The sequence below is a fragment of the uncultured Vibrio sp. genome (assembly GCF_947488985.1).
GTDB lineage: Bacteria > Pseudomonadota > Gammaproteobacteria > Enterobacterales > Vibrionaceae > Vibrio.
Map to the genome: position 1 here is coordinate 57672 of NZ_CANLBV010000002.1, position 41892 is coordinate 99563.

Consider the following 41892-nt stretch of genomic DNA (forward strand, 5'->3'; position numbering starts at 1 on the left):
TCTCTAGATAGAGAGCACCTTGATATCACTAACCAAGAGGCCGTAAATGCTGTAGTTGCTGAATTTCAACCTACTATCATTATTAATGCAGCAGCACATACCGCGGTTGATAAAGCCGAAGAGGAAGTCGACCTTTCTTACGCGATAAACCGTGATGGTCCTAAATACTTAGCGCAAGCCGCTCAGAGTGTTGGTGCTGCAATGCTGCATATCTCTACCGATTATGTATTTGAAGGCAATAAAGCGGGCGAGTATACAGAAACGGATACGACAAACCCACAAGGCGTATACGGTGAAAGTAAATTAGCTGGTGAGATTGCTGTCGCACAAGCATGTGAAAAACACATTATCCTTCGTACAGCATGGGTATTTGGTGAGAACGGCAATAACTTCGTGAAAACCATGCTGCGTTTAGGAGCAAATAGAGACGCATTAAGTATTGTTGGTGATCAGTTTGGCGGGCCGACTTATGCTGGTGATATCGCCAATACCTTGATCCACATAGCGAAGCGTATTGATCAAGGTGATGCTGTTGAGTACGGTGTTTACCATTACTCGGGGTTGCCTCACGTCAGTTGGTTTGACTTTGCTGATGCTATTTTTGATGTTGCCGTAGAGCAGGGAGTTCTTGCAAATAAGCCAAGCTTAACGAGTATCACCACCGACCAATACCCAACACCCGCGAAGCGCCCAAGCAATTCTCGTTTAAGTACCGAAAAAATCACGCTAGGTTTCTCGGCTAAAGCGAGTGATTGGAAGGCCGCGTTAAACAATATTCAAGCGTATACAGGCGAATAAAATGAAAGTCATTGATACTGAAATCCCTGATGTAAAAATTATTGAACCAAGTGTATTTGGTGATGAGCGAGGTTTCTTCATGGAAACTTGGCAACAAAAGAAATTCGAAGAACTAGTAACGGGAAAGCCGACTCAATTCGTACAAGATAATCATTCTAAGTCTAAAAAAGGCATTTTGCGAGGTTTGCATTATCAAACAGAAAACACCCAAGGTAAGTTAGTTCGCGTTGTATCTGGTGAAGTGTTTGATGTGGCCGTTGATATTCGAAAAGATTCACCAACGTTTGGTCAATGGGTGGGGGAGTACTTATCTGCTGAAAATAAACGTCAATTGTGGGTGCCAGAAGGGTTTGCTCATGGTTTTTATGTGACGAGTGATGAAGCGGAGTTTGTTTATAAGTGTACGGATTATTATAATCCTGCATTTGAGCAATCACTTAAGTGGAATGACTCTAGTTTGAATATCAAATGGCCAATTCATACTGATCAGCAACCACTATTATCAAAAAAAGATATGGAAGGTTTAAGCTTAGATAAGATTGCTACTATTTAGGTGAAGTGTTTTTAAGCAAAATAGCGGTGAGTAAATAATCGAATAGTGCAGTGAAATAAAACTAGTAAGGTATTTTGAATGCCTTACTTTATTGTTGTGCTAACGCACTTTCAAGCATGGTTTCTGGTGTGGTATTATAGCAAGGTTGTTTATGCGGTATTTTTTGGTATTTGCTCTTAGATTTAGCGGTTTGGCTCTCGGATTTATATTGAGTATAGTTCTAGCGCAGAATTACACAAAATTTGAATTAGGGCAGTATTTTATTTTTATTCACCTAGTTGCAATGGGTTCGATACTAATAAGATTTGGTAGTGATAATGCGTTGCTAAAATTATCACAGTACTTCAGTGTTTCTCAAAAGTACATAGCTCTTCGTATATCTTCAATTATTGCAATAAAAGTGTATGTAGCAATATTTATGTTGTTAAGTGCTGGGTATCTTCTTGGTGAAATAGATGGAAGAGTTGCAGTTCTAATTTCAATCACTTTGCTTCCTTTTAGTTTTATTAACTATTCATCGGAGTACCTAAAAGGCAATGATAATCAAAATAAAGGTGTACTATTACAAACAGTACTAATTCCTTTGATTACAATGATGTTAGTGCTGATTTATAGTTTTGATCTTATCTATATATATAGCTCTTCTATCCTAATTTGCTTTGTGATTTCAATGCTTCTTTTTAGCACTAAAGGGCAAGAAAAGCACTATAGTAGTGAGGTGATAACCGACTATCGCTCGTGCCTACAACCATTCTTTATTGTTGCAGTACTAAACTCTATCATTGCAACTATGGATTCCTTTATGATTGGTATATTTTCTTCGCTAGAAGAGGTTGCGACTTATAATATAGCAAATAAAGTTGCAATGATATCATCAGTGTTTTTAGTTATAGCCAATGGTATTATCGGTCCGATATTTTCTAATTTGTGGCAGGAAAATAAAATAGCAAGAATAAATGATATTTTTGTCAAGGTTACCATCGCTATGGCAATAGTGGCAGTATTTATATTTCTATTCTTCTTTTATTTTGGTGAGATTCTACTTATATATATTTACGGTCCAGAATACACTGGTAGCTATAAGCTTCTTGTTATACTTTCTTTTTCGCAGGCTATTATGTTAAGCACTGGTCCTGTTGCATACTTACTAATGATGACCGGATCATCTAATATTCACAGAAAATCGCTGATGATATCAGTGGTAATAAATATCGCGCTAAATTGCCTATTAATACCACACTTTGGTGCAGTTGGTGCTGCACTTGCGACTGCAATATCAATAACAATTAAAAATATATATAGCTTAGTATTAGCTAACAATAAGTTTAAATTTATTAGTAGTAGAGGATTGAAATGAGCGAATTGAACTTATTGATCATTTGGGAAAAGGGGCGTGACAAGGAAAAGATCATTCTTGATGATATGAATAAATCATTCAAGATATGTCAATGTATTGACATGAAATGGAGTGATAAACATTTTCATACGAATCTTTCAAGATTTTATGGTCAAAAACTACCAAGTGGTTCTCACAAACAGAAACATTGTGGAAGTGGTCGATTTTTGATAGTTACGTTCATTGATGAATCACCTGAATATGACTACAGAGATACATCTAGAGGGCCTGAATACGTAAATATTAATGTATTCGATAGAAAAGCACTATATAGGGAGTGGACAGGAGGTGGCCATAAGATTCATGCAACTAATGGAAAGCATGAAACGTCTCATGATTTAATGTTGCTATTAGGTAAATGTGCTAAACAGTATACTAACGATTACTCGGGAAAGTGTGAGATTGAAGCTATGTCTACCATATTTATGGACAGAGACTTGGAAGGTTCAAAAGGTTGGCGTGACTTTAAACATATGTTTTCTACAATTAACTCGTGTGCACAATATGTGGTAATGAGGAATTTTGATTCATTACCTAATGATTACAGAGTCAATGATCACGGAGATATTGATTTTTTGACAACAAACAAAGTTGATTTCGCATTCATTTTAAATGCAAAAAAAAGCAAGAGAATTTTCAGGTCAGCAGCATACGAAATATTAGTAAATGATGAATTTGTACCCTGTGATTTAAGAGAAATTGGAGATGGGTATTATGATAGAACTTGGCAAGAGAATATTCTAGATAATTCTGTAATGAATGGTGTTTTTAGTATTCCATCAAAAGAAGATTTTTTTCCTATGTTATCATATCATGCTTTAATACATAAAGTGAAGATTTCTGATGATTATCAAAACCATTTTAATCAAGAAAATATGACCATAAACTCTGTATTTGAATTCACGGAAAGCTTTATGAAGGAAAGGTCATATTTAATAACGATACCTAAAGATATAAGTGTATACCTAAATAGATCAAATGTTGATATGCTCAATGTTGATGTTGAAAAGTGCTCGACTATTGGATATATAGTCCGATTAATTAGGCAACTGGTCTTAGTTGATTTTAGGTTACGACTAGGAAAGTTAAAGCGAATGGTTATTTGATGAGAAATGTAATTTATAAAATATTAACTATATTGCAAATTGCAATCTTTTATCCTCAGCTAAAGAACTTTGGGTTTATTAACATACGATTGTTTAAATTTTCATCATGGCATCATGGGGTCGGTTACCTTACTGCTGATAACAAGCAAGGTGACAGAGTGTTTCTTAAAACATCAGGAACTTATAACGCAGCAGAATGTGAGTATTATTGTTTGACGGAATTATATAAACTTATTCCGTCGTTGATACCTGAACCAATTGAAATATTTCGTAAGTACTCTATGTCCATAGTTGCTATGGAAGCAATTGAGGGTGAAGAATTAACAAGTACGATTGTATCGCGAGAACAGTATAGGGTTTTCTGTGAGGAGGTGATTGATGCCTTGAATATGGCTGAAATCTGCCATAGAGATATACATGAAGGTAATTTGCTATTTTCAAAAAATAAAGGTTTAGTTCTGATCGATTTTGCATGGGCTATACACAAATACAACATAGAAAGAGATAAGCAACATGTAGCAAGCTTAAGAACGCTTGGTAATGAATATAAGCTAAGTAAATATACTTGGCAGGATAGTTTTTCACTTGAGAAAGTAGGTTCTAAATTATTTGATAATTCATTTAAAGTACTAAAGTACACTAAACCTTATGAATATAAGATATGATTTATTAAGAGATTACTTGCAGGATACATTTTATGCTAATAAATCCATTTGTTGTTTATGCTTTTTCATTTTTTTTAGTTATTTTGACCTACTCATTAGGTTGGTCATGGCTGCTACCTGAATTATCTACTGGATTATATGTTTTTCTATCTGTTAGCATATTCAATGCAGTTATATTGTACTGTATCACAAAAAATAAAACATATGCCTTAAGAGAAACGGAATATCAACCTCCTAACTTTAGTCGTGTTTCTAACTTTGTATTCTTTACATTACTAATCTTGCTATTGTTGAATTTTATATATGTAGGTGCTATTCCATTATTTGCCAAATTGTCTGGTTTTAATATAGATTACACTGATTTTGGTATCCCTGTTGTTTATGTAATATATGCAACTGCAGCAACAGTTTTCTCGACTGTTTTCTTCGATTTTTATTTAGTTACTGGGAAAAGAAAGTACTTGTTATTTGCTTTTGTTTTAGTTTTTTCGTTTATATTAATATTTAATCGAGGAGCAGTGATAATTTGTTTGGCTCAATTTTTTACGGTTTATTTATTAAGGAGAGGTTTAAGGCTAAAACAAATAATAATTACTTCAGTAATAGGTTTAGTTATACTTTTTTCTTTCGGTCTAGCTGGTAACTTACGTGAGAATCATGATAATGTTGCTATTGATAGTGTTACGTCTGATTTTATTTTGACATTGGGAGGGGCCAGTGATGAATTTATATCATCAGCTATACCAAAGGAATTCTTTTGGGGTTATCTTTATATAGCAACTCCGTTGGCAAACCTGCAAAATAATATAGATATGAAGAATGACTTTGATCAATACGATTCTGATAGTGTTATCTTCTATGTTTTAAATGAACTGTTGCCTGATACGATATCTAATCGAATAAATGATATCTATGGTGTAAGTAATGTTGATAATATGCGTATTGCCACTTCATTTACTGTTGGTACGTTATATGGCAAAAGCTATATGTATCTTGGTTGGCTTGGGATTATCGTAACTAATATAGTTTTTTTTATAATTTTATTTTTTTCTATACTTGTTACAACAAGACCATCATACACAGTCGCACCTTATGCAGTTGTTTGTGTTTTTGCACTATTCGCGATATTTACCAATGTAATTGCTTTTACAGGTATTTCCTTCCAATTATTTTGGGCTTTTCTCGTAAATTACTTTTTTAGAGTTAGATATAATACATAGTACTAGAGGTACATATTTTAATGAATAATGATTCTATTTTTGCAGTAATAGTAACATACAACCCAGAGGTTGCTAATTTAGAAAAGTTAGTTGGCTCACTTAAAGAAAGTAATGTTAAGTCTGTTATAGTTGATAACGGTAGTTTTTCTCGTTTCAGTTTACCGTGTGAAACATTATGGATGGAAGATAACCTCGGCATAGCAAAAGCCCAAAACGAAGGAATTAAATATTGTACTATTCATAATGCTGAGTACATTATTTTCTTTGATCAGGACTCAACAATTCCTGACTCTAATTTTATTAATCAGTTGACCCAACCCCTGATAAATGGGGATGCTAATATTACAGCGCCAATATTTGTAGATAAAGATAGAGGTTTTACTTATCCAATCGTAGAGATATTTGATAACGGTTGTAGGAAAAAACATTTCCCCTTAGAGACGCAATCGCCTTTTTGGGTAAATAATGTGATTTCATCTGGAACGACAGTTACCACTAAAGTTATGGAGCAAGTCGGAGGAATGAATGAAGATTTCTTTATTGATTATGTTGATACAGAGTGGTGTCTTCGTGCATATAACTTAGGACACAAAATTCTTGTAGTTCCACAGGCAAAAATGTTTCATTCAATAGGGGATAAGTCTCTTAAATTATGGAAGTTTTATGTACCTAAGCATAGTGCGTTTAGGCGTTATTATAGACTAAGAAATTCTTTCTTTTTGTTTAGATTGAGTCATGTTCCCAAAATAATGGCTCTTAGAGAGATTGTTTTTTCTATCGTTCATCAAAGTATTTTAATCGCAGCATCTCCGAATGAAAGGAAAGGATATGTTAAGTCGCTAATCAGAGGTGTTAAAGATGGGATTAAGCGAAGGTAAGTTGAGATAATGCAATGTTTTAATATTCATGTTAAATTTTAAAATGTGTCTAGGTAGAATGCTTGCTATGTGAACTTTTGAAAGAAGCATATTTAAAATTCTTGGGTTTACTGGTGAGCTTTAGTCGTAGGTTAGTATTTCCTTAGAGCTTTATAGGCTTATAGGTACAATCAAAGCAGATGACATTTTGATTAATTAAAAGTAAGCAAGGTTATTTTAATGTCGATTTATATTGCCGTGGTATCTCATGGACACTCAAATTTAATCAATGAACTAGGGTGTTTGGATAAATTGGTTAGAGACTTTAATATTATAGTAAAAAGTAATTTAGTAAACGATGATTTCCATCAACTAGCACAAGAAAGAAATTTCCATTGGATTAACAATAGAAGTCTTTACGGTTGTGGTTTTGGTGAAAACAATAATATTATTTTTGATTACTGTAAAAAAGAGCTAAACATGAAAGATGGTGATTACTTTGTTGTGCTTAACCCAGATGTAGTCATTGACTCAGATACAATCATCAATTTAGTTAAGGCTATGAGTCGTGGTAACATTAACTTATCTTCAATTAATTTGTACAAAGACTTTGATAATTTGATATATGACAATTCAATACGAAGGTTTCCATCCTTAAATCAGTTTGTTAAATCTTTCCTAGGATTTGGTAATAGCTCGATAATTGATAGAGATCAATTATCGAAAACAACTCAGGTTGATTGGGCTGCTGGTTCATTCCTTACCTTTAAGGTTGGTCACTATTCAAAGTTAAGTGGTTTTGATGAGAGATATTTCATGTATTGTGAAGATATTGATATTTGTTATCGTAGCTATTTAATGGGTGATAAACTAACTTATTTTCCTGAGTTTAAGGCGTGTCATTTAGCTAAGCACGCAAATAGGAAGTTGCTTTCTATGCACTTTTATTGGCATGTAAAAAGTGCAATGCGTTTCTTGCTTACTAAAGCAGGAATGACTAAGCCCAAATCTAGTTTAATTTAGACTGAATCAAGCAGGTGCCTGGATTTGAACGTAAGCGATTAATTAACCATACACACTAAGTTACCTCTACGTTTGACATAGGGGAAAATGCAGGACACCCATGTATTTGACAGGTTTCAAATCACCGACTACCCCAGGGCAAGATCATGAAAACCCCTTATGGAATAAGGGGTGACGAGTAGTCATATTTTCACTAATTAGATACTAAAGTCACAATAATCTCAATACATCTAAGATCGATTTGATGATCAGATTTAGGTGTGATCATATACTGTTTTTAACAGTAGATATTTAGCCATAATGAATGGATTAAGCCTTTTGGACCATATTTTAGTTATTCGAGACCTTCGCCAAGCTTGGAAAATAGAGCACACGCTAACCGACATTATCTTCTTAACAACTGCTGGTGCTGAAGGTTGGGAAGATTTTGGTGAAGATAATTTGCAATGGCTTAGACAATATGGTGATTTCAAACTGGGCATACCAGTACACGACACCAGTGCCCGAGTTATCAATCTTATTTCCGCTAAGCAGTTATAAGACTTTTAGCTTTAAACCTGCTTACTGAAGAAACTAGCTTCAAAGCAGGGATGAAAAGAAAGCAGAAAAAAGCGAACCGTAGCAACAGTTACCTTTCGTAAGTCCTTGCAGGACAAGGGGCTTCGTAATCTTGCTCTGGACGTTTTGGCTGTGGAAGCATCGATGGATACATCGAGGCGACAAATTACTGTTATCAAAACGTCTATCTCAAAAGCAACAAAGCCGAAATGGATAAAACAGCCTCTGAAAAGGTGTAGTGCATCCAAACTTGATGAATCGCGATGGCAGTTTTTTATTGCCTTCGCTTCATCGTTTTACTTAATTACCTTTATCTAATACTCCCAAAGAGCTTAAATCAATGTCTCTGTTTGATTACCTTATCGAACTCTCTATGTTCTTCTTTCTTTCCCTTGCGGTGTTGTATTGTATGCGTAAAGTCGGCTATGCCATTGGCTTAGTGGATAAACCGAATGCCAGAAAGCATCATGAGGGGGTGGTTCCTCTGGTCGGCGGCATATCGCTTTGTATTACCTTGTTGTACTTCTTTTACCTGAATTCGGCCGAGCTCAATAACGCAGGGGTGATAGGGTCATGCTTAGCGGTTCTGGTATTGATTGGTGTGGCAGATGACCGCTTCGATATCAGCTTTAAATTGCGCATGGGCGTGCAAGCTGTCTTAACGCTGATCGTGATGCATTATACCGGGCTAACGCTTTCTCATGTGGGTAATGCGTTTGGGTTTGGTGTTTGGGACTTTCCGGTTGTTATCGACTATGTGGTGACCATATTTGCTGTGATCGGTGCCATTAACGCCTTTAACATGGTGGATGGTATTGATGGGCTCTTGGGTGGGTTAAGCATCGTGGTTTTTACCTCGTTAGGCGTGGTGTTCTATACCCATGGGCTTGAGTTTTATACCTTCTTTATGGCCGTGATGGTGGTTATCTTACTGCCCTTTGTGCTGTTTAATTTAGGGTATTTTGGCAAACTGCGTAAAGTGTTTATGGGGGATGCCGGTAGCATGATGATCGGCTTTCTTGTGATCTGGATTTTAATCCGAGGAACACAGCCTGAACACGGCCAATATACGATTCGTCCGGTGACGGCGTTGTGGTTAATTGCGGTGCCTTTGATTGATATGATGGCCATTATGATCCGTCGTATTCGTAAAGGGCATTCTCCGTTCCAACCGGACCGAGAGCATTTCCATCACATTATGCAACGCATTGGTTTTACACCACGTGAATCCCTCGTTGTGATTTGTTCGGTACAGTTGATTTATTCTACCCTGGGTTTATTAGGTGAATACTTCCAAGTGCCAGAATACATTATGTTCTACACCATTACGCTGTGCTTCTTGTTCCACACTTACGCCATGACACACTCTTTTAAAATGGCGAAAATAGTAAGAAACTGGAAGAAGCTAGAAAGCTAGAAAGCTAGAATTTAGAAGCGAGAAAGCGAGAAACAAGACCAGCGAGTCGTTCGGTAAAATGGCGTAGCGCAAAATACGCTCAATTTAGAAAGGGCCCAACCTCACTGTGAGGTTGGGCCCTTTTTTGTTTATCTTGTGAGTTCAGGTTTCAGCTTTTGAAAGGAAAGTGAAAGTATAGGGCACTCATGTATTGGCATGTATTTGACTGCCACTTTAAATCTCAAGCTTTGCTGGATTATTTAGCTCTAGTGACAGCTTGTTTAGCTCGTGATGCCTTGTTTTGGTTCGTGAGAGCTTGTTTAGCTCGTGACGCCCTGTTTTGGTTCGTAACAGCTTGTTTTAGCTCATGACAGCCAGTTTTAGCTCATAACAGCTTTAATCAATGGTTTCCTGGTTCTCTTTGTGTAAAATGAGGGAAGAAGCAGGGTTTACTTTTTGAACATTTAAAACTAATTACTCTTTAACTAATGACTCTCTAACTCGTTGGCTTAACTATGAAAATTGCTATTGCTGGAACAGGCTATGTTGGTCTGTCTAATGCGATGCTGCTTGCTCAGCATCATGAAGTCGTTGCGGTTGATATCGTCGCTGAAAAAGTAGAGATGCTGAATAACCAGCAGTCGCCGATTGTGGACACCGAAATCAGCGATTTTCTGACCAATAAGTCGCTGAACTTCACTGCAACACTCGATAAAGAGTTCGCCTATCAAGACGCTGATTATGTCGTTATTGCCACGCCAACGGACTACGATGTAGAAACCAACTACTTTAATACTTCTTCAGTAGAAGCCGTTATTAAAGAGGTGATGGCGATCAACCCCAATGCGGTGATGGTGATCAAGTCGACCGTCCCTGTGGGCTATACCGCACGTATTAAAGACGAGTTGGGCTGTGAAAATCTGTTGTTCTCACCAGAGTTCCTGCGTGAAGGTCGCGCGCTGTACGACAACCTGCACCCATCACGTATTATCGTTGGTGAGAAAAGTGAGCGTGCTAAAGTGTTTGCCCATCTTCTTGTTGAAGGCGCAATGAAACAAGATATTGAAGTCTTGTTTACCGATTCAACCGAAGCGGAAGCGGTTAAGCTGTTTTCGAATACTTACCTAGCAATGCGCGTGGCCTACTTTAATGAGCTCGACTCTTACGCGGAATCTCATGGTTTAGATGCGCGTCAAATCATTGAAGGTGTTGGCTTAGACCCACGTATCGGTTCGCACTATAATAACCCGTCATTTGGTTACGGTGGCTACTGCTTACCAAAAGATACCAAGCAACTGCGAGCAAACTACGCGGATGTGCCTAACAGCATCATCGGCGCGATTGTTGAGGCTAATACTACCCGCAAAGACTTCGTGGCTGATTCGATCATCAAGCGTAACCCACAACGCGTGGGTATTTATCGTTTGATCATGAAATCAGGTTCCGACAATTTCCGAGCCTCGTCCATCCAAGGCATCATGAAGCGCTTGAAAGCCAAAGGCATTGAAGTCGTCGTGTATGAGCCAGTGTTAGAAGAAACAGAGTTCTTCCACTCACCAGTGATCAAAGATCTGGCCAAGTTTAAAGATATGTCAGATGTGATTGTGTCTAACCGTATGGTGGAAGAGCTGCAAGATGTCGTAGATAAGGTCTATACCCGAGATTTATTTGGTTCGGATTAACGGAATAATATGAACGCCGGTGAGTTCAAGCACGTCACAGGCATTGATTTTGTGATTTTGAGTACAGGCCTGACTTTGAATGCAGGTATAGATTCTGAATACCAAGCGCCAGTGAACCCTGAATCCACCTTCAAACTGTCGATTTAACGGCTGAAGCGCGCGCCGATTTAACGGTTAAAGCGTGCGCTGATTTTTAAAGTATGCGCCGGTTTTGTTGTGGCTGAGCTTGAAAATAAGGATATTTGTAACTTGGAGAGCGCAAATAATGCATTACGACGTATTTAATGGGGATGCGGATGGCATCATTGCACTGCTGCAACTGCGATTCGCTGAGCCAAAGGTTTCCACACTGATTACCGGTGTGAAACGTGATATCAAACTGTTAAAGCAAGTCAATATCGATACTGCCAAATCGGTGACGGCACTGGATATCTCGATGGAGAAAAACCGGCCAGAGCTTGAAGCATTGCTTGCCAATAATGTCGCGGTGTTTTATTGCGACCACCATCGCAGTGGCGATATTCCTCAGTCAGATCACCTAGATGTACTCATTAATGTCGACGCGGAAGTGTGCACCAGTTTATTGATTAACGAGCGCCTTGGTGGACAATACGCGAAGTGGGCTGTGGCTGCCGCCTTTGGTGATAACCTGTTTGCTTCCGCAGAAAAACTGGCACAAGAGATTGGCTTGACCGAATCAGAGACCGAGTTCTTAAAAGAGTTGGGGACATTGATTAACTATAACGGTTATGGTGCCACGCTCGATGACTTGCACATTGAGCCTGATCAGCTGTATTTACAACTGACGGCCTATGAAGACCCACTGTTGCTATTGGATGACGAACATTCGCCATACCATGTACTCAAACAAGGTTACCAGCGTGACCGTAATCATGTGCTGAGCATTGCGCCCATTCACTTGGATAGCCAATGTAAAGTGTTTGAGCTGCCTTGTGAAGCGTGGGCAAGACGCATTAGTGGCGTGTTTGGCAATGAACTGGCCAACCAAAGCCCAGGGCTGGCACATGCAGTATTCACCCTTAACGTAAGCGAGCAAGATTACACGGTTAGCGTACGCGCACCACTGAACCATCGCGTGGGTGCGGATGATATCTGCTCATCATTCGCAACGGGTGGTGGCCGTAAAGCGGCGGCAGGCATCAATGAACTGGCACTGGCCGATAAGCAGAGGTTTATCGAGGTGTTGAGTGAGTATTGGTGTTGATCTGGGTTTGTGACTGTGTGTGATTTCTCAAGTGTTTGTGGAGGGTGCCTTACGTTTAAATGAGAGGCTTAAACGTAAAGAGATGAGACGCTTAGATGTAAATAGATGAGAAGCTTAGTCGTAAATAGATGAAAGACTTAGAAACAAAGTGACATTTTTTCACATCCGATCCACCTACCGGCGCGGTTTCTTGATCTTCCACTACAGTTTTGACTATAAACTGTAGTAAAATTACGCTAATTTGTTTTTATACCGATTTATTTTGAATTGAACGAGGTCAGTCCTATGTCAGCTAAGAAGCCAATGGCTCTAGTGATCCTTGACGGTTACGGTTACCGTGAAGACAACCAAGACAACGCTATCGCGAACGCTAATACTCCAGTTTTAGACGGTCTTATTGCTAACCAACCTAATACGCTAATCTCGGCTTCTGGCTTAGATGTAGGCCTACCAGACGGTCAAATGGGTAACTCAGAAGTGGGTCACACCAACATCGGTGCGGGTCGCGTGGTATACCAAGATCTTACTCGTATCACTAAATCAATCGCAGACGGTGAATTCGGCCAAACTGAAACGCTCGTTAACGCTATCGATAAAGCGGTAAAAGCTGAGAAAGCGGTTCACATCATGGGCCTTATGTCGCCAGGTGGCGTTCACTCTCACGAAGATCACATCTACGCAGCCGTTGAAATGGCAGCAGAGCGTGGCGCAGAGAAAATCTACCTACACGCATTCCTAGACGGCCGTGATACGCCGCCACGTAGCGCACAAAACACATTGGCTCGCTTCCAAGAGTTGTTCGCGAAACTGGGTAAAGGCCGTGTGGCTTCGCTTATTGGTCGCTACTACGCAATGGACCGTGATAACAACTGGGATCGCGTTCAAGAGTCTTACGACCTCCTTACTCAAGCAAAAGCAGAGTTCACATTCGATACTGCTGTTGCTGGCCTAGAAGCGGCTTACGCTCGTGACGAAAACGATGAGTTCGTGAAAGCGACGGAAATCAAAGCGGAAGGTGAAGAGTCTGCTGCTATCGTGGATGGCGATGCGGTTATCTTCATGAACTACCGTGCTGACCGTGCTCGTGAAATTACACGTGCATTCGTGCCTGATTTCGATGGTTTTGCTCGTAACGTATTCCCAGCGATCGATTTCGTGATGCTGACTCAATACGCTGCAGACATTCCGCTGCTATGTGCATTCCCACCGGCATCTCTAGAGAACACTTACGGTGAGTGGCTATCTAAAGCAGGTAAAACTCAGCTACGTATCTCTGAAACAGAGAAGTACGCACACGTTACTTTCTTCTTCAACGGCGGTAAAGAAGACGAGTTTGAAGGCGAAGAGCGTCAACTTGTTGCGTCTCCAAAAGTAGCAACGTACGACCTACAGCCAGAAATGAGCGCACCAGAGCTGACTGAAAAACTGGTTGCAGCAATCAAAGGCGGCAAATACGACGCTATCGTGTGTAACTACCCGAACTGTGACATGGTTGGCCACACTGGCGTTTACGATGCAGCGGTTAAGGCAAGTGAAGCGCTAGACGAGTGCATCGGCAAAGTTGTTGAAGCTATCAAAGAAGTGGACGGCCAACTGCTTATCACTGCTGACCACGGTAACGCGGAAATGATGGTAAACCCAGAAACGGGTGGCATCCACACGGCACACACTAACCTACCTGTTCCACTTATCTACGTGGGCGGCAAAGACGTTGAGTTCAAAGAAGGCGGTAAACTGTCTGACTTGGCACCAACGATGCTTTCTCTAACAGGTATGGAAATCCCAGCTGAAATGTCAGGTGACGTTTTAGTTAAGTAGTCAGCAGTTAAGTAGTCAGTAGCTAAATGGTTTTTTAGCTCAACGGTTCACGTTGAGCTTTAACGATTTTGAAAGCCCGCACTTCAAAGTGCGGGTTTTTTTATAGAAGTGAGGAACCCACACCGTCATTCCAGAACGGAGGGACGAGGTATCTGGAATCTAAAGCACACTGAAGCAACACTCTAAAAGACAGATTCTGAATCACGCTCGTGCCTCGCTGTTCAGAATGACGACTTGAGTAACGTTAATACTCCAAAGCTCTTCGCATCCCGCTACTCGTATCTATGGCATATGCTTTTCGCATCCCGCACCTGCTTTACCCCTAACACGAAGCGCAAAACAATACCCTGAAACCCCGCCGACAATGTTCCCCAAAGCTAAGCCAATAAACAGCCCCTCAATGCCATCGAGTTGGCTGCCGACCCATGCAAAGGGCAGGGTAAACACAAACAAGCGCATGAAGCTCCATTGAAAGGCTTTAAGCGGTTGATGCATGGCATTCATGCCGCTGATCAACATCATCACGATCCCTTGAAAGCCATAGCTAAATGGCACCACCAATAAGTAGTGCCACAAAATATCTCGCACCGACTGTTCTTGAGAGAATAGGGCAGCCAAAGGGATGCTTAATGGCACCATCATTAGGAAGATTAACCCTTGAAACATCACGGAAAAGCGCATGCTCAAAAACAGCGCTTTGAAGCTTCGTTGTGGGTTGCTCGCACCAAAGTTTTGCGCCATGAATGGAGTCAATGCCGAGGTGAGCGACATCAACACAATCAGCAAAATGGATTCAATGCGTTGCGCTGCGCCATACGCGGCCACGGCTTCGGTGCCTTGCTTAGCCAGCATCATCATAATGATGGCTCCGGCTAATGGGTTGAGCGCGTTGGATAGGGCGGCAGGCGTGCCAATGGTCAGTATTTGCTGCCAATCGCCAATGATGTTTTTAAGCTTAGGTAACGCGAGCAGTTTTTCGCGTTTAATCAACACATACAATGAGCCACACAGAGCGCCCAGCCAACTGAAGCCACTGGCAATCGCTGCGCCTTGTATTCCGAGTTCGGGGAAGGGGCCGTAACCAAAAATAAGCAGCGGATCGAGCACGCCGTTGATAAGCCCTGCCAACATCATAATCTTCGCTGGGGTCTTGGTATCGCCACTGGCACGAATGGCACTATTGCCCGCCATCGGGATCACTAATAACGGAATGGTAAGATACCAGATCACCATGTATTGAGAGATCAGCGGCAGCAGTTCGGGCTCTGCGCCCAGCAAGGTAAATAAAGGATCTAGAGTGACCAGGCCCACAGCAGAAGCGCAACATACCAGAAGCAGTGCCAGCAGCAATCCGTGGGCGGTAAATCGAGCGGCATTGTGCGCGTTGCCTTGGCCAAGCAAGCGACCAATACAAGTCGAAAGACCAATGCCGATGCCCATGGTGATGCAGTTGACTGCAAAGGTGATCGGAAAGGTGAAGCTCACCGCTGCCAGCGCGGGTGTACCCAGCAGCGAGATAAAGAAGGTATCGACCAGATTAAACATCAAGATCGCCACCATACCGAAGATGGTCGGTATGGTCATAGTACGCAATGTACTCTCTATAGGGGCGGTTAATAGCCCGTGCTTATCTTGCATGTACAACGCCGATCGAAACGAAAAGAGTAGGATAAACAGATATGGTAGGGAAGAAAAGCTAAAGGCAGATGAGAGATTCGAGTAAGCGAGTATCGAAGAGCTAGACCCTGTAAATAATAATTCTGTGTATCTGCTCTACCAAGATCACAATTTTTTCACCCCCCCCTTGGGATTCATCACATTGTCCCCAACATATTGTTTGACCCACGCTAATCGTGGCAACTATCAAAATTTAAATGGAAATTATCAGGAGATACGACCGATGAATATCCGTCCTCTACACGACCGAGTTATCGTTGAGCGCCAAGAAGTTGAATCTAAATCTGCTGGTGGCATCGTTCTAACTGGTTCAGCCGCTGAAAAATCAACTCGCGGTACAATTGTCGCTGTTGGCAAAGGCCGCATTCTAGAAAATGGTTCAGTGCAACCATTGGACGTTAAAGTTGGCGACACGGTTATCTTTGCTGAAGGCTACGGCACGAAAACAGAAAAGATCGATGGCAAAGAAGTTCTGATCATGTCTGAAAATGACATCATGGCGATCGTTGAGTAATCTATTTTTCATTTAACTCTCAGTAAAAGTTATCAAGCCAGTATTAGATGATTCATATCGTCATTCCAGAAATGAGGAACGAGTTATCTGGAATCTAAACCGAGTGCGATTTGAGTAGATTCTGAATCACGTTCGTCCCTTACTGTTCAGAATAACGCTATAACGCTGAGACAGACGCCCCGAAACAAAGAATTTAAAGGAAATAAAGATGGCTGCTAAAGACGTTAAATTTGGTAACGACGCACGTATTAAAATGCTAGAAGGTGTAAACGTTCTGGCTGACGCTGTAAAAGTAACGCTAGGTCCTAAAGGTCGTAACGTTGTTCTAGACAAATCATTTGGCGCACCAACGATCACTAAAGATGGTGTTTCAGTTGCACGTGAAATCGAACTTGAAGATAAGTTCCAAAACATGGGCGCACAAATGGTTAAAGAAGTGGCTTCGCAAGCGAATGACGCGGCGGGCGACGGTACAACTACCGCTACAGTTCTAGCTCAAGCTATCATCACTGAAGGCCTAAAAGCGGTTGCTGCTGGCATGAACCCAATGGATCTTAAGCGCGGCATCGACAAAGCGGTTATCGCTGCAGTTGAAGAGCTAAAAGGCCTGTCTGTTCCATGTGCCGATACCAAAGCTATCGCACAAGTAGGTACTATCTCTGCAAACTCTGACGCAACCGTAGGTAACATCATTGCTGAAGCGATGGAAAAAGTAGGTCGTGATGGCGTTATCACCGTTGAAGAAGGTCAGGCTCTACAAGACGAGCTAGACGTAGTTGAAGGTATGCAGTTTGATCGCGGCTACCTATCTCCTTACTTCATCAACAACCAAGAAGCGGGTTCTGTTGATCTAGAAAGCCCATTCATCCTTCTTATCGACAAGAAAGTGTCAAACATCCGTGAACTTCTTCCGACTCTAGAAGCGGTTGCTAAGGCATCTCGTCCACTTCTTATCATCGCTGAAGATGTAGAAGGCGAAGCGCTTGCAACACTCGTTGTGAACAACATGCGCGGCATCGTGAAAGTAGCGGCGGTTAAAGCGCCTGGTTTCGGTGACCGTCGTAAAGCAATGCTGCAAGATATCGCTATCCTAACGGGCGGTACGGTTATCTCTGAAGAGATCGGTCTAGACCTTGAAAAAGTAACGCTAGAAGACCTAGGTCAAGCTAAGCGTGTGACTATCACTAAAGAAAACTCAACCATCATCGATGGCGCGGGCGAAGAAATGATGATCCAAGGTCGTGTTTCTCAAATCCGTCAACAAATCGAAGATGCAACGTCTGACTACGACAAAGAGAAGCTTCAAGAGCGCGTAGCTAAGCTAGCTGGCGGTGTTGCAGTAATCAAAGTTGGCGCAGCAACTGAAGTTGAGATGAAAGAGAAGAAAGACCGCGTTGAAGATGCACTTCACGCAACTCGCGCAGCGGTTGAAGAAGGTGTGGTTGCAGGTGGTGGTGTGGCACTTATCCGCGCGGCATCTAAAGTGGCTAACATTGAAGGCGACAACGAAGAGCAAAACGTTGGTATCCGCGTTGCACTACGTGCAATGGAAGCGCCTATCCGTCAAATCACGAAGAACGCAGGTGATGAAGAGTCTGTGGTTGCTAACAACGTTCGCGCTGGCGAAGGTAACTACGGTTACAACGCGGCGACTGGCGAATACGGCGACATGATTGCGATGGGTATCCTAGATCCAACTAAGGTGACTCGCAGCGCACTTCAGTTCGCAGCATCAGTTGCGGGTCTTATGATCACAACAGAAGCGATGGTGACAGACAAGCCTCAAGAAGCAGCTCCTGCAATGCCTGATATGGGCGGCATGGGCGGTATGGGTGGCATGGGCGGTATGATGTGATCATCCCCCTGACTTAATCCTATAAAGTCTGAAAAGCCCCGTAAACGTTGTGTTTACGGGGCTTTTTTCGTTTTTACGCGACTTTTTCGTTCTTACGTGATTAATACCAATCTAAATAAGTATCTGGACATTCTTGCTAGTTAAAATCGCTGATAGCATCGTTATAGATTTTGTAGGTAGGCCAACTAGCTAGCTAGCTGCAATCTATGCCTTGCTCTAAGCGATTTTTCCTGCGCAATTATCTGATCACCTACTTATCCAGATTGGTATAAGGCGTGTTGATACTATTGTCGCTTAGTTGCTTAGTTGCTTAGTTGCTTAGTTGCTTGGTCGCTTACTTGCTTAGTTGGTTACTTAGCCGCTTGGCATCAAGTGGAGTACTTAGATCACCCAACGGGTGGTGAGTCGTCACTGATGACAAATCCAACCAAGCCCATAATCAACGTTAAGTGTACAGACCCATAGCCAACGTTAAGTTTACAGCCCCATTGGCCACTGCAATACGTACACCCAAACAAGTAATAGAGTCGTCCACACCAATAAAAAGGCGAGGCTAAAAGGCACCATTAATGACATCAAGGTACCGAGTTTTGCCTCTTTATCATAATCTTGCGCCGCCGCTAAAATTAACCCGAGATAGCCAAAGAGCGGGCTAATAATGTTGGTGACCGAGTCGCCGATCCGAAACGCCGCTTGTGTCACTTCGAGTGGGATGCCCACATAGAACAATGAGGGGATCAAAACGGGTGCCATCATGCTCCATTGAACAATCGGCGAGCCCATAAAAATATTCAAAAAGGCACACAGAATCACGACCAGTAAAAGAATGATGGCTGGGTGCAGTTGTGCTTCTGCGACGAGGCTACTCATCGACATAGCTAACACACCAGACAACTGGCTGAGTTTGAATAGGTAGATCATCTGCGATGCAACAAAGATGATCAGCAAAAACAACCCGAGTTGGCTTAGGCTTTTCTGACAAGCATTCAGCAGGTCTCGTTCACACTTGAAACTGCCAGACAGATAACCATAAGTTAATCCACTTAAACCAAAGGTGACGGCAATAATGATCGGCAGACCACGCATCACTTCGCTGCGCCCTAAAGATTGCCCCTCGTGTGGTGCTAACCAGCCGTTGGGTAGGGCGGTTGAAAGTACAATAAAAGCGGCGACTAAGGCAAAGACGGACGCTGCAGCCCACATTGCTTTATCGTGATTAATGGCTTTGTCGTGATTAGCTGTTGTGTCGTGATTAGCTGTTGTGTCGTGATTAATTGCTTGGTCGTGATGAGTTATTGTGTCGTGATTCGCCGCTTGGTCGTTAGCAATCGCATCGCAGTTCGTGAGCTTTTGCTCAGGCGCTGCGCAATGACGGGCTAATCGACTTTGGCGTTTTTCAACGATATTAATTGAAACAAACGAGCCGACTAACACAAGAGCGAATACGCTGGCGCTCATAAAGAAGTAGTTCGCCAGAGGGCTGACAACAATATTTGGGTCAATCAGTTGAGCGGCTGAGGTGGTGATACCGGCAATAACGACGTCATAAGTGGTTAAGAATAGTGTTGCGTGTGTGCCACCTGCGACACCAGCAAATGCCGTGGCAAGGCCTGCTAATGGTGGGCGATTGGCTGCTTGATACGCGCGACACGCCAACGGGATAAGTACAATGTAGCCCACAGAGCCGACGACATTCGATAATATCCCCAGCATCATGATGCTCATGGTCAGCTGCCACTTTCCGGTTTTGCTAACTAACCGTTGAACGGAGTAACTGATGAGGCCGGAAGAGTCCGCTAAACCAATACCAATGGTGGCAATAATGACGATGCCTAAGGGGGGGAAGCTGATGAACTCTTTGACGCTGCCACCGAGCCAAGTTCTTATCGCCTCTAAAGACAACAGGTTGTTGACGTGCTCAATGTTTCCACCCGGCAGTGTATAAGAGACTTGGGCGTTGGAGACGAAGAATGAGATGACTATGATTATCAGCGACAACCATAGAAACAAAAAGACGGGATGGGGAAGTTTATTTCCCCATCGCTCTAATTTATCAAAAAAGGTATTTGGCATTAGGTTAGAAAGCGTAGTTTAAGCCAGCGTAATACGTTCTACCCTGAATGACCTCGGTGTAGGTTTCTGGGCTTGATACATCTTCATCCATCAAGTTATTGATGCCGAGCTTCAGATCCAGTGCCTCTATTATGGTATGACGCATGCCAATATCAAATGTTGTGTACGGATCGGAGACATCATTGTTGCCGAGTTCACCACGCACTTCACTGCGGTAATGGGCTCTTGCAAACAGGTCGGTATCGTACGTTACGTACCAGTTGGCTTTCACGGATGCTTCATGTTCAGAGGTTCCAACAAGTCGCTCACCGCTTGTGTCGTCGGTTGCGTCGAGGTAAGTGTACGAAACATCAAATCCAACATGTTCGAATTGGTGCTCTGCGTACAGTTCTAATCCTTTGAGTGTCGCTTTATCAACGTTCACAAACGTATAGTAGCCGCCGTTACCATTGGCTCTTTCCACTTGCTGAATAATATCGTCAACACGGTTATAGAATACGGTCGCATTGGCAGACGTTGCTTTATTAGCATAGTAAGCGCCAATCTCACTGAAGGTGCCCGTTTCTGCTTTGAGATCTTGGTTACCATAGACGTTACAAGCGGCGGGTCTATCTGGACAAGCAGGACCGCTGGCTGGTGCAGTGTAAGACGGCGAGATCTGTGCCATGGTTGGTGCTTTAAATGCGGTTCCGGCGCCGGCTTTTAAGTTCCAGTTGTTGGTTAAACCTTGGGTGATGTATCCACGGTATGTGAATTCGCTGTCAAATAGGGAGTCGTGATCAAAACGGCCACCGAGTGTCAGCATGGTGGAATCGGCAACGGCTAAGTTGGTTTCAACATAAGCAGCAGCGCTGGTTCGGTCGGTAGAACCGCCTGTGATCCCAACGTTTGAGATTTCGGCATTGCGGCCTTCTGCGCCTGCTGTCACGGTGTGATCACCAATAAAGAACACAGCTTGTACATCACCGCCATAGTTTTGTTCGGTAATGTCTGAACTCGGGATGTCGTATTTAACATCAAAGTCACTGTAGTAGAGATGAGCATCCACACTCACAAGATACGATTGGTAATCATACCCTAAGGTGTAACTCTGAAGCTGACGTTCTTGTTCATACGAACGACCGCGATACATTGCGGTACCCGATTGGTCTTCATTTGATAGTTGCACTTCTAAGTCAATCGAGTGTTGGTCGTTCAGCGCATAATCAAAAGAGTTCACTAAATTGTAATTTTTTTGCGCACGACGTTTTGTGAAGTTCGGCTGATCGGAATAAAAAGATTCCTCGGTGTCTAAATAGTTACCATAAACGGTATAGCTCAATGCATCGGTAATCGGGGTTGAGAAATACAGGCCATAAATTTGCCCGTTACCGCCTTTGTCCGCTTGGTTGTATTGCCCTTCAACGCTGATCGCACCTTCTGCGGTACCACTGTGCTGGCGAGTGATGACATTGACTACGCCACCCATGGTATCAGCACCATATAGCGTGGACATCGGGCCGCGAATCACTTCGATATTATCGACAGCGACACTTGGCGTTAAGCTCAATGCGTTGTCACTACCACGCCAAAGTGCTTCTCTGGTATAAGAGCGGCGGCTGTTCAATAATACTTGCGTGTAGTCACTACTTAAACCACGAATTCGGACACCACGAGAGCCATTTGCTTGCGTAGATACGTTCACGCCTGGTGCGTCAACGATTAAGTCACCCACGTCTCCGGTCATCTGATATTTACTCTGTTCTTGAGCATCGATCACCGTCAGAGTTGCAGGGGCTTCGAGTAGGCTGGTGCTCTGGCCTGCGTTTGCGGTGACAACCACGGTTTCATCAATGGTCGATTCTGCCATAGCAAAAGAAGCAGGCATAAAGGTCAGGCTGAATAGGCACGGTACCGCATGGCTTGATTTGATTTTTAACATGTAGTGACTTAATGGTTTTAGGTTAGGGTACAGAATGTAATAAAAATAAATCTCATTTACAATACTACTCATGATAAAGTTGATGTGAATCATATCTCATTGAAATGAATAATATATTTAGTGAATGGGTTGTTGCTAATGATATTTTTGGCTGATTTTGTATGACGTCGGTTGCTGGGACTCTTGAACTAGGGTGTTTTTATAGAGCAGATACGGGATACGAGTAAGCGAGATACGATTGCTCTTTCCAATTAAGCATCTTATATTCAATGGGATGGTTATGGCATGGGTTTAGCATGGATAGCGGTTAATGATATATAATCAATTCTTGATGGAAAATAACGAAATCAAGTTAACAATAAGTCAGTGGAGACTTCCCAATGAAAAAATTACTTTCAGTACTTGCTGTTTCAGCAGCCGTTATGGCACCTGCAGCATTTGCTTCTTCGCCTGTTATGTTCTCAACGCTTAATGGCTACAATGCGCCGGATTCAGATTCGGTGGGCGGTTTACGCTTAGCGGTACTTCATGGGCAGGTTAACGACCTTACTGGTGTCGATCTTGCTTTTGTGGGCATGTCAGAAACGCAAACCACAACGGGTGTTAACCTTGGTATCTTTGGTGCATCGAAAGTGAACCAAGAGATGACAGGTGCTTCACTGGGTTTCTTTAACTGGAATACGGGCAAAACAACGGGTGTCAACTTCGGTGTTATGAACATCACCAATGATGTGAAAGGCGCGAACGTGAGCTTCATTAACTACTCTGAAGGCAACACCTTGGTTGATTTTGGTGCGGCAAACCTGTCAGAAGTATCAACCGTTCAGCTGGGTATCTTCAATAAAACCAGCAAGATCGAAGGCGTACAGCTTGGTTTGCTCAACTGTGCTGACAACGGCTTCTTACCGTGCTTCCCATTTATCAACTTTGCGACCAAGTAAGTCTCTTCGATCGGGTTACGCGATGGGTGAGCTAAATTTTTTATTCCCTTCTGCACCTGGTAACCGTTCAATATTGATAGCGATTGATAAGTATCGTTATTGATAAATAAAGCTGTGGGCAAATTAAGCCGTAGATAACCTTAGACCGCTCTCGGTAAACACAGCCGTTGGTAAACTTAGACTACTCTCGGTAAACAGTGCTCTTGGTAAATACAGGAATTAACGCCTAAACCTTCGTTTTAGGCGTTACTTTTTTCTATCGTCACTCTTCCTTTGTGCTGATCAAGCCAACTCGTTTACGAATTTGAATCGTCTATTCAATGTGCAGGTCGAGCAGCGTTTTACTGCTGCGTCCGCCAATTTCACGGGTTAACTTAGGCACAAGGTAACCCGATACCTCACAGACCAACCCTTGGAAATGACGCTTCGCCTCTTGATCCGAAATAGAGAAGTGCGCCGCTCCCTGAACCTTATCAAGTACATGCATGTAGTAAGGTAATACGCCTGCATCGAACAGCTTTTCACTCAAGGCTTTCAACGCAGGGATACTGTTGTTAACCCCTTTAAGCATCACGCCTTGGTTGAGCAGTGTCACACCACTTTGCTTCAGCTTTTGGAAGGCCTGCTTAAGTTCCAAGTTAATCTCATTGGCATGATTAATATGGCTGACCATCACCACATTGAGGCGGCTGGTGGTGAATAATTGGCACAACTCATCGGTAATTCGAGCAGGGATCACCACAGGTAAACGGCTGTGAATACGCACCGTTTTAATATGGGGAATGCTTGTAATGGCTTGGATTAACCATTCGAGTTCGCTGTCTTTTGCCATTAAAGGGTCGCCACCCGACAAGATCATCTCGTTGATCTCTGGGTGCTCGGCGACGTAGTCGAGGCTGGTTTGCCATGTCGACTTAGAGCCCTTATTGTCTTGATAAGGGAAGTGACGACGAAAACAGTAGCGGCAGTTCACCGCGCAGCCACCTTTTACGATCATCAGTGCGCGGTTTTTGTATTTGTGCAGTAACCCGGGAATCGCGTTATCTTGCTCTTCCAATGGGTCGGCAGAATAGCCCGGATGCACCTCAAGCTCTTCGCTTAACGGTAAAACCTGACGCAGTAATGGGTCGTTCGGGTTGCCTTTTTCCATTCGCTCGACAAAGCTTAATGGTACCCGAAGTGGGAACTGTTCACGCGCCGTAAAACCTTTTTGCCACGGTGCTGGGTCTATTTCCAATGCTTCAAGGAGTTTTGTCGGGTTAGAGATCGCATTCGATAGCTGTTTGAGCCAGTTTTGCTCAACAGATTCGACTTTTCGGGTTATGATATGCGGCATTGAAATCAACTCAAAGATGTGTAAGAGGAAATCATGGCGTCAGTAAGCACCAATGAATTCAAAGGCGGTTTAAAATTCATGATGGATAACGAGCCTTGCTCAATTATCGACAATGAATACGTTAAGCCAGGCAAAGGCCAAGCGTTTAACCGTGTTAAACTTCGTAAACTGCTGTCAGGCAAAGTGTTAGAGAAAACATTCAAGTCAGGCGATACAGTAGAACTAGCGGACGTTCTTGACGTTGAACTAGGCTACCTATACTCAGATGGCGAATTTTTCCACTTCATGAACAACGAAACGTTTGAGCAGATCGCAGCGGATGCAAAAGCTGTTGGCGATACCGCTAAATGGTTAGTTGAAAATGACGTTTGTACTCTAACGTTGTGGAATGATAACCCTATCACCGTGACTCCGCCAAACTTTGTTGAGATCGCAGTGACTGAGACGGATCCAGGCCTAAAAGGCGACACTCAAGGCACGGGTGGTAAACCTGCAACTCTAGCGACAGGCGCGGTTGTTCGCGTACCTCTATTCATCGCTATCGGTGAAGTAGTAAGAGTTGATACCCGTACTGGCGAATACGTTGGTCGTGTAAAATAATCGCTTTGTGCTAGCGTTTTAAGCCTAAGCCTAAGCCTAAGCCTAATGCTTTAAGCTTATTCGAAACGTTTATTCGAACAGCTTAAACAGGTGATGAGTCTTTAGGGCTTGTTTAACCGAAAAAAAACCACTGATTGAATTCAATCAGTGGTTTTTTTGTTTCAGTTATCATCGATATTAAAGCTAGAACCGATATTAAAGCTAGAACCGAGATAACTGAGATTAAAGTTAATCGAGATTAACGCTGGTTAAGCTCAAGCAGTTTTGCACCCACGCCCTGAGAGTAAGCACGATCGTAGTACTCGTCCCAGTTGATTGACCAGTACATCACACCACCGAAGTTCTCGTAGTGATACTCTGGAACCACGCTGTCACAGTGGGTGCCTAGAACTAAGCAGTCCAGTGCTTTGTTGGTATTTTCAATCGTTGCTTGACCACTGCCCGCCGCTTTCGCGCCAGATGGCAGACCGATAGAGACTTGGCTATCTGGCAGACCTTCAAAGAATGGGCCGTTGCCGTAAGCCGTTTCAAAGCCTTCAACAAGCATCTTCTGTGCGGCTACCATCATATCAACACTGCCTTCCGGTGCGGTTGACCCGTATGGGTGCTCTAGGCCACCATTGTTGTACAGCTGAACGTGCAGCAGGTCTAACATGTCGCGCGTATCGTTGATCAAGGGTAGGTAAGCACCCCAAACCGTACCATTCGCCATGCTCACGTAGCCACCTTGAACGTATGGGTGCTCTGGTGCCATGGTTAGGTAAAGATCACGACCGAGCTTGTCTTGGATTTGACGTAATGCAATCGGTAGACGAGTTTGGATTTCAGAACCGTTGACTAGGCCAGAACCACTTTCGTAATCGACATCTAGCCCATCAAAGCCCCATTCGATAACGATATCTGTTAGGCTATCGACAAAGGCTTGTTGTGAAGCGTCATCATTAAGAATGATGGTCCCTTCAGCACCACCCAGTGATAGAACGATTTTCTTACCGTTAGCTTGCAGCTGTTTGATGTCTTGCTTGAAGCGACTTTCATCGATAGCGGCACATCCAGCATCACCCGAAAATAGGTTAAATTCGTTGTGACCCGGCTTAGAGATCGTGGTGTCAGCAAACGCAATATCGATCACATCCCATTCGTTTGGAATGTCGCTAAGGTTCATCGGACAAGTTGAACCGTTCACAAAGTTGTGCCAGTAACCCACCAGTTTATGTGGATTTTCTTCCTCTAACTGTACACTCACAGGAATCGAGCTTGATAGCTCTTGCTCACCGCTGTCGTCGGTCACTTTCGCTTGGATCTGGTAGTCACCGGCTGCTTCTGTGGTCCATGCTGCGCTAAATGGTGCTTCTGTTGCTGTTGCAACCACAAGGCCGTTGATTAGGAACTCAACCTTCTCGATGTCGGCGCTGAATGATTTCACATCCGCTTCTAAGCCAACGGTCGCACCAACGCTAAAGCGAGAGCCAGCAGCGGGTTTGGTTAAATCGACAACCAAGGCTTGATCGGTTACCGACACTTGTTGGCTTGCCGTACCTGTATCGCCTTCATTGTCGGTTGCGATCGCGCTGAGTGTGATGCTGCCAGTATCAAATGGGGTCCATTCAATTTGGTAGTTATCACCGTCTGCAACACCATCACCGATCAATTGGTCATTCGCAAAAAATTGCACGCTATCGATGCCAAAGTCACCTTCAACCGTGTTGACGACGATATCGGTCGGCGTACCAACTAGCAATGTTTCACCGTTACCTGGCGAGGTGAAGCTAAGTTCTGGCGCAGCACCACAGTCGCCTTCATGTTGCCATGCACTTTGCCATTCAGTACCTATACCCGGCTCGTATGCCCATGCGGCACTCGAACACCAGCCTGGGATCTGACAGCTGTATTGGTTGTCTTGGTTAACCACGATGTCACCGAGTGCGTAAGTGTCACCTTCATTGTAGTTGGGTAAGGTTTTGCAGCTGCCACCAGGGGCACTGCCGTTCACTGTGAAGCTTACTGCTTGGGTGCGAGCGCTTTGCTCATTATGGTCGAATGCTTGTGCATAAACCGCATGTGAACCTGCTGTTGCCGTCCATTGGTATTGGTAAGGTTGGCTGTTGTCGCTACCGATAAGCGCATCGTTTAGGTAGAAATCAACGCGCTCGATGCTGCTGCTTTCGCTGCTTGCATCGGCAGTAATCGCAACAATATCACCCTCATTGAAGCTTTCACCGTTGCCTGGTGATGTGAGCGAGACTTCTGGTGGCAGATCGGCTTCTGAATCAATCACACTGATCGTGACCTGGCTCTGCTCGGTCATCTGATCGGTGTTGGTGGCTTTGATTGTGATGACCTTGCTGCCTTCTTGCGTCGGCGTCCACTCTAGAGAGAATGGTGCTTCTTCAATTGAGCCAACCGATTGGTCATCAACAAGGAATTCGACGCGGCTGATTTCTGAATTTTTGCTCTCAACATTGGCGGCAAGTAAAAGGGGTTGCCCAAGCGCAAATTGACCGCCATTGGTTGGAGAGGTAATCGTGATAACCGGTGGCTGTGGTTCTACATTGTCGTCGTCACAAGCACCCAATAGTGACCATTCTTGCCACTCACCTGAGTTTGCATCGGGGGCGGAGCCTTGTGACCACCAGTTTGCTTGATAAGCGCTGTTTTGATGCTCGACAGTTGCACCGCCGTTGTATGCGGTGCTTGCATTCCACGCGCCTAGATCCGCACAGTCATAGCCACTTGCCATTGCACTGGCAGACAGCATACTGGTGATCAGCAGGGTTAATTGGTTTTTTTTCAAGATGTTGCTTCCTTTTAAAGGGTCGACATTGAATTGGTGTCCTATTTTTATTAAACAAGAAATAAGTCTGAGTACCAACTCGAACTCTGTGATCTTGACCCAAGTAATATTTTTATTATTGTCGGTTAACTCGCATAATATTCTGAATAGTCGTTTATCTATATCCAAATTGTATCTTTATGTGTGGTTTGATAGCGTGAGATTGATGATTTGATGGTGCGAGCTTGATGGTTGTATGCTGCTGGTGTCGGTGTTAATTTGAATGAAAAAAGAATGAAAGAGGCAATCAGTAACGGTAGAGGCGATCGTTGATCTGGCGTCATTCAAAAAACAAAAAACAAAAAACAAAAAAGCAGAACAAGATAATCCTGCTCTGCTTTTCGTCTTTTCACTCTTAAGCTCTTCGAGATTCGTTTACCCGAATCTCGCCTCTGCTCTGAACTCTTAAATCATATAAACAAAGATTATGGACAGTGCGCTGATGAGGCCGGCGAAGAAATAGCAAGCCACTTTACCTGCCACGCCAACGTGCAATTTCAGATCGTGCATCCCGTGGTGTAGGCGGTGCATCGCGTGCCACATCGGCAGCGCTAAAGTACCAATCACGAATAGCCCACCAATGGTGCTGGTGGCGAACTCAGAGACGCGCTCGTAACTCATGGCATCGCCACCGATGATGCCCATCGGCACCAAAATACCAAGCACCAAAATGGTGATGGGAGTGATCATCGCAAACCAAGTACCGCCAGCGCCAAATAGTCCCCACCAGATAGGCTCGTCAGAGCGTTTAGGGTTGTGGTTTACAGGGGAAGTGCTTTTTACTGACCGATCGCTTTTTACTGACTGATCGCGGTTAACTGACTGATCGCGGTTAACTGACTTTTCGTTGTAATTTGTGTTCATAACGGCAACTCCTTACACCACAATAAGAACGACTAAAGAGATAAAAGCGACCGCTGCCCACTGGCTCAATACGATGATCTTTTTATCCAGCAGTTGACCTTTAAAGCGGATTGGCACCACTTGCGGCATCATATTGAAGAAGGTGTGAGCGTGCAGTAGGCTGCCGAGCAGCGCGACGATATTAATCGCGACCACGAGAGGGGTGGCCATAAAATCTAACCAAGCCGCCCACGATTCTGGTCCTTTGACGAGTGCGCCCAAACCGAAGGTGAGGAACACAGTAAACAAGATCAAAGGCAGCACGGTCGCTTCGCGCAGCATATAGAAGCGGTAGAACGGATGCTTGCTCCACCAAGTACGTTTCACTTCACGTACATAAGGCTTACGATTGCTCATGTTATACCTCCTTGTTTGTTTTTGCTGCAGAGCCATTGCTCACTGAAGATCCGTCCGGCTTGAACATAGAGATCACAAAGTCCAGAGAAGACTCAACCTTGCCTTGGTTCACTGCCGCCGCTGGATCGACTTTCTTCGGACATACGTCAGAACAGTAACCAACGAAGGTACAGCCCCAAGCGCCGTTTTCACCGTTGATAAGCTTCATGCGTTCCGCTTTACCGTTGTCACGGCTATCTAGGTTGTAGCGGTGAGCAAGAGTGAGTGCCGCAGGGCCGATGAACTCAGGGTTCAAACCGAATTGAGGACACGCGGCGTAACACAAACCACAGTTGATACAACCAGCGAACTGTTTGTACTTCGCCATCTGCTCAGGCGTTTGGATGTTGGTGCCGTCTTCTGGTTTACGATCGTTGCCAATGATGTAAGGTTTGATGGCTTCAAGGCGTTCGATGAACGGCGTCATGTCGACAATCAAATCTTTCTCAATCGGGAAGTTAGCCAGTGGCTCGATGGTCAGCCCGTTCGGGTAGTCACGTAGGAAGCTCTTACACGCCAGTTTTGGCACACCATCAACCATGATCCCACACGAGCCACAGATCGCCATACGACAAGACCAACGGTAAGACAGATCTTTGTCTTGGTGATCTTTGATGTAACCAATCGCATCAAGCACCGACATGGTTTCATCGAAAGGGATTTCGAACGTCTGCATGTAAGGCTGTGTATCTTGCTCTGGATCGTAGCGAAGAATGTCTATTTTTTGGATACGATTCTTGGACATTATGCTTGCTCCTCTTCGCTCTTATTAGCATTCTCTTGTGCGGCTTTTTCAGCGGCGGCCGCTTTTTCAGCCGCTTCTCCGTACAGTCGCGCTTTTGGTTGAGATTTGGTGATCTTAACGCCGCTGTAGTCGATGGTTGGGGCTGCATCTTGGTTGTAGAACGAGAGCGAGTGTTTCAGGAAGTTGACGTCATCGCGCTCGGTGCAGTTGTCGTCTAGACGCTGGTGTGCACCGCGAGACTCTTTACGTAGGATCGCGGAATGCACCATGGCTTCTGCCACTTCAAGGCCGTAACCGACTTCGATAGCGTAAAGCAGGTCAGTGTTGAACACTTTGCCTTTGTCTTTAATGCTGATCTTCTTGTAGCGCGCTTTCAGTTCAGAGATTTTGTCGATGGTTTGCTGCATCAAGTCTTGTTGACGGTAGATACCACAACCCGCTTCCATGGTGTGACCCATTTCAGTACGGATATCCGCCCAGTTTTCATCGCCTTCTTGGTTCATCAATGCTGCGATGCGATCTTCCACGGCTTGTACTTGCTTAGCGATCGACTCTTCGTCCCAGCCTTTGAATTCCGCGGCGCGTTTCACCGCTTCTTCACCAGCAACGCGGCCAAACACCACGAACTCAGCCAGTGAGTTTGAACCTAGGCGGTTAGCTCCGTGTAGGCCCACTGACGCACATTCACCGACCGCGAATAGGCCTTTAATGCGAGTCTCACAGCGGCCGTTGGTTTCAATACCGCCCATGGTGTAGTGCACGGTCGGGCGAATTGGGATCGGCTCTTTCGCTGGGTCGACGTTAACGTAGGCTTTGGCCAGTTCACAGATAAACGGCAGACGCTCTTGCAGGTACTCTTCACCCAAGTGGCGAAGGTCTAGGTGGACGACATCACCCAGTGGATGTTCGATGGTGTTGCCTTTCTGCTGCTCGTGCCAGAAGGCTTGGGACACTTTGTCACGCGGCCCCAGTTCCATGTATTTGTTCTTCGGCTCGCCCACGGGGGTTTCTGGGCCCATGCCGTAATCTTGCAGGTAACGGTAGCCGTTCTTGTTTACGATAATACCGCCTTCACCACGACAACCTTCGGTCATCAGGATACCCGTGCCCGGTAGGCCGGTTGGGTGGTATTGAACGAATTCCATGTCACGCAGTGGCACACCGTGGCGATACGCCATTGCCATACCGTCGCCCGTTACGATGCCGCCGTTGGTATTGCAGTGGTAAACACGGCCTGCGCCACCCGTTGCGAGAACAACCGATTTCGCTTTAATGGTAACAAGCTCACCTTCAGACATATGAATCGCGATAAGGCCTTGTACTTCACCATCTTCACTGCCTTCGTTATTTTCTACGAGCAGGTCCACCACAAAGTACTCATCAAAGCGTTTGATTTGATCGTACTTCATCGAAGTCTGGAACAGAGTATGCAGCATGTGGAAACCGGTTTTATCGGCAGCGAACCAGGTTCTCTCTACCTTCATACCACCGAAGCGGCGTACGTTGACTTCACCGTTTTCTTTGCGACTCCATGGGCAGCCCCATTGTTCCATTTGGATCATTTCGCGAGTCGCGTTTTCAACAAAGTATTCAACAACATCCTGTTCACATAGCCAGTCGCCACCGCCAACCGTATCGTTGAAGTGGTTATCTAGGCTATCTTCGTCTTTGATGACTGCTGCTGAGCCGCCTTCTGCCGCTACCGTATGCGAACGCATTGGGTAAACTTTAGAAATCAGTGCGACTTCCAATTCAGGATTCGCTTCAGCCGCAGCAATTGCTGTACGAAGACCAGCGCCGCCTGCGCCGATGACTGCGATATCTGTGGTGATTGTCTTCACAGTTATTCTCCAGTGAGATGCGGAGTATTCCGCTCGTTATTGTAAAAAGCCTAGGTGGGTTGCATGACATGTCATCACGCGTGGATCGTTCCTAAGCCTTAAGTAGTAGGCTCAGTGTATGAGAGGGGGTTATTGGAAAAGTTGATGCATTTAGGTTTTTGGCTCAGTAATGCATGTGGAGTCATAGAATTTCTAGGTTATGTGACTGCAATCACGACAATCACAGATTGAGATTTATGCCCTGTTAAGGCGTGTTTTAACTGTTTGTTGAGTATGATTTTTGTTATCAATAGGTGTTACTGAGTAATAACCATAATTGCCTTGTAGACCGTTATTTCGTGGTTTCAGCACGGCAATGATTTAGCTTGGGTTAAGCCAAAGATAGAAGCTTACAAAAGCCGTGAAAAGTGGTAATTTTCGTCGCCTAGAATTCAGTAATTTGGAACTCAATAATGCACTCTACATGGCAACCCGCTGCCACCATTAATCAGCTAAAGCAACGTGCTGATATTCTTACTCAAATCCGCCACTTTTTTGCAGAGCGCGACGTGATGGAAGTGGATACGCCAGCCATGAGTCACGCCACGGTGACGGATGTGCATTTGCATACTTTCAAAACGGAGTTCGTCGGCCCGGGGTACGCGCACGGTCAGCCATTGTTCTTTATGACCAGCCCTGAGTTTCACATGAAACGCTTGTTGGCGGCCGGAAGTGGCTGTATTTACCAAATTTGTAAGTCTTTCCGTAATGAAGAAAATGGCCGTTATCACAACCCAGAATTCACCATGTTGGAGTGGTATCGAGTCGGCTTTGATCACCATGATCTGATGGATGAAATGGATCAGCTATTGCAGCACATCTTAAAATCCGCCGCCGCCGAGCGCATGACTTACCAACAAGCCTTTATGGATGTGTTGGGGGTGTGCCCACTTGAAGATTCGATGGCGACGCTAAAACAAGCCGCTGCCAAGCTTGGGCTGAGTGATATTGCCGAGCCAGAGCAAGATCGCGACACCTTATTGCAACTGTTATTTAGTGTTGGTGTCGAAGTGAAAATTGGCCAGCAGGTGCCCGCGTTTGTGTATGACTTCCCGGCTTCACAAGCGGCACTGGCGAAGATCAACGCCAATGACTCGCGAGTCGCTGATCGCTTTGAGGTGTACTTCAAAGGGATTGAGCTGGCAAACGGCTTTCATGAATTGGATAAACCGCAAGAGCAGTTGCAGCGTTTTGAAGACGATAATGCCAAGCGTATCGAGATGGGGTTAGCGCCTCAACCGATTGATCATCATCTGATTGAGGCATTAACATCGGGCTTGCCAGATTGTGCGGGGGTTGCGTTAGGGATCGATAGGTTGATCATGTTGGCGTTAGGCTATGACCACATTGATGATGTGACGGCTTTCCCGTTCCCACGCTCTTAGTTTCTTGGTCTTGGTTTATTGATCTTGGTTTCTTGGTTTCTTGGTGTTAATTTCTTGGTGTCAGTACTAAGTAACCAGAATACCAGTACCGATCACGGCAACAATGGCACCGGCCCAAGCGTAGGCGTTTGGTCTCTGCTTGGTGTAAAACCATAGGATTGGTAATAACATTATGGGTGAGGTTGACGATAATAGAGCGACCATGCCGACATTGCCTTCCTGTAATGCATATAAGATCAGCGTCATGCCTACGGCCATCGCTAAAAATCCGTTTAACGCCGTAATCGCCAATATCTGACCATTTATCGGTTTGATTGAGCGAGAAAGTTTAGCACCCGTTAACCGAAACAGTGAGTGGGCCACAAAGGCGGTGATCATTCGAATCGCTGAAGCGGCGATCGGGTCAATGTTGGTTTGCATCACTGGCTTGGCGATGATGCCACCCAGTGCTTGGCATATTGCGGCAGTGATTCCCAGAACCACGCCAATCCATACCGTGCCTTTGATGGTTTCAAGTTGGTTGTTGGCTTGCCCACGACGACCAAAAAATATGGCGGTTAATACGCCACTGAATACCAAAGCCGAGCCCATAAGCTCGCTAGAGGTCATGCTTTCGCTAAACAGGAAGTAGCCGAGAATGGCCGAGAACACCGCGTGACAAGAGAACAGTAAACCCGCTTGGCGCGGCCCCATGCGATTTAAACAGGCAAATAGGGCGGTATCACCAATGAAGATACCAATCAGACCTGACAGTACCATTGGTGTGATGAGGTCCGTTTCGACACTCGACCATCCGCCGGTAAACCAAGCCATGCTCGATAGCATGATCGCGGTGCAGCCCATTCGCCAACGGCTATAGGCGAAAGAACCTAAGTGGTGTGCTGGTTTGACGGATATTAGGCTTGAGATCGCCCAAAGAAACGCGGCCACTAATGCCAGCCATTCGAATCCCATGTCAGTATCATCCTCGTACAGGGAAAAAACAGCTGCTCAATATGCATCAAACCCAGCCGAGAACAAAGCGATTATTCATAAAAGCGGCGCTTGATTCTCGGTGATGGGTTTGTCTCTTAAACGTAGAAGGTTTTGTCTCTTAAAACGTTGAAGGGCTAAGCCTTAAAAGAAGAGAGGCTAGACCTTAAAGCGTTCTACATCTCGGCGCATCGACTCTGCCGCGCTGCTCATTTCATTGTAGCTATTACGGCTGCTTTCTGCTTGTTGCGCCAGATTGTCAGAGGCATCTTTAATCCCTTGGGTATTACGACTGATGTCTTCGCTTACCGCACGTTGCTCTTCTGCTGCGCTCGCGATTTGCAGTGCCATGTCGTTGATTTCCGTGATCGCTTGGGTGATTTTTAGCAAGCTGCCATCGGCTTGCTCGGCGAAGCCAACGCTGTTTTCTGCCAATTGTGTACTGGTCGCCATGCTTTCTACGGCGTGCGCAGTATTCTTCTGTAGCGTATCAATCATCCCTCGGATCTCTTCCGTCGAGCCGTGGGTTCTTTGGCTGAGCACTCGAACTTCATCGGCAACAACCGCAAAACCACGCCCTTGCTCACCAGCGCGCGCTGCTTCAATCGCCGCATTCAATGCCAATAGGTTGGTTTGCGCGGCAATGCCTTGAATCGTCGATAGGATCTGGTTGATGCTTTGCGCGTTATTCTCTAATTCACGAATCACATTGGCCGCGTCTTCAACTTGTGTCGCTAAGCTAATAATGGCGTTGCGGTTTTGTTGAATCACTTCTTGGCCTTCATGACAAGCGGTGGAGGACGCTTGAGAGGCGGAGGCTGTCAGTTCAGCGTGACTAGCCACTTCGGCAGCGGTGGCCGACATTTCATGGACCGCGGTCGCAATCTGATTGATGTCGTTTTGCTGATTCTCAATATGAATCGAAGATTGCGTCGTCAGTTGATAGGTTTTTTCTGTATGATTGTTCAGTTCATGGCTGTGCTCGATCACATCCTTGAACATGCCTTGCATTTGGTTTAAGAACTGATTCACTCGCTCGGCCAGTTTGCCAACCTCATCCATACGAGCGATATCAATACGCTGAGTGAGATCGCCTTTACCTTGTGCAAGCTGAGTTAGCGAGTCAGATAAGGTTTGTAAAGGTGAAAGCAAGCGGTTGATGACCATGGTGCTGATCACTGAAATGATGATGTACAAAATCAAAGAGGTAAGCGTAATAAATTGAATCGAGTCAGTGACGGCAGAAAAGGCCATCTCTTTGTCGAGCGTAATACCCAGCGACCAATTTGTGTTCGGGACGTTGGCCATATAGACCAGTTTATCGCCTTGACCAGGCCATGCGATCGTGGTGATCGTTTGGTTTTGCAGCAGTTGCGAGACCTTGTTGGCTGTTAGCTCAGGGTTCAAGCTGGTCAGCGGTTGCTGGCTTAAGGCTTCATCGTTGTACGCCACGATATTGTTATTACCATCGACTAAAAATGCAAAACCATCGTTATCGAGATGTACATTGAGGACAGTATCAATAATGCTGGTGACGGTTAAGTCTGCAGCAAGCACGCCCTGTCGTTCACCATAGAAGGCTTTGGCAAAGCTGATGACAATACTGCCATCAATATCTTGATAAGGTTCGGTAATGATCAGCTCAGATGTCGCACTGGCATCGGTATACCAAGGACGGGTGCGCGGGTCATAGTCTGCTGGCACACTTTCCGTTTTGTCGCCGTAAGCGAAAACGCCATCACTGTATCCAGCGTAAACCGATAGAAAGTGTCCCGCACGTTTGGTCACCAATAACTCGCGATCCGAGTTCTGGTTTTTTGATATGGTTGATTCATTGGCCAGCATCATATCACTGTGAGTGGACAGCCAATCGGCAATATAGTGGGTGGTGCTTGCGCTCACGCTTCTCATTTCTTGCTTGATCGCGGCGTTGGTTTCTTTATCAAGCTGGTGGACCGATATCCAAGCTTGAGCGCCACTGACTACGGCGATAATAACCGTAATCGCGACCTGAATTTTAAACTTAATGGTGTGCCTCAAGGAATATTCCCCTTATTGAATAAAGGCCGATGTCAGTCACGATCGATAAGCGGTCATAAAGGGTGTCGAAACACTTGAGAACGGAGCCGGTTTTTCGACAAGCAGTGGATCTAAAATCGAAAAGATCGACGCGTTAACAAGTCTTCCAATAAACTGGGGTGACAGACTAATGACTAGGGCGTGTAATGACAGTGACGTATTAGGCGATAAATTGATGGGTTGCTGATAGCAATATATTACCACCATCTTAGTCATAGTTTTATTAAATCATATTTAATGGGAAGCATTTTTATTTTATGCAATAGAAACAATCAAATAGCAAGGAGTGGTAATCAAAAGTCTTGCCAGGTAAGGGGTAAATAAGCCTGGTTTCCAGGCTTATGAGTATTTATGCGCGAACGTCATGGCAACGAATGCGTGCCTAATGGTATGGCATCAGGTCAGAATGTACAGCGCGAGGTAGACCAGCAGCAGGCCAATAATCCCTAAGATCACCCCCATTTTCGCCATGTCTTTGCTTTCGATAAGCCCGGTTGAGTAGGCCAATGAGTTAGGGGGGGTTGATACTGGCAGGATCATACCGAGCGATGCCGAGAAGGCGACCACAACCAGTAAGCCTTGCAAACCGCCAATGGCGACCAAGCTTTCCATCGATGCGCCAATCGCAGCGGCTATTGGCATCAATAAGTTAGCGGTCGCGGTGTTGGACATGAAGTTCGCCATCAGCCAGCAGACAATCGATAGCGTCAGGACCACCGCTGTTGGCGAGAGAGATTGGTAGTCAATCGCGTGTGCGAGTGCAGCCGCTAAACCTGTTTTATCTAGGCCAATACCAATCGCGATCCCCCCGGCGACCAACCACAACACATCCCAGTTAATCAGCTTGAGTTCTTCCTTGCCCATGATGCCCGTTAGGGTAAAGGCAGCAAGAGGGATAATCGACACGACATAGGTGTTCATGCCATGCAGTTTGGTGGTCATCCACAATAGAATGGTGGCCGCAAAGGTGGCGTAAACGACGATCGCTCGCCAACTCTTTTGGAACTGCCCATCGAGCTTAAGCGCTAGGTTTTGCTGCTTGGAAGGGAAGATTTTCTGAAGAAGGAACCAAGCAATGGTCAGTTGGATGATCACAAAGGGTAAGCCCATCATCATCCAACTGAGAAAGTCGATGCTGTGTTCACCCGTCAGGTATTGCAGGGCGATGGCATTGGGTGGCGTGCCGATGGGGGTGGCGATGCCTCCCGTGTTGGCCGCAATCGGTATACATAAGACTAACGCCTTGATCCCGATATCGCCTTTGGGTGCTGACGCCACAATTGGGCCAAGCAGTGCGAGCATCATCACCGTTGTGGCGGTGTTGGACATAAACATTGAGAACACGGCGGTGATCAGCATTAAGCCCAGCATAATAAAGCGTGGCTGCGTACCAAATGGCTTTAATAGAACGCGCGCTAGGTTGTTGTCGAGTTCGTACTTAGACGCAGAGATGGCGAGAGCAAAGCCACCCATGAATAGAATGATGATCGGCGACGAAAAGGCAGCGAAAATGTCGGTATAGTGGATTAACTCTCCAAGATCGTGACCTGTGGGAGGCTGCCTAAAAAAGTGCAAGCCTTTGTCGGAGATCATCACCAATTCAAGGGTGATGATCAGGATAGAGGTCGCGAATACCGGCACGGGCTCTAGCACCCACAGCAGTGCGGCTAATAAGAATATCGCCAACAAGCGGTGCTGAATCAGCGTCAGATCATCGATGGGGATCGAATCTATCGGCATTAGGAGCACGCCTAGTGGGATTGCAAAACAGATCAACAGCTTGATGAGAACGCCAATATTAAGCCTAGGCATATGAGAAAGACCCTATGAAAAAAATCTTCAAATAGAGTAATTTATCTGGCGTTTTACTGCTTGGAGGCGAGCGGTAAAATTGGAAACTCGCTTCAGGTTTCGGCCACTGTTTTGTCTTTCGTCAATATTTGCTCCAGTGATCGGGCTTTGGTGGTGTGTGAGTTAGAGAGTTTTGTGGATTCGAGTTAGAGATGTGTGTGAGTTAGAGTTAGAAATGCGTGTGAGTTAGAGTTAGAGAGATATGTGGGTTAGGTTAGAGAGAGCATCAAAAAGGCGAGCTGAACCGCTCGCCTTTCTATGTTTACGTTTTGAGATATTTACGTTTTGATATATCAACGCTTGAGATATCTATGCCTTGAAATAGCTACGTCTTGAAATAGCTACGTCTTGAAACAGAAACAGAGTCGACTGCGAATTTACTCTGAATCAGCTTGTGCTTCCGTTTCTGCTTCCGCCTTCGCTTCTGCAGACGCAAGGTGCGCGTAAGGGGTGCCAAGAACCGTTTTCTCACCATTTCGCATGGTTTCGTCAAACTTGATTGCATCTTTAGCGAACAGGTTGATAACGGTTGAACCAAGCTTAAAACGGCCCATCTCTTCGCCTTTCTTCAAGATGATTGCTTTGTCACCTTGTGCAGGGTAATCCCATTTGTAAATGGTGTTACCGCGTGGTGGCGTGATGGTGCCAGCCCATACTTGCTCAATGCTACCCACAATTGTCGCACCAACCAGTACTTGAGCCATAGGACCCAACTCAGTATCAAAGATACACACTACACGCTCGTTACGTGCAAATAGATTGGGAACATTCTCTGCCGTTAGCGGGTTTACTGAGAAAAGATCACCCGGAACGTAGATCATCTGGCGCAGTGTGCCATCGCATGGCATGTGTACGCGGTGGTAATCGCTTGGCGATAAGTAAAGTGTCGCGAATTCGCCGTCTTTAAACTCATCGGCTAGGCTTGCATCACCACCCAATAGCTCACGCGCTGAGTAGCTGTGACCTTTCGCTTGAATAAGTTGACCGTCAGTGATCGGGCCAAATTGGCTGACGCGCGCATCGGCTGGGTGAACAATAACCGACTCGCCTTCAGCGATAGGGCGCATGCCTTCTTTTAATTCACGTACGAAGAATTCATTAAATGTTTTAAAGTGTTTTGGATCGCTATGCAGCGCTTCATCCATGTTCACTTTGTATTGCTTGATGAACCAGTTGATGATCGCTGTCGTTAAGCCGCCCGCTTTAGCCGCCGCCAGTTTGCCGACCAGACGAGTCAGTCCATGTTGTGGAATACAGTACTGCAACCCAACTTTAATCTTATCCATTGTATTCATTTTCCAATGCTGTTTGTTGTTGAGGCAAATGGCTTTTCGCTATCAAGATTGACCGCTTTGAACGCCGACAGCTTGCTATGCCGATTGCCCCAAATAAAAATTGTTTTCAATGCCAATCAGTTGATGGCGCTTAGGGCGCGAGATGTTACTTAAAATCACGCGCCCTGTCAGTAAAGGCACATATTTGCTGACAAAAATGCGACTAAAGATCCGCTTTCTTATTGCGAGAATACTGGCGGTTGTCTTTGTTGCCCGCCATGCTCTCGATAATTCTATGATAGTTATCAAATCGCAACTTGCTAATTTTGCCCGCCTCTACCGCTTCACGCAGGATACAACCCGGATCATCGTTATGTTTACAGTCTCGGAACTTACAGCCACCCAGGTAAGGTTTAAACTCGATAAAGGCTTCTGTTATTTCGTCAGGTTCTAGGTGCCACAAGCCAAACTCACGCACGCCTGGCGAGTCAATTAGGTCACCACCGGAAGGGAAGTGATACAAACGTGCCGCGGTTGTGGTGTGCTGACCAAGCCCAGAGTTCTCAGAGACTTCGCCTTCTTCGATGTCGAGTGTTGGCATCAGCGCATTTACTAGGCTGGATTTACCCACACCGGATTGACCAACAAAGATGTTGATGCGGTCTTTAAGTTCAGCCTCTAGCTCTTTGATGCCGTAGCCCGACTCTTTACTGACGAACATCACTTTGTAGCCGATCTTCTCGTACTCTTTGAGTGTTTCACGGTATTCAGCTATCTGCGCTTCGCTCAGTAAATCCACCTTGTTGAGTACAACAAGCGGTGCAATATTCACGGTTTCAGACGCGATCAAGTAACGGTCGATAATATTAAGTGATAGCTCTGGTAGCACAGCTGAGACGATAACCATTTGGTCAACGTTAGCCGCAACCGGTTTTAGACCGTCGTAGTAATCAGGGCGAGTCAGCATTGACGTTCTCGGTTCAACCGCTTCAACAACCCCTGAAATACCCGCCATCGACTCTAGGCCTGCGCGCCAAGTCACTCGGTCACCAGAAACTAAGGTCTCGATACTACGGCGTAGATTACAACGATGAACTTCGTTCGTTTCAAGATCTTCGATATCAGCATGCTGGCCAAAGCGCGTGATCACTAATCCACTCTTTGTTCCACCCAGCATATTCTCATCCCACTGGATTGAATCTTCTTTCTTGAGTCGCTTGTTCTGGTTGCTACGTACGCGACGCACTTGACCTTTGGTTAATTTCTTTTTTTTAGCCACAATTTTTCACTTAACACATCTAACTTGATGATTGGGAACTCAAACACAATCTTACTGGTGCCAGACCAACGTCATGGACCTAAAGCTAGTTTGAGTATAGTTAATTGGGTATAGTACCTCTTTTACACATAAACAAATAGGCGACGCCTTATGTCCTTTAGCGATCAGAATCTTATTTGGGTTGATCTAGAGATGACGGGACTTGATCCTGAAACTCATAAAATCATTGAAATTGCGACTATCGTGACAGATAGTGAGCTTAACATTTTGGCTGAAGGGCCTGTCTTAGCTATCCATCAACCTCAGAGTGAATTGGATAAGATGGATGAGTGGTGCACAACGACTCACACTGGCAGTGGTCTAGTGAAGCGAATTCAAGAGAGCACGGTTTCAGAGCAAGATGCGATTCAGCAAACGATTGAGTTTCTTGAAAAGTGGGTACCAAAAGGTAAGTCACCGATTTGTGGCAACAGCATTGGTCAAGATCGCCGCTTCCTCTACAAGCACATGCCAGAGTTGGAAGAGTACTTCCACTACCGTTATGTTGACGTAAGCACGCTAAAGGAACTGACTCGCCGTTGGAAACCTGAAGTATTAGATGGGTTTTCTAAGTCGGGTTGTCATCTTGCATTAGACGATATTCGAGAGTCGATCGCTGAGCTGCAGTACTACCGAAAAACGATTATTAATATCTAGTCGTATGAAATGTTCACGTTTACCTAACTTTTCAGTGACATAAGAGCCGTTTTTTTTGCAAATTTGTGTGCTTTTACAGCAGTTGAACAAAAAAATCCTTAATTTTGCATTTAAGGACTTGCATCACAAAAAAATGCTCTTATAATTCGCAGCCCTGAACGACGAAAGACGTTTTCAGATTGCGATACTAGCTCAGTTGGTAGAGCGCAACCTTGCCAAGGTTGAGGTCATCGGTTCGAACCCGATGTATCGCTCCAGTTTGTAGGTTATGGCGAAAGCGGTAATCGAAAGGTGAAAGACCTTTTATTATGCGATACTAGCTCAGTTGGTAGAGCGCAACCTTGCCAAGGTTGAGGTCATCGGTTCGAACCCGATGTATCGCTCC

The 41892-nt window shown here is 44.8% G+C and carries 33 protein-coding genes, 2 tRNA genes and 2 pseudogenes (1 of these 37 cut by a window edge); 23 read left to right on the forward strand and 14 right to left on the reverse strand.

Translation table 11 applies throughout. The features are described 5' to 3' along the window. From rfbD to gpmM, 15 genes and pseudogenes are all read left to right on the forward strand, one after another. Nucleotides 1-798, forward strand: partial view of a dTDP-4-dehydrorhamnose reductase gene (gene rfbD / locus Q1A70_RS00825; RefSeq protein WP_299686090.1) — the 3' portion only. The gene continues 87 nt to the left of window position 1, outside the view; the window shows 798 of its 885 coding nt (coding positions 88-885); the start codon falls outside the window, past its left edge; its stop codon occupies nucleotides 796-798. 1 nt (nucleotide 799) lies between these two features. Further along, complete coding sequence (gene rfbC / locus Q1A70_RS00830; protein ID WP_299685981.1) at nucleotides 800-1351, forward strand: dTDP-4-dehydrorhamnose 3,5-epimerase; 552 nt, start codon at nucleotides 800-802, stop codon at nucleotides 1349-1351. A gap of 151 nt (nucleotides 1352-1502) precedes the next feature. Beyond that, nucleotides 1503-2708, forward strand: a complete 1206-nt coding sequence (locus tag Q1A70_RS00835) for a polysaccharide biosynthesis C-terminal domain-containing protein (RefSeq protein WP_299685986.1) — start codon at nucleotides 1503-1505, stop codon at nucleotides 2706-2708. Continuing rightward, the gene (locus Q1A70_RS00840) at nucleotides 2705-3853 is read left to right on the forward strand and encodes a hypothetical protein (RefSeq protein WP_299685989.1); all 1149 of its coding nucleotides are present in this window, start codon (nucleotides 2705-2707) and stop codon (nucleotides 3851-3853) included. The genes Q1A70_RS00835 and Q1A70_RS00840 overlap by 4 nt, the downstream gene beginning before the upstream one ends. After that, nucleotides 3853-4518, forward strand: coding sequence for an RIO1 family regulatory kinase/ATPase (locus Q1A70_RS00845; RefSeq protein WP_299685992.1), 666 nt, complete (start codon nucleotides 3853-3855; stop codon nucleotides 4516-4518). The genes Q1A70_RS00840 and Q1A70_RS00845 overlap by 1 nt, the downstream gene beginning before the upstream one ends. A 32-nt stretch (nucleotides 4519-4550) precedes the next feature. Continuing rightward, a complete protein-coding gene (locus tag Q1A70_RS00850) occupies nucleotides 4551-5738 on the forward strand; it encodes an O-antigen polymerase (RefSeq protein ID WP_299685995.1) in 1188 nt (395 codons plus the stop codon). A gap of 20 nt (nucleotides 5739-5758) precedes the next feature. Then, entirely contained in the window at nucleotides 5759-6616 is an 858-nt protein-coding gene (locus Q1A70_RS00855) for a rhamnosyltransferase (protein ID WP_299685998.1), read from the forward strand. A gap of 219 nt (nucleotides 6617-6835) precedes the next feature. Then, on the forward strand, nucleotides 6836-7618 hold the full coding sequence (locus Q1A70_RS00860; protein ID WP_299686001.1) for a glycosyltransferase family 2 protein: 783 nt from the start codon (nucleotides 6836-6838) through the stop codon (nucleotides 7616-7618). A gap of 300 nt (nucleotides 7619-7918) precedes the next feature. After that, nucleotides 7919-8143, forward strand: a pseudogene (locus Q1A70_RS00865) (transposase family protein); the annotation flags it as partial. Nucleotides 8144-8295: 152 nt separating this feature from the next. After that, nucleotides 8296-8415, forward strand: a pseudogene (locus Q1A70_RS00870) (UTP--glucose-1-phosphate uridylyltransferase); the annotation flags it as partial. Nucleotides 8416-8516: 101 nt separating this feature from the next. Beyond that, nucleotides 8517-9593 (forward strand): UDP-N-acetylglucosamine--undecaprenyl-phosphate N-acetylglucosaminephosphotransferase, encoded by a 1077-nt coding sequence (wecA, locus tag Q1A70_RS00875; protein WP_299686004.1) that lies wholly within the window; start codon nucleotides 8517-8519, stop codon nucleotides 9591-9593. A gap of 494 nt (nucleotides 9594-10087) precedes the next feature. After that, nucleotides 10088-11254: a nucleotide sugar dehydrogenase gene (locus Q1A70_RS00880; protein ID WP_299686007.1), complete on the forward strand. Its 1167-nt coding sequence runs from the start codon at nucleotides 10088-10090 to the stop codon at nucleotides 11252-11254. Between the two features lie 9 nt (nucleotides 11255-11263). Continuing rightward, nucleotides 11264-11401: a hypothetical protein gene (locus Q1A70_RS00885; protein WP_299686010.1), complete on the forward strand. Its 138-nt coding sequence runs from the start codon at nucleotides 11264-11266 to the stop codon at nucleotides 11399-11401. Between the two features lie 118 nt (nucleotides 11402-11519). Beyond that, nucleotides 11520-12479 (forward strand): DHH family phosphoesterase, encoded by a 960-nt coding sequence (locus Q1A70_RS00890; RefSeq protein WP_299686013.1) that lies wholly within the window; start codon nucleotides 11520-11522, stop codon nucleotides 12477-12479. A gap of 285 nt (nucleotides 12480-12764) precedes the next feature. Then, nucleotides 12765-14297 (forward strand): 2,3-bisphosphoglycerate-independent phosphoglycerate mutase, encoded by a 1533-nt coding sequence (gene gpmM / locus Q1A70_RS00895; protein WP_299686016.1) that lies wholly within the window; start codon nucleotides 12765-12767, stop codon nucleotides 14295-14297. 282 nt (nucleotides 14298-14579) lie between these two features. Here gpmM and Q1A70_RS00900 read toward each other — a convergent pair whose 3' ends face one another. Beyond that, nucleotides 14580-15935 carry an MATE family efflux transporter gene (locus tag Q1A70_RS00900; protein WP_299686019.1) on the reverse strand — a complete coding sequence of 452 codons (1356 nt, stop codon included), beginning with the start codon at nucleotides 15933-15935 and terminating at the stop codon, nucleotides 14580-14582. Between the two features lie 262 nt (nucleotides 15936-16197). Here Q1A70_RS00900 and Q1A70_RS00905 point away from each other — a divergent pair, with 262 nt between their 5' ends. Then, complete coding sequence (locus Q1A70_RS00905) at nucleotides 16198-16488, forward strand: co-chaperone GroES (RefSeq protein ID WP_299686022.1); 291 nt, start codon at nucleotides 16198-16200, stop codon at nucleotides 16486-16488. 208 nt (nucleotides 16489-16696) lie between these two features. Beyond that, nucleotides 16697-18343: a chaperonin GroEL gene (gene groL / locus Q1A70_RS00910; RefSeq protein WP_299686024.1), complete on the forward strand. Its 1647-nt coding sequence runs from the start codon at nucleotides 16697-16699 to the stop codon at nucleotides 18341-18343. A gap of 477 nt (nucleotides 18344-18820) precedes the next feature. Here groL and Q1A70_RS00915 read toward each other — a convergent pair whose 3' ends face one another. Together Q1A70_RS00915 and Q1A70_RS00920 are read right to left on the reverse strand one after the other, a co-directional pair. Continuing rightward, nucleotides 18821-20416, reverse strand: coding sequence for an AbgT family transporter (locus tag Q1A70_RS00915; RefSeq protein WP_299686027.1), 1596 nt, complete (start codon nucleotides 20414-20416; stop codon nucleotides 18821-18823). Between the two features lie 4 nt (nucleotides 20417-20420). Continuing rightward, the gene (locus Q1A70_RS00920; protein WP_299686030.1) at nucleotides 20421-22337 is read right to left on the reverse strand and encodes a TonB-dependent receptor; all 1917 of its coding nucleotides are present in this window, start codon (nucleotides 22335-22337) and stop codon (nucleotides 20421-20423) included. 380 nt (nucleotides 22338-22717) lie between these two features. Between Q1A70_RS00920 and Q1A70_RS00925 the strand changes: the two genes are divergently transcribed. Next, nucleotides 22718-23278, forward strand: a complete 561-nt coding sequence (locus Q1A70_RS00925; protein WP_299686033.1) for a phaC PHA synthase — start codon at nucleotides 22718-22720, stop codon at nucleotides 23276-23278. A gap of 313 nt (nucleotides 23279-23591) precedes the next feature. Here the strand turns inward: Q1A70_RS00925 and epmB are convergent, their stop codons facing one another. Further along, complete coding sequence (gene epmB / locus Q1A70_RS00930; protein ID WP_299686036.1) at nucleotides 23592-24614, reverse strand: EF-P beta-lysylation protein EpmB; 1023 nt, start codon at nucleotides 24612-24614, stop codon at nucleotides 23592-23594. 33 nt (nucleotides 24615-24647) lie between these two features. On the opposite strand from epmB, the gene efp reads away from it, so the two are divergent. Then, complete coding sequence (gene efp, locus Q1A70_RS00935; protein ID WP_299686039.1) at nucleotides 24648-25214, forward strand: elongation factor P; 567 nt, start codon at nucleotides 24648-24650, stop codon at nucleotides 25212-25214. A 238-nt stretch (nucleotides 25215-25452) separates the two neighbouring features. On the opposite strand, the gene Q1A70_RS00940 is transcribed toward efp, so the two are convergent. From Q1A70_RS00940 to frdA, 5 genes are all read right to left on the reverse strand, one after another. After that, nucleotides 25453-28008, reverse strand: coding sequence for an Ig-like domain-containing protein (locus Q1A70_RS00940; protein ID WP_299686042.1), 2556 nt, complete (start codon nucleotides 28006-28008; stop codon nucleotides 25453-25455). Nucleotides 28009-28452: 444 nt separating this feature from the next. Beyond that, the gene (gene frdD / locus Q1A70_RS00945) at nucleotides 28453-28911 is read right to left on the reverse strand and encodes a fumarate reductase subunit FrdD (RefSeq protein ID WP_363318193.1); all 459 of its coding nucleotides are present in this window, start codon (nucleotides 28909-28911) and stop codon (nucleotides 28453-28455) included. Nucleotides 28912-28923: 12 nt separating this feature from the next. Further along, complete coding sequence (gene frdC / locus Q1A70_RS00950; protein ID WP_299686045.1) at nucleotides 28924-29307, reverse strand: fumarate reductase subunit FrdC; 384 nt, start codon at nucleotides 29305-29307, stop codon at nucleotides 28924-28926. A gap of 1 nt (nucleotide 29308) precedes the next feature. Next, the gene (locus Q1A70_RS00955; RefSeq protein WP_299686048.1) at nucleotides 29309-30091 is read right to left on the reverse strand and encodes a succinate dehydrogenase/fumarate reductase iron-sulfur subunit; all 783 of its coding nucleotides are present in this window, start codon (nucleotides 30089-30091) and stop codon (nucleotides 29309-29311) included. Beyond that, nucleotides 30091-31932 (reverse strand): fumarate reductase (quinol) flavoprotein subunit, encoded by a 1842-nt coding sequence (gene frdA / locus Q1A70_RS00960; protein WP_299686051.1) that lies wholly within the window; start codon nucleotides 31930-31932, stop codon nucleotides 30091-30093. Before frdA ends, Q1A70_RS00955 begins: the two co-directional genes overlap by 1 nt. A gap of 452 nt (nucleotides 31933-32384) precedes the next feature. On the opposite strand from frdA, the gene epmA reads away from it, so the two are divergent. Continuing rightward, nucleotides 32385-33356, forward strand: coding sequence for an elongation factor P--(R)-beta-lysine ligase (gene epmA, locus Q1A70_RS00965; protein WP_299686054.1), 972 nt, complete (start codon nucleotides 32385-32387; stop codon nucleotides 33354-33356). A gap of 66 nt (nucleotides 33357-33422) precedes the next feature. Here the strand turns inward: epmA and Q1A70_RS00970 are convergent, their stop codons facing one another. The 5 genes from Q1A70_RS00970 to rsgA form a co-directional block, all read right to left on the reverse strand. After that, the gene (locus Q1A70_RS00970) at nucleotides 33423-34310 is read right to left on the reverse strand and encodes a DMT family transporter (RefSeq protein ID WP_299686058.1); all 888 of its coding nucleotides are present in this window, start codon (nucleotides 34308-34310) and stop codon (nucleotides 33423-33425) included. Nucleotides 34311-34487: 177 nt separating this feature from the next. Beyond that, a complete protein-coding gene (locus tag Q1A70_RS00975) occupies nucleotides 34488-36368 on the reverse strand; it encodes a methyl-accepting chemotaxis protein (protein ID WP_299686061.1) in 1881 nt (626 codons plus the stop codon). 435 nt (nucleotides 36369-36803) lie between these two features. Further along, the gene (locus tag Q1A70_RS00980) at nucleotides 36804-38219 is read right to left on the reverse strand and encodes an SLC13 family permease (RefSeq protein ID WP_299686064.1); all 1416 of its coding nucleotides are present in this window, start codon (nucleotides 38217-38219) and stop codon (nucleotides 36804-36806) included. A gap of 416 nt (nucleotides 38220-38635) precedes the next feature. After that, nucleotides 38636-39544, reverse strand: a complete 909-nt coding sequence (asd, locus tag Q1A70_RS00985) for an archaetidylserine decarboxylase (protein ID WP_299686068.1) — start codon at nucleotides 39542-39544, stop codon at nucleotides 38636-38638. A gap of 211 nt (nucleotides 39545-39755) precedes the next feature. Then, complete coding sequence (rsgA, locus tag Q1A70_RS00990; protein ID WP_299686071.1) at nucleotides 39756-40811, reverse strand: small ribosomal subunit biogenesis GTPase RsgA; 1056 nt, start codon at nucleotides 40809-40811, stop codon at nucleotides 39756-39758. Between the two features lie 150 nt (nucleotides 40812-40961). On the opposite strand from rsgA, the gene orn reads away from it, so the two are divergent. From orn to Q1A70_RS01005, 3 genes are all read left to right on the forward strand, one after another. Then, nucleotides 40962-41507 (forward strand): oligoribonuclease, encoded by a 546-nt coding sequence (orn, locus tag Q1A70_RS00995; RefSeq protein WP_299686074.1) that lies wholly within the window; start codon nucleotides 40962-40964, stop codon nucleotides 41505-41507. Between the two features lie 181 nt (nucleotides 41508-41688). Beyond that, nucleotides 41689-41764 (forward strand) — tRNA-Gly (locus Q1A70_RS01000). Nucleotides 41765-41817: 53 nt separating this feature from the next. Further along, nucleotides 41818-41890, forward strand: a tRNA-Gly gene (locus Q1A70_RS01005). The last annotated feature ends 2 nt before the right edge of the window (nucleotides 41891-41892 follow it).

What these genes read in the sequence shown, in the direction of transcription:
- asd (WP_299686068.1), bottom strand. Translation starts at nt 39,544, where the DNA reads ATGGATAAGATTAAAGTTGGGTTGCAGTACTGTATTCCACAACATGGA.
- groL (WP_299686024.1), top strand. Translation starts at nt 16,697, where the DNA reads ATGGCTGCTAAAGACGTTAAATTTGGTAACGACGCACGTATTAAAATG.
- Q1A70_RS00925 (WP_299686033.1), top strand. Translation starts at nt 22,718, where the DNA reads ATGAAAAAATTACTTTCAGTACTTGCTGTTTCAGCAGCCGTTATGGCA.
- Q1A70_RS00905 (WP_299686022.1), top strand. Translation starts at nt 16,198, where the DNA reads ATGAATATCCGTCCTCTACACGACCGAGTTATCGTTGAGCGCCAAGAA.
- Q1A70_RS00970 (WP_299686058.1), bottom strand. Translation starts at nt 34,310, where the DNA reads ATGGGATTCGAATGGCTGGCATTAGTGGCCGCGTTTCTTTGGGCGATC.
- Q1A70_RS00915 (WP_299686027.1), bottom strand. Translation starts at nt 20,416, where the DNA reads ATGCCAAATACCTTTTTTGATAAATTAGAGCGATGGGGAAATAAACTT.
- Q1A70_RS00890 (WP_299686013.1), top strand. Translation starts at nt 11,520, where the DNA reads ATGCATTACGACGTATTTAATGGGGATGCGGATGGCATCATTGCACTG.
- orn (WP_299686074.1), top strand. Translation starts at nt 40,962, where the DNA reads ATGTCCTTTAGCGATCAGAATCTTATTTGGGTTGATCTAGAGATGACG.
- epmA (WP_299686054.1), top strand. Translation starts at nt 32,385, where the DNA reads ATGCACTCTACATGGCAACCCGCTGCCACCATTAATCAGCTAAAGCAA.
- Q1A70_RS00980 (WP_299686064.1), bottom strand. Translation starts at nt 38,219, where the DNA reads ATGCCTAGGCTTAATATTGGCGTTCTCATCAAGCTGTTGATCTGTTTT.
- gpmM (WP_299686016.1), top strand. Translation starts at nt 12,765, where the DNA reads ATGTCAGCTAAGAAGCCAATGGCTCTAGTGATCCTTGACGGTTACGGT.
- frdD (WP_363318193.1), bottom strand. Translation starts at nt 28,911, where the DNA reads ATGAACACAAATTACAACGAAAAGTCAGTTAACCGCGATCAGTCAGTT.
- Q1A70_RS00900 (WP_299686019.1), bottom strand. Translation starts at nt 15,935, where the DNA reads ATGCAAGATAAGCACGGGCTATTAACCGCCCCTATAGAGAGTACATTG.
- Q1A70_RS00850 (WP_299685995.1), top strand. Translation starts at nt 4,551, where the DNA reads ATGCTAATAAATCCATTTGTTGTTTATGCTTTTTCATTTTTTTTAGTT.
- Q1A70_RS00860 (WP_299686001.1), top strand. Translation starts at nt 6,836, where the DNA reads ATGTCGATTTATATTGCCGTGGTATCTCATGGACACTCAAATTTAATC.
- wecA (WP_299686004.1), top strand. Translation starts at nt 8,517, where the DNA reads ATGTCTCTGTTTGATTACCTTATCGAACTCTCTATGTTCTTCTTTCTT.
- Q1A70_RS00880 (WP_299686007.1), top strand. Translation starts at nt 10,088, where the DNA reads ATGAAAATTGCTATTGCTGGAACAGGCTATGTTGGTCTGTCTAATGCG.
- Q1A70_RS00845 (WP_299685992.1), top strand. Translation starts at nt 3,853, where the DNA reads ATGAGAAATGTAATTTATAAAATATTAACTATATTGCAAATTGCAATC.
- Q1A70_RS00955 (WP_299686048.1), bottom strand. Translation starts at nt 30,091, where the DNA reads ATGTCCAAGAATCGTATCCAAAAAATAGACATTCTTCGCTACGATCCA.
- rfbC (WP_299685981.1), top strand. Translation starts at nt 800, where the DNA reads ATGAAAGTCATTGATACTGAAATCCCTGATGTAAAAATTATTGAACCA.
- Q1A70_RS00835 (WP_299685986.1), top strand. Translation starts at nt 1,503, where the DNA reads ATGCGGTATTTTTTGGTATTTGCTCTTAGATTTAGCGGTTTGGCTCTC.
- Q1A70_RS00885 (WP_299686010.1), top strand. Translation starts at nt 11,264, where the DNA reads ATGAACGCCGGTGAGTTCAAGCACGTCACAGGCATTGATTTTGTGATT.
- Q1A70_RS00855 (WP_299685998.1), top strand. Translation starts at nt 5,759, where the DNA reads ATGAATAATGATTCTATTTTTGCAGTAATAGTAACATACAACCCAGAG.
- efp (WP_299686039.1), top strand. Translation starts at nt 24,648, where the DNA reads ATGGCGTCAGTAAGCACCAATGAATTCAAAGGCGGTTTAAAATTCATG.
- epmB (WP_299686036.1), bottom strand. Translation starts at nt 24,614, where the DNA reads ATGCCGCATATCATAACCCGAAAAGTCGAATCTGTTGAGCAAAACTGG.
- Q1A70_RS00920 (WP_299686030.1), bottom strand. Translation starts at nt 22,337, where the DNA reads ATGTTAAAAATCAAATCAAGCCATGCGGTACCGTGCCTATTCAGCCTG.
- frdC (WP_299686045.1), bottom strand. Translation starts at nt 29,307, where the DNA reads ATGAGCAATCGTAAGCCTTATGTACGTGAAGTGAAACGTACTTGGTGG.
- Q1A70_RS00840 (WP_299685989.1), top strand. Translation starts at nt 2,705, where the DNA reads ATGAGCGAATTGAACTTATTGATCATTTGGGAAAAGGGGCGTGACAAG.